This window comes from Streptomyces sp. NPDC043996 (assembly GCF_056435225.1).
Window position 1 is genome coordinate 57180 of the sequence record NZ_JBWKEY010000013.1, and the last position, 55926, is coordinate 113105.

48 protein-coding genes and 2 pseudogenes (1 of these 50 cut by a window edge) are annotated in these 55926 nt (G+C 73.4%); 27 read left to right on the top strand and 23 right to left on the bottom strand.

The features are described 5' to 3' along the window. The first annotated feature begins 30 nt into the window (after window positions 1-30). Window positions 31-918, top strand: coding sequence for a phosphatase PAP2 family protein (locus tag AC07A4_RS29965; RefSeq protein WP_478604485.1), 888 nt, complete (start codon window positions 31-33; stop codon window positions 916-918). Window positions 919-952: 34 nt separating this feature from the next. Here AC07A4_RS29965 and AC07A4_RS29970 read toward each other — a convergent pair whose 3' ends face one another. Next, window positions 953-3937 carry a bifunctional [glutamine synthetase] adenylyltransferase/[glutamine synthetase]-adenylyl-L-tyrosine phosphorylase gene (locus tag AC07A4_RS29970; protein ID WP_478604487.1) on the bottom strand — a complete coding sequence of 995 codons (2985 nt, stop codon included), beginning with the start codon at window positions 3935-3937 and terminating at the stop codon, window positions 953-955. Between the two features lie 135 nt (window positions 3938-4072). On the opposite strand from AC07A4_RS29970, the gene AC07A4_RS29975 reads away from it, so the two are divergent. The 3 genes and pseudogenes from AC07A4_RS29975 (at window position 4073) to AC07A4_RS29985 (ending at window position 5664) form a co-directional block, all read left to right on the top strand. Then, window positions 4073-4585, top strand: a complete 513-nt coding sequence (locus AC07A4_RS29975) for a pyridoxamine 5'-phosphate oxidase family protein (RefSeq protein ID WP_478604489.1) — start codon at window positions 4073-4075, stop codon at window positions 4583-4585. Between the two features lie 177 nt (window positions 4586-4762). Beyond that, window positions 4763-5198 (top strand): annotated as a pseudogene (locus AC07A4_RS29980) (VOC family protein). A gap of 34 nt (window positions 5199-5232) precedes the next feature. Beyond that, entirely contained in the window at window positions 5233-5664 is a 432-nt protein-coding gene (locus tag AC07A4_RS29985) for a VOC family protein (RefSeq protein WP_478604492.1), read from the top strand. Window positions 5665-5685: 21 nt separating this feature from the next. Here AC07A4_RS29985 and aac(3) read toward each other — a convergent pair whose 3' ends face one another. The 3 genes from aac(3) to glnA form a co-directional block, all read right to left on the bottom strand. Continuing rightward, entirely contained in the window at window positions 5686-6537 is an 852-nt protein-coding gene (gene aac(3) / locus AC07A4_RS29990; protein WP_478604494.1) for an aminoglycoside 3-N-acetyltransferase, read from the bottom strand. 85 nt (window positions 6538-6622) lie between these two features. Next, window positions 6623-7096, bottom strand: a complete 474-nt coding sequence (locus AC07A4_RS29995) for a F0F1 ATP synthase subunit B family protein (RefSeq protein WP_478604497.1) — start codon at window positions 7094-7096, stop codon at window positions 6623-6625. A gap of 75 nt (window positions 7097-7171) precedes the next feature. Then, complete coding sequence (gene glnA, locus AC07A4_RS30000; RefSeq protein WP_478605030.1) at window positions 7172-8533, bottom strand: type I glutamate--ammonia ligase; 1362 nt, start codon at window positions 8531-8533, stop codon at window positions 7172-7174. Between the two features lie 233 nt (window positions 8534-8766). Between glnA and AC07A4_RS30005 the strand changes: the two genes are divergently transcribed. Continuing rightward, window positions 8767-10032, top strand: a complete 1266-nt coding sequence (locus tag AC07A4_RS30005; protein ID WP_478604500.1) for a globin domain-containing protein — start codon at window positions 8767-8769, stop codon at window positions 10030-10032. Here the strand turns inward: AC07A4_RS30005 and AC07A4_RS30010 are convergent. Beyond that, window positions 9927-10391 (bottom strand): Rrf2 family transcriptional regulator, encoded by a 465-nt coding sequence (locus AC07A4_RS30010; protein WP_478604503.1) that lies wholly within the window; start codon window positions 10389-10391, stop codon window positions 9927-9929. The two genes, AC07A4_RS30005 and AC07A4_RS30010, sit on opposite strands and share 106 nt — an antisense overlap. Before the next feature lie 205 nt (window positions 10392-10596). Here AC07A4_RS30010 and AC07A4_RS30015 point away from each other — a divergent pair, with 205 nt between their 5' ends. Together AC07A4_RS30015 and AC07A4_RS30020 are read left to right on the top strand one after the other, a co-directional pair. Continuing rightward, complete coding sequence (locus tag AC07A4_RS30015; RefSeq protein ID WP_478604506.1) at window positions 10597-11271, top strand: DUF3105 domain-containing protein; 675 nt, start codon at window positions 10597-10599, stop codon at window positions 11269-11271. Next, a complete protein-coding gene (locus AC07A4_RS30020) occupies window positions 11271-11903 on the top strand; it encodes a DUF305 domain-containing protein (protein ID WP_478604509.1) in 633 nt (210 codons plus the stop codon). The genes AC07A4_RS30015 and AC07A4_RS30020 overlap by 1 nt, the downstream gene beginning before the upstream one ends. A gap of 144 nt (window positions 11904-12047) precedes the next feature. Here AC07A4_RS30020 and AC07A4_RS30025 read toward each other — a convergent pair whose 3' ends face one another. Beyond that, window positions 12048-12476, bottom strand: a complete 429-nt coding sequence (locus tag AC07A4_RS30025; protein ID WP_478604512.1) for a DUF5990 family protein — start codon at window positions 12474-12476, stop codon at window positions 12048-12050. A 294-nt stretch (window positions 12477-12770) separates the two neighbouring features. Between AC07A4_RS30025 and AC07A4_RS30030 the strand changes: the two genes are divergently transcribed. Beyond that, window positions 12771-13823 (top strand): LacI family DNA-binding transcriptional regulator, encoded by a 1053-nt coding sequence (locus tag AC07A4_RS30030; RefSeq protein ID WP_478604515.1) that lies wholly within the window; start codon window positions 12771-12773, stop codon window positions 13821-13823. Between the two features lie 356 nt (window positions 13824-14179). Here AC07A4_RS30030 and AC07A4_RS30035 read toward each other — a convergent pair whose 3' ends face one another. Genes AC07A4_RS30035 through gadC form a run of 3 tightly spaced genes read right to left on the bottom strand, consistent with a single transcriptional unit; the run spans window position 14180 to window position 17203 of the window. Further along, the gene (locus tag AC07A4_RS30035; protein WP_478605032.1) at window positions 14180-14959 is read right to left on the bottom strand and encodes an alpha/beta fold hydrolase; all 780 of its coding nucleotides are present in this window, start codon (window positions 14957-14959) and stop codon (window positions 14180-14182) included. Between the two features lie 20 nt (window positions 14960-14979). Beyond that, on the bottom strand, window positions 14980-15702 hold the full coding sequence (locus AC07A4_RS30040) for a DUF998 domain-containing protein (protein ID WP_478604517.1): 723 nt from the start codon (window positions 15700-15702) through the stop codon (window positions 14980-14982). Between the two features lie 13 nt (window positions 15703-15715). Next, window positions 15716-17203 carry a glutamate/gamma-aminobutyrate antiporter GadC gene (gene gadC / locus AC07A4_RS30045; RefSeq protein WP_478604519.1) on the bottom strand — a complete coding sequence of 496 codons (1488 nt, stop codon included), beginning with the start codon at window positions 17201-17203 and terminating at the stop codon, window positions 15716-15718. A gap of 70 nt (window positions 17204-17273) precedes the next feature. On the opposite strand from gadC, the gene AC07A4_RS30050 reads away from it, so the two are divergent. The 3 genes from AC07A4_RS30050 to AC07A4_RS30060 all read left to right on the top strand — a co-directional run bounded on the left by AC07A4_RS30050 (window position 17274) and on the right by AC07A4_RS30060 (window position 21488). Then, a complete protein-coding gene (locus AC07A4_RS30050) occupies window positions 17274-17714 on the top strand; it encodes a hypothetical protein (RefSeq protein ID WP_478604522.1) in 441 nt (146 codons plus the stop codon). Between the two features lie 133 nt (window positions 17715-17847). Further along, window positions 17848-19644, top strand: a complete 1797-nt coding sequence (locus AC07A4_RS30055) for a multicopper oxidase family protein (protein WP_478604525.1) — start codon at window positions 17848-17850, stop codon at window positions 19642-19644. An 89-nt stretch (window positions 19645-19733) separates the two neighbouring features. After that, window positions 19734-21488: an NAD+ synthase gene (locus AC07A4_RS30060; RefSeq protein ID WP_478604528.1), complete on the top strand. Its 1755-nt coding sequence runs from the start codon at window positions 19734-19736 to the stop codon at window positions 21486-21488. 209 nt (window positions 21489-21697) lie between these two features. Here AC07A4_RS30060 and AC07A4_RS30065 read toward each other — a convergent pair whose 3' ends face one another. The 4 genes from AC07A4_RS30065 to AC07A4_RS30080 all read right to left on the bottom strand — a co-directional run bounded on the left by AC07A4_RS30065 (window position 21698) and on the right by AC07A4_RS30080 (window position 26642). Continuing rightward, a complete protein-coding gene (locus tag AC07A4_RS30065; protein ID WP_478604530.1) occupies window positions 21698-22912 on the bottom strand; it encodes an MFS transporter in 1215 nt (404 codons plus the stop codon). 140 nt (window positions 22913-23052) lie between these two features. Further along, window positions 23053-24075 carry an endonuclease/exonuclease/phosphatase family protein gene (locus tag AC07A4_RS30070; protein ID WP_478604533.1) on the bottom strand — a complete coding sequence of 341 codons (1023 nt, stop codon included), beginning with the start codon at window positions 24073-24075 and terminating at the stop codon, window positions 23053-23055. A gap of 243 nt (window positions 24076-24318) precedes the next feature. Next, window positions 24319-24921: a TetR/AcrR family transcriptional regulator gene (locus tag AC07A4_RS30075; RefSeq protein ID WP_478604535.1), complete on the bottom strand. Its 603-nt coding sequence runs from the start codon at window positions 24919-24921 to the stop codon at window positions 24319-24321. 107 nt (window positions 24922-25028) lie between these two features. Next, the gene (locus tag AC07A4_RS30080; RefSeq protein ID WP_478604538.1) at window positions 25029-26642 is read right to left on the bottom strand and encodes a DHA2 family efflux MFS transporter permease subunit; all 1614 of its coding nucleotides are present in this window, start codon (window positions 26640-26642) and stop codon (window positions 25029-25031) included. Between the two features lie 194 nt (window positions 26643-26836). Between AC07A4_RS30080 and panB the strand changes: the two genes are divergently transcribed. The 3 genes from panB to AC07A4_RS30095 all read left to right on the top strand — a co-directional run bounded on the left by panB (window position 26837) and on the right by AC07A4_RS30095 (window position 29899). After that, a complete protein-coding gene (gene panB, locus AC07A4_RS30085; RefSeq protein ID WP_478604541.1) occupies window positions 26837-27718 on the top strand; it encodes a 3-methyl-2-oxobutanoate hydroxymethyltransferase in 882 nt (293 codons plus the stop codon). A 265-nt stretch (window positions 27719-27983) separates the two neighbouring features. After that, complete coding sequence (locus tag AC07A4_RS30090) at window positions 27984-29048, top strand: ATP-binding cassette domain-containing protein (RefSeq protein ID WP_478605034.1); 1065 nt, start codon at window positions 27984-27986, stop codon at window positions 29046-29048. After that, on the top strand, window positions 29045-29899 hold the full coding sequence (locus AC07A4_RS30095; RefSeq protein ID WP_478604544.1) for an ABC transporter permease: 855 nt from the start codon (window positions 29045-29047) through the stop codon (window positions 29897-29899). The genes AC07A4_RS30090 and AC07A4_RS30095 overlap by 4 nt, the downstream gene beginning before the upstream one ends. Before the next feature lie 33 nt (window positions 29900-29932). On the opposite strand, the gene AC07A4_RS30100 is transcribed toward AC07A4_RS30095, so the two are convergent. Both AC07A4_RS30100 and AC07A4_RS30105 read right to left on the bottom strand, forming a co-directional pair. Further along, window positions 29933-32662, bottom strand: coding sequence for an ATP-binding protein (locus tag AC07A4_RS30100; protein WP_478605035.1), 2730 nt, complete (start codon window positions 32660-32662; stop codon window positions 29933-29935). A gap of 1890 nt (window positions 32663-34552) precedes the next feature. Then, window positions 34553-35266 (bottom strand): annotated as a pseudogene (locus AC07A4_RS30105) (AfsR/SARP family transcriptional regulator); the annotation flags it as partial. A gap of 206 nt (window positions 35267-35472) precedes the next feature. Here AC07A4_RS30105 and AC07A4_RS30110 point away from each other — a divergent pair. After that, entirely contained in the window at window positions 35473-36267 is a 795-nt protein-coding gene (locus AC07A4_RS30110; RefSeq protein WP_478604546.1) for a site-2 protease family protein, read from the top strand. Here AC07A4_RS30110 and AC07A4_RS30115 read toward each other — a convergent pair. From AC07A4_RS30115 to AC07A4_RS30125, 3 genes are all read right to left on the bottom strand, one after another. Next, entirely contained in the window at window positions 36257-36448 is a 192-nt protein-coding gene (locus AC07A4_RS30115) for a hypothetical protein (protein WP_478604548.1), read from the bottom strand. The genes AC07A4_RS30110 and AC07A4_RS30115 overlap by 11 nt on opposite strands. Window positions 36449-36545: 97 nt before the next feature. After that, window positions 36546-37250, bottom strand: coding sequence for an NADPH-dependent F420 reductase (gene npdG, locus AC07A4_RS30120; protein WP_478604551.1), 705 nt, complete (start codon window positions 37248-37250; stop codon window positions 36546-36548). Window positions 37251-37286: 36 nt separating this feature from the next. After that, on the bottom strand, window positions 37287-38372 hold the full coding sequence (locus tag AC07A4_RS30125; protein WP_478604553.1) for a sialidase family protein: 1086 nt from the start codon (window positions 38370-38372) through the stop codon (window positions 37287-37289). Between the two features lie 80 nt (window positions 38373-38452). Here AC07A4_RS30125 and AC07A4_RS30130 point away from each other — a divergent pair, with 80 nt between their 5' ends. Together AC07A4_RS30130 and AC07A4_RS30135 are read left to right on the top strand one after the other, a co-directional pair. Further along, entirely contained in the window at window positions 38453-39064 is a 612-nt protein-coding gene (locus AC07A4_RS30130) for a hypothetical protein (protein WP_478604556.1), read from the top strand. Between the two features lie 60 nt (window positions 39065-39124). After that, entirely contained in the window at window positions 39125-40396 is a 1272-nt protein-coding gene (locus AC07A4_RS30135; RefSeq protein WP_478604558.1) for an MFS transporter, read from the top strand. A 61-nt stretch (window positions 40397-40457) separates the two neighbouring features. On the opposite strand, the gene AC07A4_RS30140 is transcribed toward AC07A4_RS30135, so the two are convergent. Further along, window positions 40458-40691, bottom strand: coding sequence for a hypothetical protein (locus tag AC07A4_RS30140; protein WP_478604560.1), 234 nt, complete (start codon window positions 40689-40691; stop codon window positions 40458-40460). A gap of 68 nt (window positions 40692-40759) precedes the next feature. On the opposite strand from AC07A4_RS30140, the gene map reads away from it, so the two are divergent. Further along, window positions 40760-41617 carry a type I methionyl aminopeptidase gene (gene map / locus AC07A4_RS30145; protein WP_478604562.1) on the top strand — a complete coding sequence of 286 codons (858 nt, stop codon included), beginning with the start codon at window positions 40760-40762 and terminating at the stop codon, window positions 41615-41617. A gap of 126 nt (window positions 41618-41743) precedes the next feature. Continuing rightward, on the top strand, window positions 41744-42436 hold the full coding sequence (locus AC07A4_RS30150; protein ID WP_478604564.1) for a biliverdin-producing heme oxygenase: 693 nt from the start codon (window positions 41744-41746) through the stop codon (window positions 42434-42436). A 138-nt stretch (window positions 42437-42574) separates the two neighbouring features. Here AC07A4_RS30150 and AC07A4_RS30155 read toward each other — a convergent pair whose 3' ends face one another. From AC07A4_RS30155 to AC07A4_RS30165, 3 genes are all read right to left on the bottom strand, one after another. Then, window positions 42575-43351 (bottom strand): PhzF family phenazine biosynthesis protein, encoded by a 777-nt coding sequence (locus AC07A4_RS30155; protein WP_478605038.1) that lies wholly within the window; start codon window positions 43349-43351, stop codon window positions 42575-42577. A gap of 171 nt (window positions 43352-43522) precedes the next feature. Continuing rightward, on the bottom strand, window positions 43523-45052 hold the full coding sequence (locus AC07A4_RS30160) for an HtaA domain-containing protein (RefSeq protein WP_478604567.1): 1530 nt from the start codon (window positions 45050-45052) through the stop codon (window positions 43523-43525). An 89-nt stretch (window positions 45053-45141) separates the two neighbouring features. Next, window positions 45142-46659 carry an HtaA domain-containing protein gene (locus AC07A4_RS30165; RefSeq protein WP_478604569.1) on the bottom strand — a complete coding sequence of 506 codons (1518 nt, stop codon included), beginning with the start codon at window positions 46657-46659 and terminating at the stop codon, window positions 45142-45144. Window positions 46660-46750: 91 nt separating this feature from the next. Here AC07A4_RS30165 and AC07A4_RS30170 point away from each other — a divergent pair, with 91 nt between their 5' ends. From AC07A4_RS30170 to AC07A4_RS30200, 7 genes are all read left to right on the top strand, one after another. Next, a complete protein-coding gene (locus AC07A4_RS30170; RefSeq protein WP_478604572.1) occupies window positions 46751-47761 on the top strand; it encodes a heme/hemin ABC transporter substrate-binding protein in 1011 nt (336 codons plus the stop codon). Window positions 47762-47774: 13 nt separating this feature from the next. Next, complete coding sequence (locus AC07A4_RS30175) at window positions 47775-48875, top strand: FecCD family ABC transporter permease (RefSeq protein WP_478604574.1); 1101 nt, start codon at window positions 47775-47777, stop codon at window positions 48873-48875. Then, complete coding sequence (locus AC07A4_RS30180) at window positions 48872-49720, top strand: heme ABC transporter ATP-binding protein (RefSeq protein WP_478604576.1); 849 nt, start codon at window positions 48872-48874, stop codon at window positions 49718-49720. The genes AC07A4_RS30175 and AC07A4_RS30180 overlap by 4 nt, the downstream gene beginning before the upstream one ends. Window positions 49721-49858: 138 nt before the next feature. Then, entirely contained in the window at window positions 49859-51016 is a 1158-nt protein-coding gene (efeO, locus tag AC07A4_RS30185; protein ID WP_478604578.1) for an iron uptake system protein EfeO, read from the top strand. A 47-nt stretch (window positions 51017-51063) separates the two neighbouring features. Continuing rightward, window positions 51064-52338 (top strand): iron uptake transporter deferrochelatase/peroxidase subunit, encoded by a 1275-nt coding sequence (efeB, locus tag AC07A4_RS30190; RefSeq protein ID WP_478604581.1) that lies wholly within the window; start codon window positions 51064-51066, stop codon window positions 52336-52338. 4 nt (window positions 52339-52342) lie between these two features. After that, on the top strand, window positions 52343-53215 hold the full coding sequence (efeU, locus tag AC07A4_RS30195) for an iron uptake transporter permease EfeU (protein ID WP_478604582.1): 873 nt from the start codon (window positions 52343-52345) through the stop codon (window positions 53213-53215). A gap of 74 nt (window positions 53216-53289) precedes the next feature. Next, complete coding sequence (locus AC07A4_RS30200; protein WP_478604585.1) at window positions 53290-54264, top strand: SCO2278 family lipoprotein; 975 nt, start codon at window positions 53290-53292, stop codon at window positions 54262-54264. A 93-nt stretch (window positions 54265-54357) separates the two neighbouring features. Here AC07A4_RS30200 and AC07A4_RS30205 read toward each other — a convergent pair whose 3' ends face one another. After that, window positions 54358-55110, bottom strand: coding sequence for a bifunctional DNA primase/polymerase (locus AC07A4_RS30205; protein WP_478604588.1), 753 nt, complete (start codon window positions 55108-55110; stop codon window positions 54358-54360). Between the two features lie 170 nt (window positions 55111-55280). Here AC07A4_RS30205 and AC07A4_RS30210 point away from each other — a divergent pair, with 170 nt between their 5' ends. Further along, on the top strand, window positions 55281-55926 hold the 5' portion of the coding sequence (locus AC07A4_RS30210; protein ID WP_478604590.1) for a glycerophosphodiester phosphodiesterase. The gene runs 227 nt beyond the window's last position; the window shows 646 of its 873 coding nt (coding positions 1-646); its start codon is at window positions 55281-55283; its stop codon lies beyond the right edge, outside the window.

Consider the following 55926-nt stretch of genomic DNA (forward strand, 5'->3'; position numbering starts at 1 on the left):
GGTGGTGGGTATCTGGCAGACTTTGTGCCTATGGGTGAGATGACTGTGACGACACTGGAAGGCCGCCAGAAGGCCGCCACATCACCCATCGCGGGCGATGCGGATGACCGAAAAGCCAGGAATCTCCTGCGCCGGCTTCGCACCCCGCGCCGGCCTCGGCTCTGGTTCGAGATCCTGCTGATCGCGGTGAGTTACTGGACGTACTCGCTCATCCGCAACGCGGTGCCGGAGCAGAAGGCGGAGGCGCTGCGCAACGCCGACTGGATCTGGGACGCGGAGCACACGCTCGGCCTCGCCGTGGAGCGCTCCGTCAACCACGCCGTCGACTCGGTGACATGGCTCATCGTCGGCATGAACTACTACTACGCGACGCTGCACTTCGTCGTCACGCTCGGTGTCCTCGTGTGGCTGTACCGCAGCCATCCCGGACGGTACGCGGCCGCGCGCCTGGCGCTCTTCGCGACCACCGCGGTGGCCCTGCTCGGTTACTACCTGTATCCGCTGGCGCCGCCGCGGCTGATGCCCGGCGGGGACTTCATCGACACGGTCATCGTGCACAACACCTGGGGGTCCATGGCCTCCGGTGACCTGAAGAACGTGTCGAACCAGTACGCGGCCATGCCGTCCATGCACATCGGGTGGTCGCTGTGGTGCGGCCTCACCATCTTCGCGCTGGCGTCCGTGCCGTGGGTCAGGGTGCTCGGCCTTCTGTACCCGGTCGCGACGCTCGTGGTGATCGTCGCCACGGCCAACCACTTCTGGCTGGACGCGGTCGGCGGCATGATCTGCCTGGCCTTCGGCTACGCAGTGGTCCGCCTCTGGTACGGGGCGCTGCCCCAGGGCCTGCCGCGTCTCATCGAGCCGGCGTCCTCGCGGGGCGCCACCGAACGGGCCGCGAGCAGCCCGTCCGGCGTTTGAGGACGAGGCCGCAGGCCGAATCGCCCCGCAAGGCCTACGCCCCGTAAAAGCGCTGCTCCACCACACCCCGGGCCCGCCGGGTGATCCGGCGGTAGTCGTCCAGCATGTCGCCGACGTGCCCGGACTCGTACCCCAAGTAACGCCCCACCGCGGCGAGTTCCCGCCCGTCGGAGGGGAACGTGTCACCGGCCCGGCCCCGCACCAGCATCACGGCGTTGCGCACCCGCGTCGCGAGGACCCAGGCCTCGTCGAGGATCTCCGCCTCGTCGGCGGGGACCAGCCCGGCGGCGCAGGCGGCGGCGAGGGCCTCGCGGGTGCGGGTGGTGCGCAGCCCTGGCTCGGCCCAGCCGTGCTGGAGCTGCAGGAGCTGGACGGTCCACTCCACGTCGGAGAGCCCGCCGCGGCCCAGCTTGGTGTGCAGCGTGGGGTCGGCCCCGCGCGGCAGCCGCTCGGACTCCATGCGGGCCTTGAGCCGGCGGATCTCACGGACGGCCTCGTCGCCGAGGCCCTCGGCGGGGTACCGCAGCGGGTCGACGAGTTCGATGAAGGCGCGCCCGAGCTCGGCGTCGCCCGCGACGGGCTCGGCGCGAAGCAGCGCCTGGGACTCCCAGACGAGGGACCAGCGGCGGTAATAGGCCTCGTACGACTTGAGGGTGCGCACCAGGGGGCCGCTCTTGCCCTCGGGGCGCAGGTCGGCGTCGACGAGGAGCGGCGGGTCGGCGGAGGGCACCTGGAGCAGCCGCCGCAGCTCGGCGACGACGGCGGCCGCGGCCTTGGCCGCCTCGTGGTCGTCGACGCCCTCGCGCGGCTGGTGCACGAACAGGACGTCGGCGTCGGAGCCGTAGCCGAGCTCCCGGCCGCCGAAGCGGCCCATGCCGATGACGGCGAAGCGGGTGGGCAGTTCGTCGCCCCAGCCGTCGCGGACGACGGCGCGCAGGGCGCCCGCGAGGGTCGCGGCGGTGAGGTCGGAGACGGCGCCGCCGACGCGGTCCACGAGCGCGCCCGCGTCGGGCCCGCCCGCGGTGCCGTACGAGGCGATGAGGTCGGCGGCGGCCGTGCGGAACAGCTCGCGCCGCCGCACCCCGCGCGCGGCGGTCACCGCCTGCTCGCCGCCCTCGGCGCGGCCCACGGCGGCGAGGACCTCCTGTTCCAGGGGCGCGCGGAGGCGGGGTTCGAGGCCGCGCTCGTCGCCGAGCAGGGCGACCGCCTCGGGGGCGCGAAGGAGCAGGTCGGGGGCGAGGCGGCCCGCGGAGAGGACCCGGGCGAGGTTCTCCGCGGCCGCGCCCTCGTCGCGCAGCAGGCGCAGGTACCAGGGGGTCTTGCCGAGCGCGTCGGAGACCTTGCGGAAGCCGAGGAGGCCCGCGTCGGGGTCGGCGGAGTCCGCGAACCAGCCGAGCAGGACGGGCAGCAGCGTGCGCTGGATGGCGGCCTTGCGGGTGACGCCGGAGGCGAGGGCCTCCAGGTGGCGCAGGGCCGCGGCGGGGTCGGCGTACCCGAGCGCGACGAGCCGTTCGCGGGCCGCCTCGGTGCTGAGCCGGGTCTCGCCGGGGGCGAGCTGGGCGACGGCGTCGAGGAGCGGGCGGTAGAAGAGCTTCTCGTGCAGTCGGCGCACGACGGACGTGTGCCGCTTCCAGGCGCGCCCGAGGTCGGTGATGGGCTCGGTGCGCAGGCCGAGGGAGCGGCCGATGCGGCGCAGGTCGGCGTCGTCCTCGGGCACCAGGTGGGTGCGGCGCAGGCGGTAGAGCTGGATGCGGTGTTCCAGGGCGCGCAGGAAGCGGTACGCGTCGTCGAGCTGGGTGGCGTCGACGCGGCCGACGTAGCCGCCCCGGGCGAGCGCGGCCAGGGCGTCCAGGGTGGTGCCGCTGCGCAGTGACGGGTCCGCGCGGCCGTGCACCAACTGGAGCAGCTGGACGGCGAATTCGACGTCGCGCAGGCCGCCGGGGCCGAGCTTCAGCTCGCGGTCGACCTCGCCCGCGGGGATGTTGGCGATGACGCGGCGGCGCATGCGCTGCACGTCGACGACGAAGTTCTCGCGCTCGGCGGCGTGCCACACCAGGGGGGCGACGGCGGCGACGTACTCCTGGCCGAGCTCGAGGTCGCCCGCGACCGGGCGCGCCTTGAGCAGCGCCTGGAACTCCCAGGTCTTGGCCCAGCGCTGGTAGTAGGCGAGGTGCGAGGAGAGGGTGCGCACGAGGGGGCCGTTGCGGCCCTCGGGGCGCAGATTGGCGTCGACGGGCCAGATGGTGCCCTCGACGGTCGTGTCGGAGCAGATCCGCATCAGATGGGAGGCGAGGCGGGTGGCGGCGCGCAGCGCCTGGGCCTCGTCGCCGCCGTCGGCGGCCTCGGCCACGAAGATGACGTCGACGTCGGAGACGTAGTTCAGCTCGTGGCCGCCGCACTTGCCCATGGCGATCACCGCGAGGCGGCACCGGGCGGCGTCGGCGGGCGCGGCGGCGCGGGCCATGGCGAGGGCGGCGCGCAACGTCGCGGTGGCGAGGTCGGCGAGCTCGGCGGCGGTCTGGGCGACGTCGGTGGTGCCGCACACGTCGCGGGCGGCGAGGGACAGCAGACAGCGGCGGTAGGCGACGCGCAGCGACACGGGGTCGCTGGCCTCGGCGAGGCCGCGCTCGAATTCCTCGACGCCCGGGTGCAGATCGGCCGCCTCGTACGTGACCAGGGCGCGCCAGTCGCGCGGGTGCCGGGCGAGGTGGTCGGCGAGGGCCTCGGACGCGCCGAGGACGCCGAGGAGCCGGTCGCGCAGGGGCTTGGCGCTGACGAGGGTGTCGAGGAGTTCGCGCCGGTCGGTGTCGCCGTCCTGCGCCTCCACCAGGCGGACCAGGCCGAGCAGCGCCAGGTCGGGGTCGGCGGTGGCGCCGAGCGCGTCCAGGAGCACGGGGTCGGTGCGCACGGCGTCGAGTTCGGGGGCGGCGAGGAGCCGCTCGGCCGCCGACGGGTCGGTGAAGCCGTGCCGCAGCAGCCGCGTGAACGTGCTGCTCCTGCGCCCTTGCGGCAGCGTCATGCCCGCGCCTCTCCCTCGTCCATCCCTGGCCAGAGCCTACCGAGCGGTGCCGGGCGGGGCTCCCACGGCCGATGAGTTCCGCGCGCGTGCGGGGTCTGCCCTGGGACGTGACCATGGACGACAGGAGGCCGAGTCATGGCGAACCGCGCACCCCGTACGGAGATCGACCCCCGCTACAGCAGCGAGGGGGCCGTCGCGACCCCGTGGTCGCGGGCCCTTGAGGTGCTGACCGGGGCCGAGCTGTTCTGGATCTCGACGGTACGGCCCGACGGGCGCCCGCACGTGACGCCGCTGCCCGCGGTGTGGCGGCACGGCGCGCTGCACTTCGCCACCGGTCCCGCCGAGCGCAAGGCGCGGAACCTGGAGTCCAACCCGGAGGTGGTCCTGACGACGGGCAGCGACCGCTGGGCCGAGGGCTTCGACCTGGTGGTGGAGGGCGCGGCGGTCCGCGTCACCGACGAGGAGCGGCTGCGGGACCTGGCGGCGGCGTGGGAGGACAAGTACGGCGCCTTCTGGCACTACGAGGTGCGCGAGGGCTGCTTCCACCACGGCGCCGGGCACGCGTACGTCTTCGCGGTGGCGCCGCGCACGGCGTTCGGCTTCGGCAAGGGCGAGCCGTTCAGCCAGACGCGGTGGCGGTTCGCGTGACGGGGCGGATCGCGTGACGGCGGGCGCCAGGGCGGTTGGCCGCACCCCCTCCCGTATCGAACAAATTTCCGTACGATGGGCGGCCCGGGGCCGCGCACGAGCCCGTATCGCACGCATGTCCGTATCGCGCTGTACGCCCCTATCACGGCGTACGCCGGGGATGAAAGGGATCAAGCCATGGAGTGGACGCTCGAAGTCGTGTCGCTGCCGGTGTCGGACCTCGACCGGGCCAAGGAGTTCTACGAGACGAAGTGCGGCTTCAAGGCCGACCTGGACACCGAGGTCGCGCCCGGCGTGCGGGTCATCCAGATCACGGCCGCCGGGGTCGCGCTGTTCGTTCGCGATGGTGACGGGACTGCCGCTGGCGCCGGGCCAGGAGACGATGGCGCCCGGCACGCTGCACGGACTCCAGCTGTGCGTGACGGACATCGAGACGGCGCGCGCCGACCTTGCGGGACGCGGGGTGGACGTCACCCCCGTGCGGACGCTGGGCGCCCAGGGCTGGGTGGACGGCAAGGGGGACGCGGAGTGGAGCTCGTTCTGCTTCTTCAAGGACCCGGACGGCAACAGCTGGGTCGTCCAGGAGGCCCCCGCACCGTTGGCCGAACGCTGATGCCGACCGGCGGCGGGTCTGTTTGCATCGAGGGATGGACTACACCCTCGAAGTGATCCCCCTGCCCGTCAGCGACCTCGACCGGGCCAAGGAGTTCTACCGCGACCGGTGCGGCTTCCACGTCGACATCGACCAGGAAGTCGTGCCCGGCGTGCGGCTCATCCAGCTCACCCCGCCCGGCTCCGGATGTTCGGTCATGCTGGGCGACACGGTCTGGGAGGGCATGCCGGGCCCGACGCCCGCGCCCGGCGCCTACCAGGGCCTCCAGCTCGTGGTCAGGGACCTGAAGCAGGCCCGCGACGAGCTCACGGCCCGTGGCCTGGAGCTGTCCGAACCGGTCTCCTACTCGGACGCGGACGGCGGCACGTTCCTGTACTTCTCCGACCCGGACGGAAACGGCTGGTCCATCCAGGAGTACCGGCTGCGGGCCACGACGCCGCTGCGCGACGCCCTGCGCCCGAGCTGAGCGGACCGGGGCCGCTCGGCCTCAGCCGCCGAGCCTCTCCTCCATCCAGGCCACCCCGAAGTCGACCACGTCCCGGGCCTCGAACAGATGGCTCTCGGCCGCGCCGACGCTCCCCCGCAGGCCCTTGCCCGTGGCCAGGAGCTCACGGCCGATGACCTCGAAGGGCCAGACGCCGTCGGGCACCACCGGGGAGTAGTCGAAGGCGCCGTCCGAGGAGTCGATGTCGTGAAAGCGCCGCCAGACGCGCTCGCCGCCCTCCAGGACGGGTTGTTCGTAGTCCACGAACCGCTTGCCAGGAGCGTCGGCGAGCGCCTCCGCGTGGTGCAGCAGCGTGAGGGAGTCCAGCGGCGCGCCGAGCAGCAGCACCCGGCCGCCTCGGTCGACGAGGCGCGCCAGCGGGCTGTCCGGGCCGTGCGGGTCGTCCCAGGGGTGGTCGGCCATGAGCTCGTCGGCGTGCGCGCCGAGGGCCGCGAAGCTGGCGTCCGGGTGGCGGCTGCGCACGGCGCCGGGCCAGCGGCGCAGCGCCTCGGGCAGCCGCCCGTTGGCGTGGTCGGCCTCGCTCAGGTCCGGGTCGTACGCCGGGTGCTCCGCGCGCAGGGCGTCCTGCCACTCCTGGGGCCAGTCGGTGGTCCACTCGTACGGCGGCGCGTCGTTCCAGCCGCAGGTCACCATGAGCGTGCCGCGCTCCCCCACGACGTCGGCCAGGGCCCCGATGAGCGTCTGCGGTCCGCCCGCCACGTACCCGATGGCCGACATCTGGGTGTGGAACATGACGACGTCCCCGTCACCGAGCCCCAGCGCCCGCAGCTCACGCCCGAGCCGCCCCCGGGTCACGGGGCCGCCGGACCTCTTCAGCAATTCCCCTTCGTCCATGACCGCGACGCTATCCGCGCACCACCGCCCACGAGCAACTCATTTACGGACGTGGGGAGTCGGGGCGCGAAGGCCGCCCCGGGGCTCAGCGGTCCGTCGTGGCGCCCAAGGGCTCGCCGACGATGCGCTCGGCGAGGAGGGCCGCCAAGCGCCGGGCGTCCCGCTCCAGTTCGGCCCGCGCGGCGGCGCGCTCCGCGGCGACGCGGGCGGTGCCCGCGGCCACGACCTCTTCCCGCTCGCGCAGCCCGGCCTCCCGGGCCGCCCGTATCTCCTCGGTGCCCTCCTCCATGGCGCGCTGCCGCGTCAGGGCGGCCTCGTGCCGCGCGTCGGCCAGGATGCCCGCGCGCGCCTCGCGCACCCTGACCGCCTCGGCGAGCGTCGCTTCGGCCTCCCGGGTCCGCCCCGTCGTCAGCCGCTCCCGCTCGGCGAGCGTCCGTGTGAGGCGGGGCAGCAGCACCCCGGCGAAGGTCCAGAAGACGGCGGCGAACAGCACGCCGCCGATGAGCAGATCGGCGACGCGCGGCTGGAGGGGACCGAGTTCGAGCGCGAGGACGTCCATGCCGGACGATCTACCCACACTCCACCCGTAACGAACATGCTTTCCGGCGAACATCCGCCCGAATCAGCACACTCGCTACAGCACCGGCAGGTTCTTCCGCAGCTCGAACGCGGTGACCTCGGAGCGGTACTCCTCCCACTCCTGCTTCTTGTTGCGGAGGAAGAAATCGTAGACGTGCTCGCCGAGCGTCTCGGCGACCAGTTCGGAGCGTTCCATGAGGTGGATGGCCTCGCCCAGGTTCTGCGGCAGGGGCTCGATGCCCATCGCGCGGCGTTCGGCGTCGGAGAGGGCCCAGACGTCGTCGTCGGCGCCCGGCGGGAGTTCGTAGCCCTCTTCGATGCCCTTGAGTCCGGCGGCGAGGAGGACCGCGTAGGCGAGGTAGGGGTTGGCGCCGGAGTCCAGGGAGCGGACCTCGACGCGGGCCGAACCCGTCTTGCCGGGCTTGTACATGGGCACGCGGATGAGCGCGGAGCGGTTGTTGTGGCCCCAGCAGATGTACGAGGGGGCCTCGCCGCCCGCGCCCGCCGTGCGCTCCGAGCCGCCCCAGATGCGCTTGTAGGAGTTCACCCACTGGTTGGTGACCGCGGAGATCTCGGCGGCGTGGCGCAGCAGGCCCGCGATGAAGGAGCGGCCGACCTTGGAGAGCTGGTACTCGGCGCCGGACTCGTAGAACGCGTTGCGGTCGCCCTCGAAGAGGGAGAGGTGCGTGTGCATGCCCGAACCGGGGTGCTCGGAGAACGGCTTGGGCATGAACGTCGCCTGGACGCCCTGCTCCAGGGCGACCTGCTTCATGACCAGGCGGAACGTCATGATGTTGTCGGCGGTGGAGAGCGCGTCCGCGTAGCGGAGGTCGATCTCCTGCTGGCCCGGGCCGCCCTCGTGGTGGCTGAACTCCACCGAGATGCCCATGGATTCGAGCATCGTGATGGCCTGGCGGCGGAAGTCCATGCCCACGTTCTGCGGGGTGTGGTCGAAGTAGCCGCTGGTGTCGGCGGGGGTGGGCCGCGAGCCGTCCAGGGGGCGGTCCTTCAGGAGGAAGAACTCGATCTCGGGGTGGGTGTAGAAGGTGAAGCCGAGGTCGGAGGTCTTGGCGAGGGCGCGCTTGAGGACGTAGCGCGGGTCCGCGAAGGACGGGGAGCCGTCCGGCATCAGGATGTCGCAGAACATACGGGCCGTGCCGGGGGCCTCCGCGCGCCAGGGCAGGACCTGGAAGGTGCCCGGGTCCGGCTTGGCGATCATGTCGGACTCGTACACGCGGGCGAAGCCCTCGATCGCCGAGCCGTCGAAGCCGATGCCCTCGTCGAAGGCCTGCTCCAGCTCGGCGGGGGCGACCGCGACCGACTTCAGGAAGCCGAGTACGTCCGTGAACCACAGGCGTACGAACCGGATGTCGCGCTCCTCCAGAGTGCGGAGCACGAACTCCTGCTGCTTGTCCATCTCGACTTCCACCCATCCTTGCTGGTCGGAACCGGCTGCTCCCAAGCCATGGGACGTCGCCCCGGCACATGAGCATCCCACCACACCGTTTCGTACGCGTTGCGGCCGCTCAGTGCCCATAGTGCACGGTCGCCGGGAGGCGGTGACAGCGGCGTCGGCCCGCTCCTTTAAAGTGGTATCTCAGATGCAAGTTTTAGCGGGCCGGGGCACCGGGCCCGCGAGAGGAGGCACCCTTGCTGTCCGACCAGTCCGCCGCCACCGTCCGCGCCACGCTGCCCGCCGTGGGCGCCGCCATCGAGGACATCACCGCGCGCTTCTACGACCGCCTCTTCGCGGCCCACCCCGAACTGCTCCGCGACCTCTTCAACCGCGGCAACCAGGCCGCGGGCAGCCAGCGCCAGGCCCTCGCCGGGTCCATCGCGGCCTTCGCCACGCACCTGGTGGACCACCCGGACGACCGGCCCGACGTGATGCTGGCCCGCGTCGCCCACAAGCACGCGTCGCTCGGCATCACCCCCCGGCAGTACGAGACGGTCCACCGCCACCTCTTCGCGGCCATCGCCGAGGTCCTCGGCGACGCCGTCACGCCCGCGGTCGCGGCGGCCTGGGACGAGGTGTACTGGCTGATGGCGAACGCCCTCATCGCGATCGAGGCCCGCCTTTACGCCGAGCGGGGCATCCTGGCGGGCGCGACCGCGCCGCGCGCGTGGGACGTGGTGGAGCGGATCGAGGAGACGGCCGACGTCGCCACCTTCCGGCTGCGCCCGGCCGACGGCCGCCCCGCGCCCGCCTTCCGCGCGGGCCAGTACGTGTCCGTACGGGTGGAGCTCCCCGACGGGGCCCGGCAGATCCGGCAGTACAGCCTCTCCGGGGCGCCCGGCGGGGACGTGCGGCAGATCAGCGTCAAGCGGGTACGGGGCGGCGCGGGCCCCGACGGCGAGGTCTCGGCCCAGCTGCACGCGCACGTGCGCGCGGGCGACCGGCTGCACCTCTCCGACCCCTACGGCGACCTCGTCCTGGACGACCGGACGGACGCCCCGCTGCTGCTCGCCTCCGCGGGCATCGGCGTCACGCCCCTGGTCGCGATGCTGGCGCGGCTCGCGCACGACGGCCACACCGGGCCCGTCGCCGTCGTGCACGGCGACCGCTCCCCCGCCGACCACGCGCTGCGCGCGGACCAGCTCGCGCACGCGGCCGGACTGCCGGGCGCCACCGTCGACTTCTGGTACGAGCGCCCCGAGCCCGGCCACCGGGCTGACCGCACGGGGCGCGTCGACCTGGCCGCGCTGCCGGTCGCGCCCGGCACGCGCGCGTACCTGTGCGGTCCACTGCCCTTCATGAAGGCGGTGCGCTCCCAGCTCCTGGCCAAGGGGGTCGCGCCCGCCGACATCCACTACGAGGTCTTCGGCCCCGACCTGTGGCTGGCGAGCCCGATCAGCAGCGGCCCGGTCGGCGAGGCCACGATGTCCTCGACGGTGACGGGGTCGAGGGCGGCGTAGAACGCCTCCTGGGCGCGGCGCAGCGCACCCCGCAGCCGGCAGGCGGAGTTCAGCGGGCAGGGCGTCGCGCCCTCGCACTCCACGACGTCCCCCTCGCCCTCGAACTCGCGCACCAGGGCGCCCACGGACGCGGTGCGCCCCGCCCCTGTCAGCGCGAGCCCGCCGCCCCGGCCGCGCCGCGCCTCGACGAGCCCGAGGCCCTTGAGCCGGGCCGCGACCTTGGCGGCGTGCGTGTACGGCACCGCCATGTCGGCGGCGACCTCGCGCGTGGTGGGCGCGGCCCCCGTCCCGGCCGCGTCCGCGACGGCGAGGCGCATCAGCACGCGCAGGGCCAGGTCGGTGGAGTGCAGGAGCCGCATGCGGCGCAGCGTAAGGAATGCGCAGGTCCGGTTCAAATCCTCGGCCGCCGACGGGCCGCGAGCGGACGAACCGGACGGCTGCCCGCCACCGCGTGCTGTATTTGACAGAGCGGCCCTTCCCTCCCGGAGCACGCGGGCTACGATCAACGCACTCGCAACGCCGTTCAGCCCATCCGATCCGTCCCTTTCCGCAGAAGGACACACCATGGGTTCCGCCAAGAAGACGAGCAGCGCCGAACGCAAGGCACGGATACAGGAGATGCAGCGCGCCGAGCGCGCCCGTGAGCGCCGCGCCCGCGCGCTCACCATCACCCTGAGCGCGGTCATCGTCGCCGCGCTCGGCATCGGCAGCTACTTCCTCATCTCGCAGGCCGACGACGATGACGCGGAATCGGGCAAGGCCGGTGACGCGAAGGCGGTGGCGGAGTTCACCCGGTCCAAGGACGGCGAGAAGGTCTGGGACGCCAAGAAGCTGGGCCGCACGCACGTGACGGGCAAGGTGAACTACCCGGTGACGCCGCCGGTGGGCGGCAACCACAACCAGGTGTGGATGAACTGCAACGGCGACGTCTACGCCAAGGAGATCCCGAACGAGAACGCCGTGCACTCCCTGGAGCACGGCTCGGTCTGGGTGACGTACAACGACCAGGCGAAGCCCGCCGACTTGAAGAAGCTCGAGGCGAAGGTCAAGAAGACGCCGTACTCGTTGATGAGCCCGGTCAAGAAGCAGAAGGAGCCGCTGCTCCTGTCGGCCTGGGGCCACCAGCGGGCGGTGACGGGCGCCGACGACCCGAAGGTCGCCACGTTCTTCTCCACGTACGTGCAGGGCAAGCAGACCCCTGAGCCGGGCGCCGCCTGCACCAACGGTCTGGAGCAGTGATGCGGCGCGGCGACTGGCTGATCGGGGCCGTGGCGGGCGCGGTGCTCGCGGCGGGCGGCATCACGGCCGCCGTCGCGTCCACCGACGACTCCTCCTCCGGCTCGGGGCCCGACGGCGCGCCGTCGGGCTCCTCCGCCGACGCGGGCTTCGCCCGGGACATGTCCGTGCACCACCAGCAGGCCGTGGAGATGTCGTACATCGTCCGCGACCGCACCGAGAACGAGGAGATCCGCCGCCTCGCCTACGACATCGCGCAGACCCAGGCCAACCAGCGCGGCATGATGCTCGGCTGGCTCGACCTGTGGGAGCTGCCGAAGGTGTCCGAGGACCCGCCCATGAAGTGGATGGGCATGGACGACGCGACCGCGGGCGAGGACGGGGCGCTGATGCCCGGCATGGCGACGAACGCCCAGATGAAGCGGCTCGGCGAGCTGAACGGGCGCAAGGCGGAGATCTACTACCTCCAGCTGATGACCACCCACCACAAGGGCGGCATCCACATGGCTCAGGGCTGTGTGGAGCGCTGCGGCGTGACCGCGGAGAAGCGGCTGGCCCAAGGGATGGTGGAATCCCAGGAGTCCGAGGTCAAGCTAATGGCCGACCTGCTGAAGGCCCGGGGAGCGAAGCCGTAGGTATTCAGCCCGTCCGGCGTTTGAGGACGAGGCGCGAAGCGCCAATGTCTGTGAGCGGGGGGACGGGGGCGGCAGCCCCCGGTTCGGGAAGGGGCGCCCGCGTGCGGAGCGCGCTAATGGACACAGCGGGGCGCACCGCGAGGGCTAGCGGGCCCGCCACGCCACCCCCGCCCCCCGAACCCCCGCACACAACGGCATCCCCGCCCCGTCCGTGAGCCCCAGCTCCACCACCCCACCCCCCACCGCAAGCACCTCCGCAGGAAGATCCGCGAAGAACAGCTTCGCCCGGCGGAACATCGCGAAGGACCCGCCGGACGGCAGCTCGCCCCAGGTCAGATAGAAGAAGCGGGCCCCGCGCGGGCCCTGCACATGCGGCCCCCTGAAGTCCGCCGTGCCGTCGGGCGCGGTGACCACCCGCACCGAGAACTCCCACACGGCCGACGCCGCGTCCGCCCGGACGAGGCCCTCCGGCTCCTTGCCCCGCTGCACCCCCACGTGGACGTCCCGGAACTCGCCGCACTCCGCCCCGGGCAGATCACGGCCGACGACGCGCAGCGTCAGGGTCTCAGTCATGCCCTCCATCCCACCACGAGGGTCTGACATTCCCGCGCCGGTCCCCGGCCGGGACGGCGTGCACGCGAAGTGGCGGGCGCGGGGCGGCGCGCAGTGCGCCGACGAGTTCGGGGAGAGTACGAGGGCGCCCACTGAGGCGGGGCGGCGCGGGTGATGATGGTCCGGGGCGCGTCCGGCGCCGCGGGCCGGGTGCGTCGTCGGGCGTGTTCGCGGGCGTGTTTTCGGGTGCGTCATCGGGTGCGTCATCGGGTGCGTCATCGGGTGCGTCATCGGGTGAGTTGAGGAGATCAGGCAGTGGGGGAACGGGTCACCATCCGCGATGTGGCCGCGCGCGCGGGGGTCTCCGTAGCGACCGTCTCGCGGGTCCTCGCGGGCAACTACCCGACGTCGGCGGCGTCGCGCGCCAAGGTCCTCCGGGCCGTCAAGGACCTGGACTACGTGGCCAACGCGCACGCGCGCGCGTTGGCGGGCGCCGGGCGCAAGACCATCGCCGTACTCACCTACGACGTGCTCAGCCCGTTCTACGCGTACGTCGCGCAGGGCGTGGAGATGGAGGCGGCCAAGCACGGCAGGCTGACCCTGGTCGCCTCCACGGGCAGCGATCCCGCGCGCGAGCTGGCCCTGGTGCAGATGATGCGCGAGCAGGCCGCCGAGGCCGTGGTCCTCGTCGGCGGCGTCATCGAGGACGACGAGTACCGCGCGCGGATGGCACGGTACGCGCAGGCCCTCGCGGCGGCGGGCTCCCGGCTCGTGCTGTGCGGTCGGCCCGCGCCCGCCCCCGACGTGCCCGCGCTCGTCGTCGAGTACGACAACGAGGCGGGCGCCCACGCCGCGACCAGCCACCTCCTCGGCGCCGGGCACCGGCGGATCGCCCTCATCGGCCACCAGCCCGGCAGCACCACCGGCGAGGCCCGGGTACGGGGCTACCTCCGCGCGCTCGCCGACCACGGCGTGCCCCGCGCGGACGCCCTCGTGCACGGCGTCGGGTTCGGGCCGCACCACGGGTACGAGGCGATCCGCGAGCTGCTCCGCGCGGCGGGCGGGAAGCCCGAGTTCACCGCCGTGTTCGCCGGGGACGACCGGGTGGCGGCGGCGACGGTGGCCGCGCTGCGCGAGCACGGGTTCCGGGTGCCGGACGACATCTCCGTCGTCGGCTACAACGACGACCCCGTGGCCTCCGACCTCACGCCCGCGCTGACCACGGTCCACATCCCCGCCGAGGAGATGGGGCGCACCGCCGTGCGGCTCGCCCTGGCGGGGGCTCCGCCGCGGTCCGGGCCCGAGCGGCATGTGCTGGGGACGCACATCGTGATCCGGTCCAGCGTGCGCTCACTGCCGCGCGGCTGATCCGGCGCCCGGTGCCCACCGCTACCGCGGCGGGGTTCCTTCGGTCTGCGGCTGAGTGCGTGGCTTCCGCCGCTACCGCGGCGGGGGTTTCCCACCCGCCCGCCCGTTCACCCCTGGGCTTCGACACGGTGGCCTCGACGCGTGGCGCTGCGGGTGGGTGGGTGGCTTCCGCCGCCACCGCGCCTCCACGCGTCGCGCTGCGGGTCGGTGGGTTGGGGGGCACTGTTCGCCGTCCCCGCTGTGGGCAGCTGGGCCGCCCAGAGGGCGGGACGGGTGGGCACAGCGCCGAAGCCGCCGGGCGGGCGGGAGGCTCCGGGGGGGGCACCGCGCCGCGCGGAGGGCGGGCCGCTCCGGGGTCACCGCGCCGTGCGGATCGCGGCCGCCACGGCTCGGGTGCGGGAGCGCATCAGGAGGTGGCCCGCCGGGGTGAGGGGGCGGTACGCGGCGTCGAGGGCCGCGGCCAGGGCGCGTTGGCGGGACAGCCAGGGCGACGAAGGGGCCGGGGCGGCGGCCAGGACCGTTACGGGGGCGCCGGGCGGCAGCGCGGCATCGAGGCGGAGCAGGGCCAGTTCATGGGCGACGTCGCCGTACGTGGCGTACTCGACGAGCGCCGCCCGCCACACCCGCGACGCCCCGTACACCCCGCGCACCGCCCGCGGCACGGAGCCGCCCCGCAGCGCGGGCCCCACCGCCCGCGGCACCCCGGCCGCGCCGAGGACCGCCCCGCACGCCCGCGCGGCCCCGACCCGGGCCCCGCGCCCTGGCAGCGCCCGGGTGCGCTCCTCGACGCTGGAGTCGACGAGGACGAGCCCGGCCGTCCGCCGCGGGTACAGGCGCGCGAACGCCTCCGCGTGGAACCCGGCCAGGGAGTGGCCCGCCACCGTCACGGCCCGGCCGCCCAGGCCCACCGCGTCCAGGACCCGGGCGATCCGCGCCGCCTCCCCGGCCAGCGTCGGCGCCCCGCGCCCGGGGGCGCTCAGGCCTAGCCCGGGGCGGTCGAAGACGACGACGGTGCGATCAGGGGCGAGCAGGTCCACGACCGGGTCCCACTCGCACCAGGCGAGCCCGAGGCCCCCGCTCAGCACGCACACGGGGCCCCGTCCGGTCACGCGCACGTGGTGCGGTACGCCGTCGATCGTCACGAACACTCCCCCGGTCACCGCCCGCGCCGCACCAGGCACGCCACCGCCACCAGCCACACGGCGATCGCGAGCACCTGGAGGCGCTGGCCGACGCCGAGCCCCCAGGTGCCGTGCCCGGCGTCGAGGGCGAGGAGGGCCGCCAGGGTCCAGAGGGTGGCGGCGAGTTCGACGGCGACGAGCACCGCGAGCGCCCGCCGCAGCCGCGGCCCGCCCTCCCGGGCGCGCCGCACGGCCGCCGTGAGCAGCACCATCGCGACCAGCGCCCCGGCCACCGCGACGGCGCTGCTGACCGCGTGCGCGGAGTGCGTGGCGGGCACGAGCCCGGCCCGCTCGCGGGCGGCGCAGGCCGCGTCGACGGTGGGGGCGCAGCTCAGCGGGAGCCGGGCGTCGGCGGCGGTGGCGGCGCCGAAGACGACGAGGCCCAGCCAGCCCAGGGTGGCGAGGAGGCGGACCCGGGGCGCGCCGGGCCCGGGGCGCAGCCGCGCCAGGCCGACGAGGGCCCCCGCGCACACCAGCACGCCCGCCGCGAAGTCCACCGCCCGGAAGAAGGCCCCGTACGGCTGGTCCTCGGCGGCCAGTTCGCTGACGTACGTCCGCAGTGGCGAGAGGCCGGTCGGCAGGACGGCTTCGAGGGCCCACGAGGTGTAGGCGGCGGCCCCGAGCACGAGGAGGGCGGCGACGGCGCGGCGGACGGCGGGCGGCGCGCCGGCGGCCTGGGGCTGAGGCTGGGTGGGCATATGTCGATAAAGGCTAGTTGGCGGCATGGGCGCTCCGGTGGTCGGGGTGCACCCACTCCGGTTTGCGGAACTTCAGGAAGGCCGCGGGCGCCGCCACGCCGAGCGCGAGGAGCCCGCCGCCGACGATCAGGAGGTAGCGCCACAGGGGCGCGTCGCCGAACTGGTCCGGCGGCACGAAGCCGATGCCGAGCGCGCAGGCCGAGGCCACGAAGCCGACCCCGGCGACGAGCGTGACGGCGGGCACCACGAAGCCGCGCGGCACATGCGGCTGGGTGACCCGAAGGCGCACCACGGCGAGGAACATCAGCAGGTAGGCGATGAGGTAGATCTGCACGGTGATCACCGAGAACATCCAGTACGCGCTGGAGACGTCGTCGCTGAACGCGTACAGGACGCCGATCAGGGTGGTGATCACGCCCTGCGCGACCATGATGTTCAGCGGCACGCCGTGCTTGTTGGTCTTCTGCAGGAACGGCGGCAGGTACCCCTCCTGCCGCGACAGCGTCACCAGACCCTTGGCGGGTCCCGCGAGCCAGGTGAGCATGCCGCCGAGGGCCGCGAACACGAGCATGATGCCGACGATCTTCGTCAGCCAGCCGACGTGGAAGTGGTCGAAGAACGCCTGGAAGCCCTGCATCAGACCGGCGGTGAGGCTGAGCTGCTCGGACGGCATGACCCAGCTGATGGCGAGGGCCGGAAGGATGAAGATGAGCAGCACCAGGCCGGTGGCCAGGAAGATCGACCGGGGGTACTCGGTGCGCGGCCGCCGCAGCGACGAGACGTGCACGCCGTTCATCTCCATGCCCGCGTAGGACAGGAAGTTGTTGACGATGAGCACCAGGCTGGCGAGTCCCGTCCACGGCGGCAGCCAGTGGTCGGCGGTCATCGGCGCCGCGGGCTCGTTGCCCTGGCCGAGGAAGACGATGCCGAGCGCGATCAGGACGACGCCCGGGATCAGGGTGCCGATCACCAGGCCGAGCGAGGAGAGCCCGGCGACGGTCTTGGTGCCGCGCGACGTGATCCACACGCCGGTCCAGTAGATGACGACGATGACGATGGCCACGTAGAGGCCGTCCTCGGCGAGGCTCGGATGGATGACGTAGGCGAACGTCGAGGCCACGTACGCGAGCAGGCTCGGGTAGTACGCGATGGTCATCGCGAACTGGCACCACACCGCGACGAACCCCATGGGTTTGCCGAGCGCCTCGCTCACCCAGCGGTAGATGCCGCCGGTCCACCCGGAGGCGAGTTCCGCGCCGACGAGCGCGGTGGGCAGCAGGAAGACCACGGCGGGCAGCAGGTAGAGGAAGACGGCGGCGAGGCCGTAGATGGCCATCGCCGGGGAGGGCCGCAGGCTCGCCACCGAGGCGGTCGTCATCAGGGCGAGCGTCACCCACGAGATGAACTGCCGGGAGGTCCCGGTGTCCTCACCGAACTCGGCGGCCTCGTCGGCCGCCGCCGCTTCGCCCGCGCTCTGTCCGGGCTTGTCCGTAGTCGTCATGGGTTCATGATCAATGTTTCTCACGGGGCCCGCACATCGCCCTATACCGGGTAGGGGTAGGCTCGCGCCCATGACCCCGAAGAGGCGCGCGACGAGCTGGAGCGGACTCCTGCTCCTCGCCGCGCTCCTGTTCGGCATCGTGACCATGCATACGCTGGGACATCCCCAGGAGCACGGGGACGGCGGTCCGGCGGCCGGGGAGCACGCGCGCGTGGCGGCGGCCCCCCATCAGGGAGAGGCCCACGCGGGTGCCGCGCTCGCGGGTGCCGCGTCCGCGGCCGCGCTCGCCGCCGGCCCCGAAGTCCCCGCGCACGACACCGGGATGGACCCGCTGTCCGTGTGTCTGGCCGTGCTGGGCGCCGCTCTCGTGTTCGCCCTGCTCGGCGCGGTGGCGGGGCCCCCGCCGACGGCCGCGCCCGCCGGGTCGCCCGCGGGCCTGCGGGCCGCGCCGCGGCCCCGCCCGCCGCCGCCCCGCACCCTGCTCGCCCGCCTGTCCGTGCTGCGCGTTTAGGCCGCCGTACCGGCTGCTTCGCGCTGCCCGCCCCGAGGAGGGAACCTCCCGGGTGTGAGCGGTGTAACAGAAGCAGCGGACGCGCCCACCGCACGCACACGCACCACTCAGTACGGACGAGGTGTCCTCAGTCATGCACACCCCCAATACCCCTCACACCCCTAACACCCCCAACGCGCACACCCCCGCCACACCCCCGCCCTCCGAGCCCGCTCCCGCCGCGTCCACTCCCGCCGCGCGTCCCCCGCGCACCTCGCGCCGCGCCCTGCTCGGCGCGACGCTGGCCACCGCAGGGGCGGGCCTGGTGTCGGCGTGCTCCGGCGGCGGCTCGCACTCCGGCCACGGCGGCAAGGGCACGCCCGCCGCCGCCAAGGGCTATGTGTCGCCCACCGGCCGCGAGGTCGCCGCCGCCGAGAAGGAGCGCCCCGGCGGCGGGCGGCTGCGCGAGCTGAAGCTCATGGCCATGCCGACGACGCTCGACCTGGGCGGCCGCACGGTCAGGACCTGGGCGTACGGAGAGGACTTGCCCGGCAAGGAGATCCGCGCGACGGCGGGCGACACCCTGTCGCTCACCCTCGCCAACCACCTACCGGAGCCCACCAGCCTGCACTGGCACGGCCTGGCCCTGCGCAACGACATGGACGGCGTCCCCGGCCTCACCCAGCGGCCGGTCAAGCCCGGCGGGGACTTCACGTACCGCTTCAAGGTCCCCCACCCGGGGACGTACTGGTTCCACCCCCACTCCGGCACCCAGCAGGACCGCGGCCTTTACGCCCCATTGATCATCGAGGACCCGAGGGAACCCCTGTCCTACGACAAGGAATGGGTGATCGTCCTGGACGACTGGGTCGACGGGGTGGACGGCTCCACTCCGGACGCGGTCCTCGCCGAACTGCGGGGCGGCATGGACATGGGTGGCGGCATGGACCACGGCGGCGGGTCGGGCGGGTCGAGCGATTCAGGCGATTCGGGCGGCTCGGGCGGCTCGGGCGGCTCGGGCGGCTCGGGTCACGAAGGGCACATGTCCCGGACTTCGGCGACCAGCGCCAAGGCCTCCCCCGAGCCCGAACCCAAGCCCAAGCCCAAGCCCACAGGCCCTTCGCGCATGCTCATGGGCTCCAAGAGCGACCTCCTCGGCCCGGACGCGGGCGACGTGGCCTACCCGCACTACTTGATCAACGGCCGCACCCCCAAGGCCCCGTCCTCCTTCCGCGCCCGTCCGGGCGACCGCGTCCGCCTTCGCCTGATCAACGCGGGCGGCGACACGGCCTTCCGGGTGGCGCTCGGCGGGCACGAGCTCACGGTCACGCACACGGACGGCTTCCCGGTGCGCCACCGCCGCACGGACGCGCTCCTGCTCGGCATGGGCGAGCGGTACGACGTCCTGGTCACCGTCAAGGACGGCGTCTTCCCCCTGACGGCCGTGGCCGAGGGCAAGAAGGCGGCGGCCCAGGCGGTGCTCCGCACGGGTGACGGCAGGGCGCCGTCGCCGTCCGCGCGCCCCAAGGAGCTGACCGGCCGCGTCCTGCGCGCCGAGCAGCTCACGGCGGACGACTCCGTCGCCCTCAAGCCCAAGGACCCGGACCGCACCCTCAAGATCCGGCTCACGGGCGGCATGAGGAAGTACGACTGGGCCTTCGACGGCAAGCCCTACGCCCCGGACCAGCGCCACCCGGTGCGCGCGGGCGAGCACGTCCGCGTCGAGTTCGCCAACGCCACCTCGATGTGGCACCCCCTGCATCTGCACGGCCACACCTTCGCCCTCGCGGGCTCGCCCGGGCGCCCCCGCAAGGACACGGCGATCGTGCTGCCGAACGGCCGCCTGACGGTGGACTTCGACGCCGACAACCCGGGCCTGTGGATGATCCACTGCCACAACGTGTACCACGCGGAGGCAGGCATGATGACGGTCCTCGGCTATCGCACCTGACCCCCGGACGCCGCCGCGGCGTCACGCTCCTGGGTGGGCCTCGGGCCCATCCAGGGGCATCGCGTCGAGGTGACGATTACACTGATTCCGTGCCTCAACTACGCCTCGCCCTGAATCAGATCGACTCGACCGTCGGCGATCTCACCGGGAACGCCGAAGCGGTCCACCGCTCGGTCCGGCACTCCGTCGAGCAGGGGGCGCACCTCGTCGCGTTCCCGGAGATGGCGCTGACCGGCTATCCGGTGGAGGACCTCGCCCTGCGGCCCTCCTTCGTGACGGCCTCCCGGCAGGCCCTGCACGCGCTCGCGGCCCGGCTCGGCGACGACGACCTCGGTGAAGTGCCCGTCGTCGTCGGCTATCTGGACCGCTGCGAGGAGGCCAAGCCGCGCTACGGCCAGCCCGCGGGCGCGCCCCGCAACGCGGCGGCCGTGCTGCACCGCGGCGCGGTGGCGCTCACCTTCTCCAAGCACCACCTGCCCAACTACGGCGTCTTCGACGAGTTCCGCTACTTCGTCCCCGGCGAGACGCTCCCCATGATCCGCGTGCACGGCGTGGACGTGGCGCTCGCGATCTGCGAGGACCTGTGGCAGGACGGCGGACGCGTCCCCGCGGCGCGCACGGCGGGCGCGGGCCTGCTGCTCTCCATCAACGCCTCGCCGTACGAGCGCAACAAGGACGACCAGCGTCTCGACCTGGTCCGCAAGCGGGCCCAGGAGGCGGGCTGCACCACGGCGTACCTGGCGATGACGGGCGGCCAGGACGAGTTGGTCTTCGACGGCGACTCGATCGTCGTGGACAAGGACGGCGAAGTCGTCACGCGCGCCCCGCAGTTCACCGAGGGCTGTGTGGTCCTCGACCTGGAGCTCCCGGCGGCCGCGGCGAAGGCACCCTCGGGCATCGTCGACGACGGCCTGCGCGTCGAGCACGTCACGCTCTCCGCCGACCCGCTGCCCCCGTACGAGCCGGAGCACACCGGCGGCTACGCGGAGCGCCTCGACGATGACGAGGAGGTCTACTCGGCCCTGGTCACGGGCCTGCGCGCGTACGTGAGGAAGAACGGCTTCCGGTCGGTGCTCATCGGCCTGTCCGGCGGCATCGACTCGGCGCTCGTGGCGGCGCTGGCCTGCGACGCGCTCGGCGCCGAGAACGTGTACGGGGTCGCGATGCCGTCCCGCTACTCCTCCGAGCACTCCCTCGGCGACGCCCAGGAGCTGGCCCGGCGCACCGGCCTGCACCTGCGCACCGTGCCGATCGCGCCGATGTTCGACGCGTACATGGAGTCCCTTGACCTGACCGGGCTCGCCGAGGAGAACCTCCAGTCGCGCCTTCGGGGCACGACGCTGATGGCGATCTCCAACCAGGAGGGGCACATCGTGCTCGCCCCCGGCAACAAGTCCGAGCTCGCGGTGGGGTATTCGACGCTGTACGGCGACTCGGTGGGCGCGTACGGGCCCATCAAGGACGTGTACAAGACCGATGTCTTCCGGCTCGCGAAGTGGCGTAACCGGGCGGCGGCCGAGCGCGGCGAGACGCCGCCGATCCCGGAGAACTCCATCGCCAAGCCGCCGAGCGCCGAGCTGCGCCCGGGCCAGGTCGACACGGACTCGCTGCCGGACTATCCCGTCCTGGACGGCATCCTGGAGCTGTACGTGGACCGGGACCAGGGCGCGGACGCGATCGCCACCGCGGGCTACGACGCGGATCTTGTCGTCAAGACGCTGCGGATGGTGGACGCCGCCGAGTACAAGCGGCGGCAGTATCCGCCGGGGACGAAGATCTCCGCGAAGGGCTTCGGCAAGGACCGGCGCCTCCCGGTCACCAACGCGTGGCGGGAGCGGCTTTAGCCTGCGGGCGCGTGGGGGTTTCCCGCCGCTACCGCGGCGGGTTTTCCTCCCACCCGCCCACCCGTTCACCGTCCAGCTTCGACACGGCGGCCTCGACGCGTAGCGCTGCGGGTGGGTGGGTGCACATTCTCGCCGTCCCCGCTGTGGGCAGCTGGTCCGCCCAGAGGGCGGAACGGGTGGGCACAGCACCGAAGCCGCCGGGCGCCGGATCAGCGCCGGGCCGTCCGGGAAGGCACCCGCCGAGCCCGCGCCACCACCCTCCCCGAGCCCGCCGCAGGCGCCCGGTGGTCGACCGCGTACGCCAGCGCCGCCACCCCCAGGCCGAGCACGGCGAGCGCCGCCCCGGCCACCGCGGGCGAGGTCACGCCGAAGCCCGCCGCGAGGGCGAGCCCGCCGATCCAGGCGCCTCCGGCGTTCGCCAGGTTGAACGCGCCCTGGTTGGCGGACGAGGCCAGCGAGGGCGCGGCGGCCGCCTTCTCCATGACCATCAGCTGCAGCGGCGAGCCCGTGACGAAGGCCGCCATGCCGAGGAGGGTCACCCCGACGGCGGCGCTCCACTCGGCCTTCATGAGGAGCGGGAAGAGGAGCAGGACGACGGCCAGCGAGGTCAGGCCGCCGAAGAGGGTGCCGCGCAGGGAGTGGTCGGCGAGCCGCCCGCCGAGCAGGTTGCCCGCGGTGGCGCCGACGCCGAAGAGCGCGAGCAGCAGCGTCACGCTGGCCTCGGCGAACCCCGCCGCGTCGGTGAGCATCGGCGTGACGTAGCTGTACGCGGCGAACAGCGCCCCGAAGCCCGCGACGGTCGTCCCGAGCGCGAGCCACACCGGCAGCGAGCCGAGCGCCCGCAGCTCCCCGCGCAGGCCCACGGCCTGGCCGTGCCCGTGGTCGGCGGGGACGAGCAGGGCGAGCGCGGCGATGGCGGCGAGCCCGATCGCGCTGACGGCGAGGAACGTGGCGCGCCAGCCGAGCTGCTGCCCCATGAGCGTGGCGACGGGCACGCCGACAACGTTGGCGACGGTGAGCCCGAGGAACATCAGGGACACCGACCGGGCCTTGCGCTCGGGCGCGACGAGCCCGGTGGCGACGACCGCGCCGACGCCGAAGAACGCCCCGTGCGGCAGGCCGCTGAGGAAGCGGGCGGCGAGGAGCAGGTGGTAGTCCGGGGCGGCGGCGGACAGCGCGTTGCCGACGACGAACAAGACCATCAGGCCGATCAGGACGCGGCGCCGGGGCAGCCGCGCGGTGACGGCGGCCAGCAGCGGCGCGCCGATGACGACACCGAGGGCGTACGCGGAGACGAGGTGCCCCGCGGTGGGGATGGACAGGTGCAGGTCGTCCGCGACGTTGGGCAGCAGGCCCATCATCACGAACTCGGTGGTGCCGATGCCGAAGGCGCCCACGGCGAGGGCGAGCAGGGCCAGGGGCATGGGGACGTACTACCTTCCGAGCGGCCCCGCGCGGGGACGGGAGACCTGCGCGGGACGGGAGAACCGGGGAACCATTTAGTTTACGTACCGAATGAAGGTGCCCGTGCCGAGTGCCGCGCGAGGTCAGGACCGCGTACCGGTCAGAGATCGACCTTGGCGGCCACCGGCAGATGGTCGCTGTTCGTCCGCGGCAGGGTCCAGGAAGACACCGGCTCGACGCCCTTGACCATGATCTGGTCGATGCGGGCCATCGGGAACGAGGCGGGCCAGCTGAAGCCGAAGCCGTTGCCCGCGGCGCCCTGGGTGGAGCGCAGCTGGGAGGTGACGGCGTTGAGCGCGCGGTCGTTCATCGTGCCGTTGAGGTCGCCGAGCAGGATGACCTTGCCGATCCGCTCGTGGGCGATGGCCTCGCCGAGCGCGTCGGCGCTGTCGTCGCGCTGGCCCGCGGTGAAGCCCGCGTCGAGCTTGACCCGTACCGAGGGCAGGTGCGCGACGTAGACGGCGACCTCGCCCTGGGGCGTGTTCACGGTCGTGCGCATCGCCCGGGTCCAGCCCAGCTTGATGTCGACGGGCTTGGTGGCGGTCAGCGGATACTTGCTCCACAGGCCGACGGTGCCCTGCACGGAGTGGTACTTGTACGTGCCCTCGAGGGCCTTCTCGTACGTGGGGACCGCCGCCGAGGTGAGCTCCTCCAGGGCGACGACGTCGGCGCCGGAGGCGGCGACGTCGCGGGCGGTGGCGGCCGGGTCGGGGTTGTCTGCGTTCACGTTGTGGGTGACCACGGCGAGGTCGCCGCCGCTGCCCGACTTGTCGGTGACGAGGCCGCCGAAGGCGTCGAGCCAGACGATCACCGGGAGCAGCAGGGCGATCAGCGCGGTCGCGGACTTGCGTACGACGGCGATGACGAGCAGCACCGGGACGAAGACGCCGAGCCATGGCAGGAACGTCTCGGTGAGGCTGCCGAGGTTGCCCACGCCGTTGGGGATCTGGGCGTGCAGCAGCATCACCAGACCGATCACGACCGCGAATCCGGCGGTGACGAGTCCGCGTCGCCAGATGCCCCGGTCGCCGCGCCAGCCGTCGATGAATCGCCGCAGGGGGGAGCCCTGGCGCTCGGGCCGCGAGCTGCCGCTGTCCGTCTCCGCCTTGTACGCCTGCGCCATACTCTCGTCGCCTCACTGACTGCCGTGCATACCGTCCCCCGCCCCTGGAACCCTAGGCGATGATCCGGTGTCGTCCCCGCCGTCCTGGACGGCCGTACGGAACCGAGGACGGCAGGGGGCGCGCGACAGGTTCCGCTTACGCCCCCACAGTCCGCACTCTGTGACGAAACGCGCATATTGCCCGTGACTCCGGGGCACTTGAGGGGCGCCACGCTAACATCCCGCGCCGTCGTTGGGAGGGCGTCAGGAGGGACGGAGTCCGTCGAGGACCATGTCGACCACGCGCTCCGCGAGGTCGTCGTCGAGCGGGGCGTCGGAGCGCATCACGGTGCGCACCAGCATGGGGCCGACGAAGAGCTCGTGGGCGAGGCCGAGGTCGACGTCCGCGCGCAGCTCGCCGTTCTCCACGCCGCGGCGCAGGACGTCCTGGGCCCGGCGGCGCTGCGGCTCGATGACCGTCGCGTGGTAGGCGTCCCAGAGCTTGGGCAGAGTCTTCATCTGCGCGAACACGTTGTGCAGGATCGCCGACGAGCGCAGGTTCAGACCGCGGCGGCGGATCTGCTCCAGGAGGACGACGAGGTCGTCGCGCATGGAGGTGCCGGGCAGCACGGCGGGCGGCGCCTCCAGGGTGCGCAGGACGTCGACGAAGATCTCCTCCTTGCCGCTCCAGCGGCGGTAGATCGTGGCCTTGCCGACGCCCGCGGTGCGGGCGATCCGCTCGATGGACAGGTCGGCGAGCGGCGTGCCCTCCTCGATGAGCCGGATGACCCCCTCGAGGATCGCCCGTTCGACGGCCTCGCTGCGGGGCCGCCCACGGGCGGCTCGTACGGCAGGGGTCTGCTCCACGGTGTCGGCTCCTCTGCGGTTCGGGGGTGCCCATTTTCCCTGGTCCGGCGGCCGGGGGCAGCCCCCGGCCGCCGGACCGGGCCACGGCCCCCGACGGCCTGCCACCGTCACCCGCGCGCGGGTTCCGGCTCCCGGTCCTCGGTGCCCGGCGCGTCCGGTGCGTCCGGCGCCGGGTCCTGGGGCTGCTTGCCCGGCAGGAACAGGGCCACGACGAGCACCCCGATGAGGGCGACGCCCGCGCCGCACAGGGCGGTGACGTGCATCGCGTGCAGGAAGGAGTCATGGGCGGCGGAGACCAGGGCCTCGCCGCGCGGGCCCAGGTGCGCGGCCGCGCCGAGCGTCGCCTCGATCGACTCGCCCGCCGCGTGCCGGGAGCCCTCGGGCAGCGACTTCAGCTCGTCCTCCACGCCGCCGCGGTACGCCGTGGAGAGCACGGAGCCGAGCACCGCGATGCCGAGCGCGCCGCCGACCTGGCGGAAGGTGTTGCTGAGCGCGGAGGCGGAGCCCGCCTTCTCGCGCGGCAGCGCCTGCATGATGACGACGCTGGTGGGCGTCATGATGTGCGCCATCCCGGTGCCCATGAGGAAGAAGACGACCTCCAGGATCCAGATCGGCGTGTCGGCGTCGAGGATCGTGAACGCGGCCAGGGTCACGGCGATCAGGGCCAGGCCGCCGACGCAGGTGGCGCGCACGCCGAAGCGGTCGACGACGAGCCGGGCCCGGGGCGCGAAGATCAGCTGCGCGGCGGCGAGCGGCAGCATCAGCAGACCGGTCTCAAGCGGCGAGTAGCCGCGCACGCTCTGGGTGTAGAAGACGGCGAAGAAGGTCACGCCGAGCAGGGCGAAGAAGACCAGGGCGATCGCGGTGATCGCCGCCGAGAAGACGCGGTTCTTGAAGTACGAGACGTCGATGGACGGGTGGTCCGACCGCTTCTCGTACCAGACGAAGCCGACGAGGACGGCGAGGCCGCCGAGGACCGTCGCGAGGACCGCGGGGTCGGTGAAGTCGGCCAGCTGGCCGCCCTTGATGATGCCGTAGACGAGCAGCACGAGGCCGATGACGGACAGGACGACGCCGACCAGGTCGATCCGGCCCGGCTTGGGGTCCCTGGAGTCCGGCACGAGCCAGATCATGAGGCCGACGGCGACGATGACGATCGGCACGTTGATGAGGAAGACCGAGCCCCACCAGAAGTGGTCGAGCAGCACACCGCCGGTGATCGGGCCGATGGCGACGGCCAGGCCGACGCCCGCCGCCCAGATGCCGATGGCCTTGGGCTGCTCCTCGCGCTCGAAGACGTTCATGAGGATGGCGAGCGTCGCGGGCATCACGAAGGCGGCGCCGAGGCCCATCACCCCGCGGAACGCGATGAGTTCGAGCGGGGACCCCGACTGGGCGGCGAACGCCGAGGCGACGCCGAAGACGGCGAGCCCGGCGAGCAGCATCTTCTTGCGGCCGAGGCGGTCGCCGAGCAGGCCCGCGGTGAACAGCAGTCCGGCGAAGACGAGCGTGTAGGAGTTGATGGCCCACTCCAGCTCGCCCTGGGTGGCGCCGAGGCCGGTGGGTTCGGGCGTGGAGATGGTCTTGATGGCGACGTTCAGGATGGAGTTGTCGAGGACGACGATCAGCAGGCTGAGCATCAGGACGCCGAGGATCGCCCAGCGCCGCTGGTGGACGGCCTCCGGTATCCGAGGGGTGCCGGGGACGGCAGGTGTGGTCATGGCTCCACACCCTAGGCCCATTTCGATACGAGACCGTCTCGTATTGGAAATACTGGGAAAGACTTTGCCGGGGCTTTCCCTCAGAAAGTGGCCGAAAAGAACCCCTCTAGCCTCCGGGCGGCACGCGATGCCACCATGGACGTGATCCGGGGACGCCGTCAGGGCGCCTCGAGACGACAGAAGGAGCCGTTGCGATGACGCAACTCACGGCTGCCCAGACCTCTGCCCAGAGCGGGCGGAACACCGACAGCAGCAAGGCGCTGTACGGCGGCAAGGGCACGCGCCGCATCACGGTCCGCGACATCACCGCCGCCAAGGAGCGCGGCGAGAAGTGGCCGATGCTCACCGCGTACGACGCGATGACCGCGTCCGTCTTCGACGAGGCCGGGATCCCGGTCATGCTCGTCGGCGACTCGGCGGGCAACTGCCACCTGGGGTACGAGACCACCGTGCCCGTCACCCTCGACGAGATCGCCGTGCTCTCCGCGGCGGTCGTACGGGGCACGAGCCGTGCCCTGGTCGTCGCCGACCTGCCCTTCGGCTCGTACCAGGAGGGCCCGGTGCAGGCCCTCAGGTCCGCGACGCGCCTGGTGAAGGAGGCGGGCGTCGGCGCCGTGAAGCTGGAGGGCGGCGAGCGCTCCCTGGCCCAGACCGAGCTGCTCGTGCGGTCCGGCATCCCGGTCATGTCCCACCTGGGGCTCACCCCCCAGTCCGTGCACACCATGGGCTACCGCGTCCAGGGCCGCGGCGAGGAGGCGGCCCACCAGCTGGTGCGCGACGCCAAGGCCGCCGAGGCCGCGGGCGCGTTCGCGGTGGTGCTCGAACTCGTACCGGCCGAGCTGGCCGCCGAGGTCACGCGCTCGCTGCACATCCCGACCGTCGGCATCGGCGCGGGCGTCGACTGCGACGCCCAGGTCCTGGTGTGGACCGACATGCTCGGCCTCACCGGCGGCAAGATGCCGCGCTTCGTCAAGCAGTACGCCGATCTGCGCGCGGTGATGGGCGGCGCCGCCAAGGCGTTCGCCGAGGACGTGGTGGGGGGAGCGTTTCCGGCCGCCGAGCACTCCGTGCACTAGGCACCCGGCACGACGTGCCTGAAGCGCCGTCGTGAGGAAGCCACCGTGTGGTACCACCGGCAGCCCGCCGACCGTCCCCCGTCGGCGGGCTGCCGTCTTCCCGGCGTCGGCGGGCCGCCGCCTTCCCGGCCGGACCGGCGCCGAATCCCGCTCGTACGGCTGAGATTCCTGTCGGGAGATCTGCCAGCAGTTGCGGTTTTTGTCCAGAGGGGCGCCGTCTGCCTGTAGGAGATCTGTCGGTGGATTGTCGGTGGCGGCTGCTCTCATGGACGGCATGACACGCATCGACAACGAGCCCCAGCGAGGAGCGGGCGGCACGGACAGTGCCGTCTCGGTACGGGGGCTGGTCAAGCACTACGGCGAGACCAAGGCGCTGGACGGAGTCGACCTCGACGTCCGCGAGGGCACGGTCCTCGGCGTCCTGGGCCCGAACGGCGCCGGCAAGACCACGCTCGTACGCTGCCTCTCCACCCTGATCATCCCCGACTCCGGCAGCGCCGTCGTCGCGGGCTACGACGTCCTGCGCCAGCCGCGCCAGCTGCGCCGCGTCATCGGCCTCACCGGCCAGTACGCGTCGGTGGACGAGAAGCTCACGGGCTACGACAACCTGTACATGATCGGGCGCCTGCTCGACCTGCCCCGCAAGGAGTCCCGCGCGCGGGCCCACTCCCTCCTGGAGCGCTTCTCGCTGACCGAGGCCGCCAAGCGCCCGGCGCGGACGTACTCCGGCGGCATGCGCCGCCGCCTCGACCTCGCGGCGTCGATGATCGGCAGCCCGGCCGTGCTGTATCTGGACGAGCCCACCACGGGCCTGGACCCGCGCACGCGCAACGAGGTCTGGGACGAGGTCCGGCGCATGGTCCGCGAGGACGGCGTGACCGTGCTCCTCACCACCCAGTACATGGAGGAGGCCGAGCAGCTCGCCAGCGAGCTCACGGTCATCGACCGCGGCAAGGTCATCGCGGGCGGCCGCGTCGAGGAGCTGAAGGCGAAGGTCGGCGGCCGCACCCTGCGCATCCGCCCGGCCGACCCGCTGCAGCTGCGCCCCACCGCCGCGGCGCTCGACGAGGCGGGCCTGACCGGCCTCGCCACCACGACGGTCGACGCCGAGGCGGGCACGGTCCTGGTGCCGATCCTCAGCGACGAACAGCTCACCGCGGTCGTCGCCCTGCTCTCCGCGCGCGGCATCACGCTCGCCGACATCGCCACCGAACTTCCCAGCCTGGACGAGGTGTTCCTGTCCCTGACCGGCCACAAGGCCAGTCCGCAGCAGGACGCCGCGACCACCGAGGCCGCCAAGGCCACCGAGTACGAGGAGGCCGCCGCATGAGCGCGACCGCAGTCAAGGCGCCCCCGGCGCCCCCGAGCCCGGCCGTGCCGCGCACGGACCGCGCCGACACCCGCATCGGCCCGCGCGCGCACGTGCGCCACACCAGCGCCCTGGTGCGCCGCAACCTCCTGTGGATCAAGCAGGACGTCGAGTCGATGTTCGACGCGGTCCTGATGCCGATCGTCTTCACGCTGCTTTTCGTGTACGTCTTCGGCGGCTCCGTCGGCCAGGCGCTCGGCGGCGGCCGCGAGGAGTACATCCAGTATGTGATCCCCGGCCTGATGGCCATGATGGGGATGAACATGGCCATGGGCGTGGGCACCGGCTTCAACCAGGACTTCCAGACCGGCGTCATGGACCGCTTCCGGTCCCTGCCGATCGGACGCTCCTCGGTGATGATCGCCAAGATCGTGGTCGAGCTCATGCGCATGCTGATAGCCACCACGATCCTGTTGATCGTCGCCCTGTGCATCGGCTTCTCGGTGGAGAGCGTCCCCGGGCTGCTCGCTGCCGTCGGCCTCGCCATGGTCTTCGGGATCGGGCTGATGTGGATCTTCCTCACCATGGGTGTCGTCATGAAGAGCGCCCAGGCCATCCAGGGCATGGGCTTCCTGGTGCTGCTGCCGATGCAGTTCGGCTCGTCGATCTTCGCGCCGACCTCGTCCATGCCCGGCTGGCTCCAGGCGTTCACGGACTACAACCCGCTGTCGTCCCTCGCGGACGCCGCGCGCGGCCTGATGAACGGCGGCCTGCCGGTGGCGCACGACGTGTGGGTGACGCTCGGCTGGTCCGTGCTGCTCACGGCGGTCATGGCGCCCATCGCGATCCACAAGTTCCGCACCAAGACGTGACGTTCACCGGCCGGCGGCCGGGCGTCACGGCCGTCACAGACCCGCCGCGGCGGCGGCCTCCTCCCAGGTGAGGCCGTCGCCCTCGGCGTAGGCCGCGGCGTACTCCGCGTCGTCGAGGGCCGCCCGGACGGCCGCCTCGGCGGCCTCGCGGACCTCCCGTTCGAAGATGCTCCGCACATGGCCGGGCGGCAGCCGCCGGTCGGCCACCGCGAGCAGCCGGGCGGCGGCGCGGGCGCGGCCCGGGTCGAGCGCGGCGAGCGCGCGGGCCGTGGTGCCCAGGTGGATGGAGAGCAACTGCGGGGCCACCATCTGCGACAGCGGGTCGGCGGCCTTCACCAGGGCGTCCCCGACGGTCGCGAGGGCGTCCTCGTAACGGCCCTCGACGGTGTTGAGCCAGGCCTCGATGGACAGCACCGTACTGTCGAAGACGGCGAAGCCGACGGCGCTGAACTCCGCGCGAAGCAGCGCCAGTTGCTCGCGCGCCTCGGGGACGCGGCCCGTCATGCCGAGCAGTCCGACGAGGAAGATGCGGGCGGCGGGCAGCGCCCCGTCGAGGCGCCCGGTGGACTCGTCCACGACCCGCCGCAGCAGCGCCTCGCCGCGCCCCTCCTCGCCCGCCTCGATGAGCACCGCGCCGAGCCGGGCCGCCAGGAGGGCCACCTGGGCCTTGGCGCCCAGCTCCTCGGCGTGTGCCATCGCGGCCTCGAAGTCCTCGGCCGCGCGCAGGTACGCCCCGCGCCGCTCGTGGGCCTCGCCGCGCGAGGACAGCGCCTCCGCCGCGCCCCAGACGTCGCCGAGCCCGGTGAAGATCTCCATCGCCTCGTCGGCGTCCCGGGCCGCGTCGCCCGCCCAGTCGACGCGGTTGGCGAGGATGTTGGCCCGCCACTGCAGGGCCGCGGCCAGCTCCCAGGTGTAGCCGAAGGCGCGGCAGGCGGCCACGGTCTCGTCGACGATCGACCGGACCCGGCTGACGTCCCCGGTCATGAGGACGGCGTAGAACCACAGGCTGCCCGGGTTGCGGCAGGTCTGCGGCATGCCGGGGCGGTAGGTGTCGCGGATGGCGCGCAGCTTGCGGGTCGCCTCCGGCGTCTGCCAGGCGTCCGGGTCCATGTCCATGCAGGACAGCTCGACGAGGTGCACGCCGCGCCGGGCCTCGGCGAGGACGTCGGGCGCCATCGGGGGCGGGGCGTCCGTGCAGCGCTCGTACAGCGGCGCCACCGGGACGACGGGACCGGCGAAGGGGTCCGGGCCGAGCGCCGTGACCTCGCCGGACCAGTGCCGGGCCTCGGCCCGCAGGTCGCGCATCTGCCAGAACCAGGTCAGGGAGAGCACCAGGCACAGCGCCTCCTGCTCGTCGCGGGCGGCGATGGCGCGGCGCAGGGCGGTGCGCAGGTTCTCGTACTCCGTCCCCAGGGTCCGGATCGCCGCGCGCTGCCCGTGCCCGCGCAGCTCGGGGTCGGTGACCCGGGCCAGCTCCCGGAAGTACGTGAGGTGCGCGCGTTCGGCGGCGGCGCGCTCCCCCGCCTCGTCCAGGCGTTCCACGGCGTACTCGTAGACGGTCTCCAGGAGCCGGTAGCGCATCGCGTCGCCGTGGGCCGAAGGGGCGGCGACGACGAGGGACTTGTCGACGAGGGAGCCGAGCAGGCCGGGCACGTCGTGGGCGGTGACGCGCACGGCGGGGGCGTCACCGGTGCCCGCCGTGCCCGCCGTGTCCGCCGTGTCGTAGCCGTCGGCGCCGCACACGGCCTCCGCGGCGGCGAGGTCGCAGCCGCCCGCGAAGACCGAGAGGCGGCGCAGGGCGGCGCGTTCGGCGGCGTCGAGGAGGTCCCAGGACCAGTCGACGACGGCGCGCAGGGTCTGCTGGCGCGGCAGCACGGTGCGGGCGCCGTTGGTCAGGAGCCGGAAGCGGTCGTCGAGGCGGTCGGCGATCTGGCGCGGGGTGAGCATCCGCAGGCGGGCCGCCGCCAGCTCGATGGCCAGCGGCAGGCCGTCCAGGCGCAGACAGATCTCGGCGGCCGCCTGCGGGTCGTCCTCGGTGCGGAAGTCCGGGCGCGCGGAGCGGCCCCGGTCGGCGAGCAGCCGCAGCGCGAAGGGTTCCGGCAGCGGTCCGACGGGGCGCAGGGCCTCGCCGGGGACGCCGAGGGGTTCGCGGCTGGTGGCGAGGACCGTCAGGCCGGGGCAGCTGGCCAGGAGCCGCTCGGCGAGGTGGGCGGCGGCGTCGATGACGTGCTCGCAGTTGTCCAGGATGAGCAGCATGCGGCGCGGCGAGCAGTACTCGATGACCCGGGCCACGGGGTCGGCGGCGCGCTCCGCCGCCGCCCGCAGCTCTTCGGCGCCCGCGCCGCGCAGCACGGTCTCGCGGGCCCCGAGCGCGGTGACGACGGCCTCCGGCACGTCGTCCGGGTCGTCCACGGGCGCGAGCTCCGCGAGCCACACCCCGTCGGGCAGCGCCACGGCCTCGGCCGCCTCCTGCGAAAGCCGCGTCTTCCCGGCCCCACCGGGCCCCACCAGCGTCACGAGCCGGGCCCGCTCCAGGTCCGCCCGGATGGCATCGATATCGCCACCGCGCCCCACGAAGGAGGTCAGGCGGGCGCGGAGGTTGCCGGGGGCCGCCGGGGCCGCCGGGGCCGCGGGGGCGGCGGGGGCCGGGGCGGTGCTCGGCGGCCAAGCGCCTGGCTGCCCGAGGGCGGTCGGGGCGGTGGGCGGCTGGGCGGCGACGGGCGGCTGAGTGGCGGGCGGCTGGGCGGCGGCGCCCGGCCCCAAGGCGGGGTCGGGGGCGGCCGGAGCCGGGGCGTGCGGACCTGGGGCGCCGGGGCCCGCGGCAGGTGGACCCGCGACAGCCGGGCCCGAAGCGACCGGCCCCGGCCCAGCCGAGCCCGGAGCGGCGGGCCCGGAAGCGGCCGCGCCCGGAGCACCCGGAGCACCCGGAACCGAGCCAGCCGCCCCCGGCCCAGCAGTTCCCGCACCGGCCAGGTCCGTGGCACCCGAGGGCGCGGACGACGGCGACCCGGCAGGGGCGGACGGCGCTGGCCCAGCGGGCGCGGGCGGCGGAGCCCCGACAGCCCCCGACTCCGGTGCCCCGGCAAGGGCGGACCCCGGTGCCCCGGCAGGGGCCGACGGCACCGGCCCAGCAGGCACAGGCGGCGGGGCCCCGGCCCCGGTGGACGCCGGAGACCCAGCGGAGGCAGACGGCACCGGCCCAGCGGGCACGCGCGGCGGAGCCCCGACAGCCCCCGACTCTGGCGACCCGGCAGAGGCAGACTCCGGTGCCCCGGCAAGGGCGGACGACGGCGACCCGACAGAAGCCAACGGCACCGGCCCAGCGGGCGCGGGCTGCGAGGCCCCCACAGCCCCCGACTCCGGCGACCCGGCAGAGGCAGACTCCGGTGCCCCAGCAAGAGCGGACGACGGCGACCCGACAGAGGCCGACGGCACTGACCCAGCAGGCACAGGCGGCGAGGCCCCCACAGCCCCCGACTCCGGCGACCCAGCAAGAGCAGACGACGGCGACCCGACAGAGGCCGACGGCGCTGGCCCAGCGGGCGCGGGCTGCGGAGCCCCGACAGCCTCCGACTCCGGCGACCCGGCAAGAGCGGCCCCCGGTGCCCCGGCAGGGGCCGACGGCACCGGCCCAGCAGGCACAGGCGGCGGGGCCCCGGCCCCGGTGGACGCCGGAGACCCAGCGGAGGCCGACGGTACCGGCCCAGCGGGCACGGACGGCGAGGCCCCGACAGCCCCCGACTCCGGCGACCCGGCAGACGCAGACTCCGGCGACCCCGCAAGGGCGGACGGTACCGGCCCAGCAGGCACGGACGGCGAGGCCCCCACAGCCCCCAACTCCGGCGACCCAGCGCGGGCGGACTCCGGAGACCCAGCACAGCCGGACCCCGGAGCGCCAGCACGCCCGGACCCCGGAGCCCCAGCACGCCCAGACGCCAAAGCCTCACCAGACTCCGGCACCGCAGACCCACCAGCCCCCGACGCCGGAGCCCCAGCACGGCCAGAAACCGGAGACCCAACAGACCCAGGCGGCCCAACAGCCCCAGGAGCCCCAGGAGCCCCAGCCCCCGGCCCGCCCCCGGGTTGGCCGGAAACCGGAGACCCGGCGGCCTCAGCCCCCGGGAGCCCGACATGGCCGGAACCCGTAGACCCAACAGCCCCAGACTCCAGGGCCCCGACAGCCTCCGGCCCCGCAGACCTATCAGCCTCCGGCCCCGGGAACCCGGCATCCCTCGCCCCCGGGGACCCGGCAGCCCCCGAGCCCGAGGTCTCACCAGCCCCCGCCCCCACGGACCCGGCATCCCCCAAACCCGAAACCCCACCAGCGCCCAAGCCCGAGGCCCCACCAGCCCCAGCCTCCACAGACCCGGCATCCCTCAAACCCGAGGCCTCACCAGCCCCCACCCCCACAGACCCGCCATCCCCCAAACCCGAAACCCCACCAGCCCCCGCCCCCACGGACCCGGCATCCCCCAAACCCGAGGCCTCACCAGCCCCCACCCCCACAGACCCGCCATCCCCCAAACCCGAAACCCCACCAGCCCCCACCCCCGAAACCCGCTCCCCCCTAGATCCCCACCCCCCGGTACCTCCCGGCCGCAGCGCCCGGCCCGTGTCCCGGCCCGGGACACGGGCGCCCGGGCGGCCCCCGGAGCGGAGGAGCGTCTCGTGGAGGGTGCGGAGTTCGGGGCCCGGGTCGGTGCCGAGGCGGTCGGCGAGGACGCGGCGGATCTCTTCGTACGCCGCCAGGGCCTCCGCCGCGCGGCCCGCGTCGCGCAGCGCGCGCAGGCGCAGGGCCTGGAGGGCCTCGTCAAGGGGGTGCGTGCCGCACAGGGCGGTGAGTTCGGGCAGGGTGGACTCGGCCCGGCCCAGGGCGAGCGCGGCGGTGAGCCGGGCGCGGCGCGCCTCCAGGTGGCGGGCGGCCCAGCGGGACGCCTCCGCCGTGTGTTCGGGCAGGTCCGCGAACGCCTCGCCGTGCCAGAGCGCGAGCGCGTCGTCGAGGACGGCGGCGGCCTTGGCCGGGTCGCCGTCGGCCAGGGCGCGGGTGCCCTCGCCGACGAGGCGCTCGAAGCGGTACGCGTCCACGTCGTCGGGCGTCGCCCGCAGCTGGTAGCCGCCGTCCGCCAGGGCGACGGCGTCGGCGCCGAGCGCCTTGCGCAGTCGGCCCACAAGCGCCTGCAGGGCCCCGGCCGCGTCGGCCGGGGGCTTGGCGCCCCACACCTCGTCGACCAGGACGGCCACCGGGACGGTGCGCCCCGGCCGCAGCGCGAGTGCCGCGAGCAGGGCGCGCAGGCGGGCGCCCCCGACGGCGGCACGGGTGCCGTCGGGGCGCACCGCCCGGGTGACGCCTAGAACGCGGTATCGCACGCTCCCATTGTCACCGCTCCCGCGCGGACGCCGAGTTCGGCCTCCCGCACCCGCCCGCGGCACCGGTCACCTCCGGCCACGGCGACGCCCCGTACACCGGCCGTGGAACCACCTCGCCGTCGCCGGACGTTGACCGGGTCCTGCTGTACGGTCGGGCTCGCCCCGCCGGGCGTACGGCATCGCACCCACCCCAGGAGACCCGCACCATGACCGGCCACACCCACGGCGACCGCCGGGTCAGCCCCGTCTTCCTCGGCATCGCCGCCGTCACCGCGGCGAGCGGCTGGGCCGCCTGGACGGGGTTCGCGGACAATCCGGGCTTCGCCGTCTTCCTGTTCGTGACGGCCGCCTGGATCGTCTCCCTGTGCCTGCACGAGTACGCGCACGCCCGCACCGCCCTGCACGGCGGGGACATCTCCGTCGGGGCGAAGGGCTATCTGACGCTCAACCCGCTGAAGTACACGCACGCGCTGCTCAGCATCGTGCTGCCCGTCCTCTTCGTGATCATGGGCGGCATCGGTCTGCCGGGCGGTGCCGTGTTCATCGAGCGCGGCCGCATCCGGGGCCGCTGGCGGCACAGCCTGATCTCGGCGGCGGGCCCGCTCACGAACGTCCTGTTCGCGATCGTGTGCACGGCGCCGTTCTGGCTGGACGCGCTTGACGGCGTCCCGGACACGTTCCGGTACGCGCTCGCGTTCCTCGCGCTGCTCCAGGTGACGGCGGCGATCCTGAACTTCCTGCCGATCCCGGGCCTGGACGGCTACGGCGTCATCGAGCCCTGGCTGTCGCACGCGGTGCGCCGCCAGGTGGAGCCGTTCGCGCCGTTCGGCCTGCTCGCGGTGTTCGGCGTCCTGTGGATCCCGGAGGTCAACCACGCCTTCTTCGACGCGGTCGACGCGATCCTGCGCGGCCTCGGCGTCGAGGAGTGGGACACGTACTGGGGCCAGCGCCTCTACCGCTTCTGGCAGGGCACTCCGGACATCCCCGGAATCAGTGGCTAGCGGCCGCCCGCGCCGCCCGCTCGAGCTTGGCGCGCCGGTAGTAGTACCAGGTCATGTTGGACGAGAGACCCGCGAGCAACACCCACACGATGCCGAGCAGGCTGCCCTGGACGAAGGAGACCACCGCGGCGGCGACGGCGAGGGCGCAGACGACGAGGGTGTACAGCGCTAGGCGGGGCATGGGGTTCGGCTCCTGATCACAGCGTGACGGCTTTGCGGCTTTCCGGACGGACGTGCCGCACCAGTGTCCCCCATGCCCCGCGCGCCGGGGCAACGGCCTACACGTCGGTGACGCGCAGCCCCGCGTGCGCCTTGTACCGCCGGTTGACGGAGATCAGGTTGGCGACCAGGGACTCCACCTGGTGGGCGTTGCGCAGACGCCCGGCGAAGACCCCGCGCATGCCGGGGATGCGGGCGGCGAGCGCCTGCACGGCGTCGGTGTCGGCGCGGGACTCGCCGAGGACCATCACATCGGTGTCGATCTCGTCGATCGACTCGTCCTGGAGCAGCACGGCCGACAGGTGGTGGAAGGCGGCCGTCACCCGCGATTCGGGAAGCAGCGCGGCGGCCTGCTCGGCGGCGCTGCCCTCCTCCGGCTTGAGCGCGAAGGCGCCCTTCTTGTCGAAGCCGAGCGGGTTGACGCAGTCGACGACGAGCTTGCCCGCGAGCGGCTCGCGCAGCGCTTGAAGGGTCTTGGCGTGGCCGTCCCACGGCACGGCGACGATCACGATGTCGCTGCGCCGCGCGCACTCGGCGTTGTCGGCGCCCTCGACGCCGAGGCCGAGTTCGGCGGCCGCGGCCTCGGCGCGCTCGGCGGCGCGGGAACCGATGATCACCTTCTGTCCGGCGCGGGCGAGCCGGTAGGCGAGCCCGCGCCCCTGGTCGCCGGTGCCGCCGAGGACGCCGACGACGAGCCCGGACACGTCGGGCAGGTCCCAGGGGTCCTTGGCGGGCGCCTTCTGCACACTTTCCGTAGAAGTCATGGTCAGACCCTACGTCCGCGCTCGCGGGGCCCGCTCTCAGGTGAGCCAGTCGAGCGGCACCCGCCGGAAGGTGATGGTCTCGTACGCGCTGAAGTCCCCGGTCTCGTACAGGAGTCCGAGGGTGTCCTCGTCGACGCGGACGAGGTCGGAGTAGGCGGCGGGCAGCCCGTCGACGGTGTGGACGCGGGTCCAGGTGGTGCCGTCGTCGTCGCTCGCGCGCAGGCTCATCCGGGCGCGGAAGCCGGGGTCGGCGGGGCCGGAGAACAGCAGCAGGTCGGGGTCGCGCAGCTGGAGCACGGCGCACTCGACGACGGGCCCGGTGAGGCAGGACTGCGGCCGGAAGGGCTTGACGAGGCTCGCGCCGCCGTCCTCGGAGTGGGCGTCGGCGCGGTTGCCGGGGGCGGGTGAGTCGTTGCGGGTGTTGAAGTAGACGCGGCCGTCGGGGAGTTCGGCGGCGGTGGTCTCGTTGACGTTGATGTAGCCGTTGGTGTTGTCGTCGACGTAGCCGATGCGCCAGGTCTGGCCGAGGTTGTCGCTCAGCAGGCAGTGCCCGCCGTTGTAGCGGCCCTCGGTGCCGTCGTCGGTGCCGGTGGGCGGCAGGGAGTGGTTGGCGGGCACGACGACGCGGCCGCCGTCGAGTTGGATGGCGTGGCCCGGCGTGGTCGCGTACCAGCGCCAGTTGGCGCGCTTCACCTGCTTGGTGATCTCCCGGGGCGCCGACCAGGTGCGGCCGTGGTCGTCGCTGTGCTGCTGCCAGACCCTGCGGCCGTCCGCCGGGGCGACCCGGCCGCGCCTGATGGCCTCCTCGGTGGCCTCGGCCGCGTTCCTGACCTGCACGAGCAGGATGCGTCCCGTGTCGAGGACGACGGGGGCGGGATTGCCCGCGAGGTCGGTGCCGTTGGCGCCGACGACCTGGAGCGGGCCCCAGGTGCGGCCGCCGTCGGCGGACCTCTTCAGGACGATGTCGATGTTCCCGAAGTCCTCCTGCGAGCCGACCCGGCCCTCGCAGAAGGCGAGCACGGAGCCGTCGTGCGCGACGACGACCGCCGGGATGCGGAAGCTGGCGTATCCTTCGCGGCCCGCCCGGAACGGAACGGACGCCTCATCTGTCTCCACTGCCATCTCGACCCCTTCCCCACCTCGGGGGAATTCATGGTGAACTCCGGCTGTACGAATAGCCTGTTGCGGCAGTATGCGCCCTCATGGACGCGGTACGGGTCGCGCTGCTGCGCGACGTTCTCGACGGGACCCAATGGCCGGGCGCCACGCGCCGTTTCGCGGGCGCGCTGCGCGCCAGCGTGGTGCCGCGCGGCGGCGGTCTGCTCCTGGTGGGCACCCCGGCGTACGAGCCCTGGCACCTGGCCGCGCACCTCGTCGACGAGGCGGCCTGGTCCGGCACGCCCGAGCTGGCGCCGACCCTGGTGCGGCACCGGCCGCGGCCGGGGGCGCCCGCGCACCTGGCGGTGGGCCTCGGCCGCGTCGAGGCGGCCCGGCGCGGCGAGACGGTGCTCGTGGTCGCGCCGGACGAGCCCCCGCCCGGCCTGCTCTCGCGGATCCACGACGCGCGGCGGGCGGGCGCGACGGTCTTCGCGCTCGGCGCGGCCGCCGACCCGGCGGCGGACCTCGGCGGGCTCGCCCACGAGGCGCTGTGCGTGCCGCGCGCCGCGGAGCTCGACCTGGACACGGTCCAGCACCTGGTGAGCGCGGCGGCGGGCGAGAACAGCCTGCCCGCGCCCCGGGGGCGGCGGCGCGTGCGCGACCGCCTGTCCCGGCTCGCGGACCAGCTGACGGCGCCGCCTCCGGCGCGCTGGTGAGTGCAGGCCGCAGGTAAATGGTTTGCACCAGTGCGTCCGCGCCGCTGACCATGTCCCCTCGTGAAACGAATCGCCGCGATACTGCCCGACCTCTCCCCCTGGCGCTCCACCCGGGACTTCCGGCTGCTCTGGGTGCAGGGTCTGGTCACCTACTTCGGCAGCTTCATGGCGCTGATCGCCCTGCCCCTGCAGATCAAGGACCTCACGGACTCGCCGGTCGCCGTCGGCGCGATGGGCGCCGTCGAGCTCGTCCCGCTGATCGTCTGCGGTCTGTACGGGGGCGCGCTCGCGGACGCGGTGGACCGCCGCAAGGTCATCCTGCTCACGGAGGCGGCGCTCGGCCTCCTCGCCCTGGTGCTGTTCCTGAACGCGCTGCTGCCGAGCCCGCAGCTGTGGCCGCTGTACCTGGTGGCGGCGGGCGTCTCCGGGCTCGCCGGGCTGCAGCGGCCCGCCCTTGACTCCCTGATGGCGAAGATCGTGCCGCACAACCAGCTGACGGCGGCCGCCGCGCTGAACTCGCTGCGCTGGAACGTCGGGGCGATCGCCGGGCCCGCCCTCGCGGGCGTCGTCGTCGCCTACGCCGGGCACGCCAGCGCGTACGCGGTCACGGTCGTCGGCTTCGCCGCCTCGGTGGCCCTGTGCACCCGCCTGTCGCCCGCGCCCGCCGCGCACGACGCCCAGAAGCCGTCGCTGCGGGGGCTCGCGGAGGGCGCGCGGTACGCGTGGTCGCGGCCGGTGCTCCTCGGTACGTACGCCATCGACGGCGCCGCCATGGTCTTCGCCTTCCCCAACACGATCTTCCCCTTCCTCGCGGACGACCTGGACGCGCCGTGGTCGCTCGGCCTGATGTACGCCGCGGGGGCCGTCGGCTCGCTGCTGCTCAGCCTCACCAGCGGCTGGACGTCACGGGTGCGGCGGCACGGGCTGCTCGTGGTGTGCGGGGCGGCGGGCTGGGGCCTCGCCATCACGGCGGCGGGCCTGCTGTCCAACGTGTGGCTGGTCCTGGTCGCCCTCGCCTTCGCCGGGGCGGGCGACATGCTCAGCGGTCTGGCCCGCAGCACCATCTGGAACCAGACGATCCCCGACGAGCTGCGCGGCCGCCTCGCGGGCATCGAGGTGCTCTCCTACAGCGTCGGCCCCCAGCTCGGCCAGGTGCGCGCCGGTGCGGCCGCCGGGTGGTCGGGCACCCGCCCCGCCATCTGGTCCGGCGGCCTGGTCTGCGTGGGCGCGGTGGTGGGGCTGTGCGCGGTGCTGCCGTCGCTGCTCTCGTACGACGCGCGCACGGACGAGCACGCGCGGCGGCGGCGCGAGGCCGCTGCCGCCACGACCTAGGCCCGTACCGGAAGGGGCGCCCCGGCCCGGTGGTGGCGCGCGCCGCCGCCCCGGGGGCGCGTCACTTCTCGCCGGAGTCGCCCCGGGACTCGGCGTCGTGCCAGCGGGGGTCCGTCTCCCACTCCAGGTTCCGCTCGGCGGCCGTCTCCATGGCGCGCGTGGCCTCCTCCCGGGAGGCGTACGGGCCGAACCGGTCCTTGCCCGGGCACTCGGGGCCCTCCTCGACCTTCTTGTGCTCCAGGCAGTAGTACCACTCGCCCGGTTTCCCGGCGGTCCGCTTCTTGAACAGGGCCATGACCGGCTCCTTCCTGCCGCGCTCTCTCCCGCCATGCTGCCCCACCGGCGCTCGTTAGACTCGCTGGCATGTCTGGCCAGTCACTGCTCGTACCAGGGGAGCTCTCTCCCACCCGTTCCGTGCCCGGGAACATCAGGCGCCCGGAGTACGTCGGCAAGCCCGCACCGACGCCGTACACCGGGCCGGAGGTGCAGACCCCGGAGACCGTCGAGCTGATGCGCACGGCGGGCCGCATCGCCGCGCGCGCGATGGCGGAGGCCGCGAAGGCGATCGCGCCAGGGGTGACCACCGACGAACTCGACCGGATCGCGCACGCCTATATGTGCGACCACGGCGCCTACCCCTCGACGCTCGGCTACCGCGGCTTCCCGAAGTCGCTGTGCGCGTCGGTCAACGAGGTCATCTGCCACGGCATCCCGGACTCCACCGTCCTGAAGGACGGCGACATCGTCAACCTGGACGTGACCGCGTACATCGGCGGCGTGCACGGCGACAACAACGCGACGTACCTGGTGGGCGACGTCGACGACGAGTCCAGGCTCCTGGTCGAGCGCACCCGTGAATCCCTGAACCGCGCCATCAAGGCCGTCAGGCCGGGCCGCCAGGTCAACATCATCGGCCGCGTCATCGAGTCGTACGCCAAGCGCTTCGGCTACGGCGTGGTCCGCGACTTCACCGGCCACGGCATCAACTCGTCCTTCCACTCCGGCCTGATCATCCCGCACTACGACAGCCCGCACGCGACCACGGTGATCCAGCCGGGCATGACGTTCACGATCGAGCCGATGCTGACGCTCGGGACGCACGAGTACGACATGTGGGACGACGGCTGGACGGTCGTGACCAAGGACCGCAAGCGCACCGCGCAGTTCGAGCACACGCTGGTGGTGACGGACACCGGGACGGAGATCCTCACGCTGCCGTGAATCGGAACGGCGCGTAGTGTTTTTACCGACAGGGCGTCGGGAACCAGTTGACTTAGGTAAGCCTAACTTGGATGATCGGTGCTGACCACACTGGTTTCCCGCCCCTTTCGGCACCCGGAGGTCCCCATGGACTCGGAGATCCCCCAGCCCACCCGGCTCACGCCCACGCCGTTCTCCACGGTGATCCGCACCGCGTCCCACGAACAGCACACGGAGGCGGAGACGTCCACGTTCATGGGCGACCTGCTTGGCGGCCGCCTGGGCGTGGACGCCTACGCCCGGTACACGGAACAGCTGTGGTTCGTCTACCGCGCCCTGGAAGACGGCGCCGAGGCCCTGCGCGACGACCCCGTCGCCGGTCCCTTCATACGGCCCGAGCTGCTGCGCGTCGCCGAGCTCGAACGCGACCTCGCGCACCTGCGGGGCGCCGACTGGCGCTCGCGCGCCAGCGCGCTGCCCGCGACGGCCGCGTACGCGGAGCGGGTCTCGGAGTGCGCGCGCACGTGGCCCGGCGGGTACGTCGCCCACCACTACACCCGCTATCTGGGCGACCTCTCCGGCGGCCAGATCATCCGGGACAAGGCCGAGAAGACCTGGGGGTTCGCCAAGAAGGGCGACGGCGTCCGGTTCTACGTCTTCGACGGGATCCCCAACCCGGCGGCGTTCAAGCGGAGCTATCGCGAGCTGCTCGACGGGATCGACGTGGTGGTGCCGGACGAGCTGGAGCGGCATCGGATCGTCGAGGAGTGCAAGCGGGCTTTCGCCCTGAACACCGGGGTCTTCACCGCCCTGGGCCACGAGTTCCCCCGGGCGGCGTGACCCTCCCTGTCCTCAAACGCCGGACGGGCTGTCTTCTCCCACCCGCCCGCCCTTACACCTGCGGCTGCCCCCGCACCCCCCGACCTAGCGGCTCGCGCGTGGGTGGGTGGGAAAAGCCAGACCCGAGCAGGCGACGTTTCAGCCCGTCCGGCGTTTGAGGACGAGGCGCGGAGCGCCAATGGCTTTGAGCGGGGGAACGGGGGCAGCCGCACCCGGATCGGGAAGGGGCGGGCCTGGGGCGCCCCGCGAGGGCACCGCGAGCGCCACGCGACCGCCGAGCTCGATGAGCCCACCGGGCCCGGGCGCGGTGAGGATCTGCGACCCCCGCCCCTGCGTGATGTTGAGGGCCCGCCCCAGCAGCTCGGTCAGGAGCAGCGCCGCCGCCCCCGTGGCCTCGTCCTCGGCGATCCCGTCATCCCGCCCGGGAAACCCCCGCGCCCGCACCCGCCCCGCGGCCTCGTCCTCCCACGCCCAGGCGTAGATCCACTCCCCGGCGGGCGGCACGGCGAGCGCCTCCACCTCCGCCGCGGAGCCGTACGCGCGCAGCGTCCGCGGCGGCGCCCACTCCGCGCGCGCCGTGATCCAGCTGAACTCCCCGTCCTGGCGGGCCTCGACGACCCCGGCGGACGTGACGAGCTCGGGCAGGTCCAGGAGCCAGGCGGTGCCGACGCAGGGGTACCCGGCGAAGGGCAGCCGGGTGGTGGGCGTGTAGATGTCGATGTCGCCGCGCTCGGGGTCGTCGACGAACACCGTCTCGCTGAAGCCGAGCTTCCCGGCGAGCGCCTGCCGCTGTTCGCGCGCGGGCAGGCGCCCCCCGTCCCTGACGACGCCGAGTTCGTTGCCGTGCCGGCCGTCGGGCGCGCAGAAGACACGCACGACGTCGACCCCTTCATGAACGTCGGCGGCCTCGTACACGTCGACGGCCTCGTGCACGTCGGCTGTCTCATGCACGTCGCAGGCGGGCGCCTCGGATACGCGTTCTTCGGTCACTTGGGCATTCAAGCATCAGGCGCCGCGCGGACGCGCGGCGCCTGAGAGGGAGTTGGCCTCGTCACACCGCCGGGCGCGCCCGGCGGTTCACCTGTGTCAGGCCCGCGCCCCGTGGCCCGTACCGCGCCGCCGCGCCGCGTACATCGCGCCCGCGCCCGCCACGACGACCGCGCCCGCGACGCCGAGCAGCGCGCTCGACGGCGCCCCGGCGCCGGTCTCGGCGAGGGCCCCGGTGTCGCCGCCGGACCCGCCCACGGACCCGCCGCCGACCGAACCGCCGCCGCCCACGGAGCCGGACCCGGCGGAGCCGTTCGGCACGGGGCCGTTGTCGCCGCCCATGGTGGAGGAGCCGGAGGACGACGGCAGGACGGCCCGGTCGGACAGGGTGAGCGCCACCGTCACCGGGTCGATCGGGTCACCGGCGCGGTAGGGCGATCCCGTGGTCTCGTTGGCGAACTGCTTGGCGCCCGCCGCCGTGAACTTCGCGGGCACCTTCTTGAGCAGGACCACGTCGTTCTTGGCGGCGTACGAGGCCCTGGACAGGTCGAGCGTCGCGAACTTCACGTTGTCGCGGGTGCGGCCCTGCGCCTTCACGTCGGCGTACAGCGTGCCCTTCTTGCCGCTCGCCTTGACCTTGAGGTCGCTGAACGTCATGTCGATGCCGTGCCCCCGGTAGCGGAAGCGCACGCTGCCGCCGAAGGAGGCGTCGACCGTCTTGGCGTTCGCGTTCCACTTCGCCTTGCCGTACGGGAAGTCGAAGCCGCCGGTCTTCTTCTTGGCGCCGCCGGCCGTCGTGATGGTCCCGCCGGAGGAGATGTAGCGGCGGAAGCTCTCCTTCAGGCCCCAGGACAGCTTGCCGCCGACGACCTTCTTGGGCTTGGCCGGGGTGGTGGGCTTGGCGGTCGGCTTGGGCGTCGGCTTCTGGGTGGGCTTCGGCGGCTTGGTCGGGGTGGTGGGCGTGGGCTTGGGGTCCGGCGACGGCGCGGTGCCGCCGGGCAGAACCGTGAGCGTGGCCGGGTCGAGCACCTCGCCGTTCTGGTACATGCCGTTGAAGGCCTTCGCCCCGGCGGCGGTCAGGGTCGTCGGGATGTCCTTGAACGTCATCGCGCCGCCCTCGCCGTGGCCGGGGCGCACGGCGCTCAGGTCGAGCGTGGCGAGGTCGATGTCGTTCTGCTTGGCGCCGTTGAGCGTGACGTCGGCCTTGATCGCGCCGGTCTTGCCCTTGGTGTGCACCTTGACGTCGGCGATGGCGATGTCGAAGCGGTGGGCCTGGGAGGTGAAGCGGACGGCGCCCTTGAAGGCGACCTTCGTCACGTGGTCCGTGAGCGCGTAGGTGCCCTTGCCGCCGACGAACGTGAACGCGCCGTTGTCCGGGGCCTGCTTGGCGCCGCCGGTGGTCGTGATCTTGCCCGCGGCCATGCCGGTGACGTACTTGCGGAAGGACTCCTTCAGACCCCAGTCCAGGGTGCCGTCCGTGATGGTGAACGCCGTCGGCGCCTGCGGCGCCCGGTCGGTGCCCGCGGGCTCGTCGGCGGCGAGCGCGGGCAGGGTGAGGGTGCTCGCGCCGAGCACGACGGCCGTCGCGACGGCGGCCGTGCGGGCTATGGGACGGCGGGTGGCTGCCATGGTCAATTGCTCCTCGGGGGGGGGAGGGAGGGGGAAGAGAGCGGGGTGGGGTGAGGGGGTGGTGACGGGGACGGGGGGGTGAGGCGGGATCAGGGGGTTTCGGAGGTGTCGTCCGTGGGCGCGGCCGCGGTGGCCGCCCGCCGCTTGCGGGCGAACCCGAAGGCCACGGCCGCCGCGACGAGCAGGGCGGCGACGGCGCCGAGGGTGAGGGGCAGGGCCGAGGAGCCGGAGGAGTCCGCGTCGTCGGAGGCCTTGGCGGCCCGCTCCGGCTTCGGCTCCGCGGCCTTCTTCGGCGCCGGGGACGAGCCGAGGTCGGGCAGCGCGGGCAGTTGCGCCTTCGTGTCGACGGCGACGGCGAGGGAGACGGGGTCCATCGCGGTGCCCGCCTTGTACATCGACCCGAAGGCCTTGGCCCCGTCGGCGGTGAGCTTCGCGGGCGCCTCGGTGACGGCGATCAGGCCGCCGCGCGGCGTGAGCCCGGTCAGCTCCTTGGCGGTGAAGGTGACGATCGGCGCCTTCTTCTTGGTGAAGTCCCCGCTGTCGACGTCGGCGTAGAGCGTGCCCTCGCCGTCCTTGACGCCGACGGCGACGCGGCTCAGGGCGATGTCGAGCCCGTGCTTGCCGGTGAAGCGGACGGCACCCGTGAAGTCCGCCGCCAGGGTGCGCTTCTTCTCGTCGTACGTGCCCTCGCCGCGCGGGAAGCGGAACAGCGCGCCGCCGTCCTGGGCGCCGGAGGTGAGCGTCCACTTGCCCTGGGCGATGGAGCCGGAGACGTACTCGCGGAAGGTGCGGCGCACGCCCCAGTCGACGGCCGCGTCCTCGATGCGCCCGGCGGCCTTGTCCTTGTCCTTCTTCTTCCGGCCGTCCCGCTTGCCGTCGCCCTTGCCGTCCTTGTCGGCCTTGCCCTTCTCATCGGCCTTGTCGCCGGGCTTCGTTGACGGCTCGCCGTCCGGCTTCCGGTCCGCCGCGAGGTCCGTGGACAGGCTGACCGGGTCGAGGCGGGTGCCCGCCGTGTAGTACCCGGCGAAGGCCTTGGCGCCCTGCGCGGTGAGGGTCGCGGGGATGTGGGTGAGGGCGATCGGCCCGCTGCCGCCCTTCATGTTGATGCCCGACAGGTTCAGCGAGGCGAGCGGCACCTGCGCGGTCGAGGTGACCTTGCCGCTGCCCTTGGCCTTGCTGACCATGTCGGCGTAGAGCGTGCCGGAGCCGCCGGAGACCTTGACGGTGGGGCGGCTGATCGTCAGGTCGAGCTGGTACGAGGAGCCCTTCTTGTGCCCGACGAAGTGCACGCCGCCCGCGAACGCGGCGCTGAAGCCGCCGCTTTCCGGGTCGTAGGCGCCCTTCGCCGAGTGGAAGCGGAACTGGCTGCCGCCGACGGTCGCGGCGCCGCCCTGGAGGTTCCAACTGCCCTGGGCGACGGGCCCGGTGACATAGCTCTGGAACGAGGACTTGATGCCCCAGTCGAGCCTGCCGCCGCGCACGGTGCGCTCCTCCGCGTGGGCGGCGGCCGCCGGGAGCAGCGCGGTGACGAGTCCGGCCAGTACGGCCACGGCGATGGTGCGGACGCCGTGGCCACCGCGCGCACGCGGCGGTCTGGACGACGGCATGGGTCCCCTCCAGGTCTAGCTCGATAAGGTAAGGCTAACCTAAACTAAGATCGCCTCAACGGGGAACCTCACGACAGGACGGTGGACTTCGGTGCGCAAGCCGCGCTCACTCAGGACGGTCGGCGCCTTGGCCGCCGTCCTCACGCTGGCCCTCGCCGGATGCGGAACCTCCGACGACGGCGGATCGGGGGGCGGCGCGCCGCGGGCGAAGGCCGCCCACGCCGACCGGGTCGAGCCGCTCGCGGGCAAGCCCGTCGCGAAGCTCCCGGTGACCGTCCCCTCCGCCGACGGCAAGAAGGTCACGGTCAAGGACACCGACCGGATCGTGCCGCTCACCGGCAGCCTGAACGAGATCGTGTTCACGCTCGGGCTCGGCTCGCACGTGGTGGCCCGCGACATCACGGCCACCTTCGACCAGGCCAAGAAGCTGCCGGTGGTGACGCGCGCCCACGACGTGTCGGCGGAGAGCGTGCTCTCCCTGAAGCCGACGGTCGTCCTCGCCGACACCACCACCGGGCCCGCCGAGGCGATCGACCAGATCCGCGACGCGGGCGTCCCCGTCGTCGTCCTCGACCCGGCCAAGAGCCTCGGCGACGTCGGCCCGCGCATCGAGGCGGTCGCCAAGGCCCTCGGCGTGCCCCAGGCGGGCGCGCGGCTGAAGTCCCGTACCGCACAGCGCATCCAGAAGGTGCGCGATGCCGTGCCGCACCGGGGCGGCAAGCCGCGCGTGGCCTTCCTGTACCTGCGCGGCTCCGCCTCCGTCTATCTGCTCGGCGGCCGCGAGTCGGGCGCGAGCTCCCTCCTTGAGGCGGCGGGCGCGGTGGACGCGGGCAAGGCGTCCGGCCTGGGGAAGGACTTCACGGCGATCACCAGCGAGGCCCTCGCGAAGGCCGCGCCGGACGCGATCCTGGTGATGTCCAAGGGCCTGGACTCCGTCGGCGGCGTCGACGGCATGGTGAAGATCCCCGGCGTGGCCGAGACGCCCGCGGGCATGGACCGCCGCGTCGTGTCCGTCGAGGACGGGGTGCTCCTGAACTACGGCCCGCGCACCGACCGGGTCCTCGCCTCGATCGTGGACCAGCTCTACAAGGACGCCAAGTGACCGAGGACGCCAAGTGACCCTCACCGCCAAACCCGCGCGCGAGGCGGCCGCCCCCGCCGAGGCGGCGGGGGCCGCGCCGCGCGGGCGGCGCGGGGCACCCGCGCTGCTCACCGCCGCCCTGGCCGCCGCGCTCGCCGTCTTGAGCCTGCTGTCGGCGGGCATCGGCGCGTACGACATCCCGCTCGGCGACGTCCTCGCCTCCGCCCAGCACCGGATCGGGCTCGGCGGGCACGCCCTGGAGCGGGTCCCCGAGAGCGTGCTGTGGAACGTGCGCCTTCCGCGGGTGACGCTTGCGCTGCTCGTGGGCGCCTCGCTGGGCTGCGCGGGCGCCCTGATGCAGGGCGTGTTCGGCAATCCGCTGGCCGAGCCCGGCGTGATCGGGATCTCCTCCGGCGCGGCCGTGGGCGCCGTCGGCTCGATCGCGCTCGGCCTGAGCTTCTTCGGCAACTGGACGGTGACGGTGTGCGCGTTCGTCGCCGGGCTCGTCACCGTGCTGCTCGTGTACGCCCTCTCGCGCGAGGGCGGCCGCACCGAAGTGGTGACGCTGATCCTCACCGGCATCGCCGTGAACGCCTTCGCGGGCGCGCTGATCGGCCTGTTCCTGTTCTTCGCGGACAACGCGCAGGTCTCCCAGATCACGTTCTGGCAGCTCGGCTCGCTGGCCCAGGCCACCTGGCCGAAGGTGCTCGCCGTGCTGCCCTGCGCGGCGGCCGGGCTGCTCGTCGCGCCCGTGTACGCCCGCAAGCTGGACCTGCTCGCGCTCGGCGAGCGGCCCGCGCGGCACCTCGGCGTGGACGTGGAGCGGCTGCGGATCGTGCTCGTTCTGGTGGTGGCGCTGCTGACCGCCGCCGCCGTGGCCGTCGCCGGGATCATCACCTTCGTGGGGCTGCTCGTGCCGCACCTGCTGCGGATGGCGGCGGGGCCGGGACACCGGTTCCTGGTGCCGGGCAGCGCGCTCGGCGGGGCCGTGGTGCTCGTCGGCGCCGACCTCGCGGCCCGCACCGTGGCCGCGCCCGCCGAGCTGCCGCTCGGCGTGCTCACCGCGCTGTTCGGCAGCCCGTTCTTCTTCTGGCTGCTGCGCAGGACCCGCCGCAAGCAAGGAGGCTGGGCATGATCGGGCAGTGGGGCAGGCGTCTGCTCGGGGCGCGCGAGCGCGAACTGCCAGGGCCGGTGGCGCCCGGCGACGTGCTGGCCGAGGCCGTGGACCTGCGGGTGCGCCTCGGCGCGCGGGACGTCCTGACGGGCGTCACCGTCCAGGCCCGCGCGGGCGAGGTGCTCGCCCTCGTCGGCCCCAACGGGGCGGGCAAGTCCACCCTGCTGGCCGCGCTCGCCGCCGACTCTCCCGCGGGCTCCGGCACCGTACGGATCTGCGGCCGCCCCGCCGCCGACTGGCCCGCCGCCGAACTCGCCCTGCGCCGCGCCGTGCTGCCGCAGTCGGCGACCCTGTCGTTCCCGTTCCCGGTCGAGGACGTCGTACGGATGGGGCGCGCGCCGTGGGCCGGGACGCGCCTGGAGGACGACGACGACCGCGTGGTGGCCGAGGCGATGGCGGCCACCGAGGTCGACGCGTTCGCCGCGCGCCCGTTCTCCGCCCTCAGCGGCGGCGAGCGCGCCCGGGTCGCCCTCGCCCGGGTCCTCGCCCAGCGCGCCCCGCTGCTCCTGCTCGACGAGCCGACGGCGGCCCTCGACCTGCGCCACCAGGAGCTGGTCCTCAGGATCTGCCGGGAGCGGGCGGCCGCCGGTGACGCGGTGGTCGTGGTCCTGCACGACCTGGGGCTCGCGGCGGCGTACGCGGACCGGGCCGTCGTGCTTCACGGCGGCGCGGTGGCGGCGGACGGCACCCCCGCCGAGGTGTTCGGCGAGACGCTGCTCACAGAGGTGTACCGGCAGCCCGTCGAGGTGTTCCCGCATCCGCGCACAGGAGCACCGCTGGTCACACCGCTGCGCGGCGGTATCTGAGGACAGCTCGGGAGGGCGGTTTCAGGACAGCGCTTGACCTTCGCTTTACTCCCCCGTGGGCGGGTCCGAAGTAAAGCTCGGCTAAGTTAGGGTCCCCTCACTGGCACGGTGCCAGTCCCTTGGAATCCTGGAGCCCCCATGCGCCGCGCCCGTCTGTCCGCGCTGACCGCAGCCGTCACCGCGGCCGCCCTCACCGCCCTCTCCGGCTGTACGGAGAAGAGCCAGGGCGAGGGCGGCGCGGGCGCCGTCAAGGTCACCGCGAGCGACGACGAGTGCCAGGTCTCGAAGAAGGAATTCCCGGCCGGGCACGTGGAGTTGGCCGTCGAGAACAAGGGCTCCAAGGTCACCGAGGTCTATCTCCTCTTCCCCGACGACCGCATCGTCACCGAGCGCGAGAACATCGGCCCCGGCACCCAGCAGACCCTCACCGCCGAGGTGAAGGCGGGCGACTACCGCATCGCCTGCAAGCCCGGCATGAAGGGCAAGGGCATTCGCCAGGACGTGAAGGCCACCGGCGGCGGCACGAACGTCAAGCGCGACCCGCGCCTCGACAAGGCCGTGGCCGAATATCGCGCCTACGCGCAGGCGCAGGCCGACGAGACGCTCCCGAAGGTGAAGGTCTTCACCGACGCGGTCAGGAAGGGCGACCTCGCGGCCGCGAAGAAGGCGTACGCCCCCTCGCGCATCGGCTGGGAGCGCACCGAGCCGGTCGCCGAGTCCTTCGGCGACATCGACCCCAAGGTCGACGTCCGCGAGGACGGCCTCGACGAGGGCCAGGACCCGGAGAAGGACTGGACGGGCTGGCACCGCCTGGAGCGCGCGCTCTGGCAGGACAAGAAGATCGGGCAGCGCGAGAAGGACCTCGCGACCCGGCTCGACGAGGACCTCGCCGACTGGCGCGAGCGCGTCGGCAAGGCGGAGATCACCCCGTCGTCGATGGCCAACGGCGCCAAGGAGCTCCTCGACGAGGTCGCCACCGGCAAGGTCACCGGCGAGGAGGAGCGCTACTCGCACACCGACCTCGTCGACTTCAAGGCCAACCTGGAGGGCGCCGAGAAGGCGTACGGGCTGCTCAGGCCCGTCGCCTCCGAGAACAACCCGGAGCTCGCCAAGGAGCTCGACCGGCAGTTCGCGGCCCTGGGCAAGCTCCTCGACCGGTACCGGAAGCCGGGCTCCTCCGTCTTCACCTCGTACGACAAGGTCGGCAAGGCGGACCGCAAGGAGCTGTCGGACGGCGTGAACGCGCTCGCGGAGCCGCTGTCGAAGCTGGCGGCGGCCGTGGTGAAGAAGAAGTGACGCACGGCCGCACCCAGACGCACGGCCGCACCCAGGGGAGGCAGGCCATGGCTGAGGACAGGAACACCGGCTCCGGCACCCCGTCGCGGCGCGCGCTGCTCGGCTGGGGCGGGGCCGGGCTCGCGCTCGGCGCCGCGGCCGCGGGCGGCGCGGTGGCGATGGCGCGCCCGGACTCCGGCGCCGACGCGGTGCCCGCGGGGGCGGCCGGGGCCGCCGTCGCCTTCCACGGCGCGCACCAGGCGGGCATCGCGACCGCCGTGCAGGACCGGTTGCACTTCGCGGCGTTCGACGTGAAGACGGACGACCGCGCGGAGTTCGTCGCGCTCCTGAAGGAGTGGACGCGCGCGGCGGAGCGGATGACCGCCGGTCAGGCGGTCGGCGAGGGCGCGGTCGGCTCGCTGCCCGAGGCGCCGCCGGACGACACCGGCGAGGCGCTCGGCCTCAAGCCCTCCCGCCTGACGCTCACGATCGGCTTCGGCCCCTCGCTGTTCGAGAAGTACGGCGAGGCGTTCGGCCTCGCGGGCCAGCGCCCGGACGCGCTGGTGGACCTGCCCAAGTTCCCCGGCGACAACCTCGACGCGGCCCGCGGCGGCGGCGATCTGTGCGTCCAGGCCTGCGCGGACGACCCGCAGGTCGCGGTGCACGCGATCCGCAACCTGGCGCGCATCGGCTTCGGCAAGGTCGCCGTCCGCTGGTCGCAGCTCGGCTTCGGCAAGACGTCGTCGACGACGCCCGAGGCGCAGACGCCGCGCAATCTGATGGGCTTCAAGGACGGCACCCGCAACGTCTCGGGCACCGACGAGGGCCAGCTGGCCAAGCACGTCTGGGTCGCCGAGAAGGAAGGACCGGACTGGATGGCAGGCGGCTCCTACCTCGTCGCCCGCCGCATCCGCATGAACGTCGAGACCTGGGACCGCACCTCGCTGCGGGAGCAGGAGGACGTCTTCGGCCGCGACAAGGGCGAGGGCGCCCCGGTCGGCAAGGCCAAGGAGCGCGACGAGCCGTTCCTGAAGGCGATGAAGCCCGACGCGCACGTCCGGCTCGCGCACCCCGACACCAACGGCGGCGCGACGATCCTGCGCCGCGGCTACTCCTTCACCGACGGCACCGACGGGCTCGGCCGCCTGGACGCGGGCCTGTTCTTCCTCGCCTACCAGCGCGACGTGCGCGAGGGCTTCATTCCGGTGCAGCGCTCCCTCGCGGCGAAGGACGCGCTCAACGAGTACATCCAGCACGTCGGTTCGGCGGTCTTCGCGATCCCGCCCGGCGTGCGCGACAAGGACGACTGGTGGGGCCGCGCGCTGTTCACCGGGAAGGCGTGAGCCCGTGTTCGGCAACTACCTGATCGGCCTGCGCGAGGGCCTGGAAGCCAGCCTCGTGGTGTGCATCCTCGTCGCGTACCTGGTGAAGACCGAGCGGCGGGACGCGCTCCTTCCGGTGTGGTCCGGCATCGGCGTGGCCGTGGCGCTCTCCCTCGGCTTCGGCTGCGCGCTGACCTTCGGCTCGCAGGAGCTGACGTTCGAGGCGCAGGAGGCGCTCGGCGGCTCCCTGTCGCTCCTCGCGGTGGCCCTGGTGACGTGGATGGTCTTCTGGATGCGGCGCACCGCGCGGCACCTGCGGGCCGAGCTGCACGGAAAGCTCGACGCGGCCCTCCAGATGGGCACGGCCGCCCTGGTCGCGACGGCGTTCCTGGCCGTGGGCCGCGAGGGCCTGGAGACCGCCCTGTTCGTGTGGGCGTCGGTGCGGGCGTCGAACGACGGCACCCACGCGCCGCTCGCCGGTGTGCTGCTCGGGCTGCTCACGGCGGTCGCCCTTGGCTGGCTGTTCTACCGGGGCGCCCTGCGCATCAACCTCGCGAAGTTCTTCACCTGGACCGGCGCGATGCTGGTCGTGGTGGCGGCGGGCGTCCTCGCGTACGGCGTGCACGACCTCCAGGAGGCGCGGTTCGTCGGCGGCCTGGAGAACAAGGCGTTCGACATCAGCGCGACGATCCCGCCGGACAGCTGGTACGGCACGCTCCTCAAGGGCGTGTTCAACTTCCAGCCCAATCCGACCGTGGTCCAGGTCGTCGTGTGGTCGCTGTATCTGGTCCCGGTGCTCGCGCTGTTCCTCGCGCCCCCGCGCGCGGGCTCCGCCGCGCCCGGAGGCGGGGCCCCAAAGCCCGCGAAAGCCGCGAAGGCCGACGCCGCCGGTTCCTGACGGCGCCCGCGCGCCCGCGCCGCACGGGCCCCGGGTAGGGTTCGGGCCCGGGAACGGGTAGGCGGAGGGGTCCCATGATCAGGTTGCGCGGGCTCGGGCGGCTCGGTGCCCCGGTGGCGGCGGTGGCCGCCCTGTCGGTGACGGCGAGCGGCTGCGTCACGGTGCACGGCGAGCGGGAGGTCATCCCGACGGCGACGAAGACCGAGGCCGCCCGCGCCCTGAAGGAGTTCGTACGCGCCTACAACAAGGCGGACGCGGCCTACGACCCGGCCCTGGACGCGGCCCGCGTGACCGGTCCGCTCGGCGCCATCAACCAGGCGGGCCTGAAGGCGCGGCGCGTGCAGCACCCGGGCGGCAACCCCCGGCCCGTACCGCTGAGGTTCACGGACGTGAGGTACGCGATCCCGAAGAAGGCGGGCTGGCCCCGGTTCTTCGTCGTGGACGCGCGCGGCAACCGCAAGCCGCACGGCTTCCGCTGGCTGATCGTCTTCACCCGCGGCAGCGGCGACCAGCTGTGGGAGGCCACGTATCTGAACCTGGTCCGGGCGGACCGCGTCCCCAGGCTGAGGAAGGACGAGGACGGGTACGCGGAGCCGGTCCCCGTCGGCCGGGGCGGGCTCGCGGTGGCGCCGCGGCGGCTCGGCGAGGAGTACGCGGCGTATCTGAAGTCCGGCGGCGAGACGTTCGCGCCGGGGCCGCACACCTCGCAGTGGAAGCAGGCCCGCGACCGGAACGGCAAGCGCCTTGGCCTGGCCGTGCAGTACATCGACCAGCCGCAGAACACCGGCGCGTTCGCCCCCGTCGGCCTGCGCACCCGCGACGGCGGCGCCCTGGTGTTCTTCTCCACGCACCACTACGAGAAGCAGACCGCGTCCAAGGGCCTCACGGTCGACATCGAACCGGACGTCAAGGCCCTCATGAAGGGCGACGCCAAACAGTCGGTGACCCTGGAACGCGTCTCCAACCAGGTGTCCTTGACCCCCAAGGGCTCAGGAGAGGTGCGGATACTGGGCCGCATGCAGGGCCTGGTGGGCGCGAAGGGCGAGTGATCTGAACGTCGCACCTGCTGTGGGCAGCTGGTCCGCCCAGAGGGCGGAACGGGTGGGCACAGCCCAGGTACCGGGCAACCGTCGAACTAGGCCTCAGCCCCGCAGGGGCCAAGCGGCAGCATCCCCCTGCGGCTCCCCCACGTACCGAGCACATTCATCGGTGAGAGTCTCCAGCAGCGTCAGCGGGTCAGGCAGCGGAAACTCCGGCCCCCGCACCCAGCCGACCGCCAGGTCACCCGGCAGTCGCGCGGGCGGCACCAGGACGTAGGACCCGCGGCAGTGCCAGCGCAGGCCCGGGTGCTCGTCCATCGTCTCGGGGTGGCAGTCCAGCTCGCACGGCCACCACTCGTCCTCGTCCTCGGGCGTCCCGCGCGTCGCGGTGAAGAACAGCATCCGCCCCTGGTCGTGTGCCCCTTCGGACTCGGCGACGGGCCCTACGTCGACGCCCTCGGCGAGCAGCCGCGCGAGCGCCGGGCGCCCGGCGTCCAGGGGCACGTCAAGGACGTCGTGGACCATGCCGGTGGCGGTGATGAAGTTGGCCTGGGGCTGGTGCCGCGCCCAGCGCTCGATCTGCGCGCGGTCGGTCGTGGACTGCGTCTGCCAGGCGAAGGAGACCGGGTGCCGGGCGGGGGTGGGACAGCCGATGCGGTCACAGGAGCAGCGGTACCCGGCGGGGTGCGCGGCGGGGGCGAGCGGCAGTCCCGCGGCGGCGACGGCGAGCAGCAGGTCCTCGCGGTGCGCGGCCGCACCGGCGTTCCCGCCGTCGGCACCCGCGCGGGCCCGGCGGCGAAGCCACTGGGAGATCCTGCTCTGCGCGCCGGACGTCCGGCCGAACTCCGCGCCCATCTATCCCCTCACTTCGCCGTTGTGCGGAACAGCATGACCTATGGTCCCACCATCCTGCTCCCCGGGTGGCCGTAGCCCACATCCGGGGTAGCTGGGGTGATGCAAGGCGGGGGGTGATAAAACGCGTCATTGCGGGCGAAGTGGCGTTTTACGCTCCTACGGTGGTCGCCATGGTCACACGGACTGTGCTGTCGGGCGTCACCGCCCTGGCCCTCACCGGGCCCTCCGCCTTCCTGGCACCGCTGGAGTGGGGCGGCGGCCCGCTCACCGTCGACGCGCTCCCGCGGTTCGTGTACACCGCCCACCGCGGCGGCGCCCTAGAAGTGCCGGAGAACAGCATGTCCGGCCTGATGGCGGCGTACGAGCGGGGCACGGCGCAGGTCATCGACGCCGATACGCGGATACTGCGCGACGGCACACTCGTGGTGATGCACGACGCGACCCTGAACCGTACGACGTACGCGGAGGGCCCGGTGAACATGCTGACCCAGCGCGAGTGGCAGCACGTGCGCCTGCGGCCGCAGGGGCAGGTGCCGGGCCTGTGGCGGATCGAGCGGCCGCCGACGGTCGCGGAGGTCCTGGACCGGTTCGGCGGCCGGGTCATGCTGATGCTGGAGGCCAAGGACCCCGAGAGCCTGACGCGGCTGAGCGCGATGATCCACGAACGGGGCCTGGCCCGCTCGGTGTTCGTGAACACCAACCGGCCCTGGGTCGCGCGCCGCGCCCACCACCTGGGGCTGCTCGCGCAGCTGTGGCGCTCGAAGCGGCAGCTGCGCGCTGACCGCCCGGAGCGCTGGCGGTCCTTCGTCGACGTCC

Coding starts and splice junctions, on each gene's coding strand:
- AC07A4_RS29965 (WP_478604485.1), top strand. CDS start 31: ATGGGTGAGATGACTGTGACGACACTGGAAGGCCGCCAGAAGGCCGCC.
- AC07A4_RS29970 (WP_478604487.1), bottom strand. CDS start 3,937: ATGACGCTGCCGCAAGGGCGCAGGAGCAGCACGTTCACGCGGCTGCTG.
- AC07A4_RS29975 (WP_478604489.1), top strand. CDS start 4,073: ATGGCGAACCGCGCACCCCGTACGGAGATCGACCCCCGCTACAGCAGC.
- AC07A4_RS29985 (WP_478604492.1), top strand. CDS start 5,233: ATGGACTACACCCTCGAAGTGATCCCCCTGCCCGTCAGCGACCTCGAC.
- AC07A4_RS29995 (WP_478604497.1), bottom strand. CDS start 7,096: ATGGACGTCCTCGCGCTCGAACTCGGTCCCCTCCAGCCGCGCGTCGCC.
- glnA (WP_478605030.1), bottom strand. CDS start 8,533: ATGGACAAGCAGCAGGAGTTCGTGCTCCGCACTCTGGAGGAGCGCGAC.
- AC07A4_RS30010 (WP_478604503.1), bottom strand. CDS start 10,391: ATGCGGCTCCTGCACTCCACCGACCTGGCCCTGCGCGTGCTGATGCGC.
- AC07A4_RS30015 (WP_478604506.1), top strand. CDS start 10,597: ATGGGTTCCGCCAAGAAGACGAGCAGCGCCGAACGCAAGGCACGGATA.
- AC07A4_RS30020 (WP_478604509.1), top strand. CDS start 11,271: ATGCGGCGCGGCGACTGGCTGATCGGGGCCGTGGCGGGCGCGGTGCTC.
- AC07A4_RS30025 (WP_478604512.1), bottom strand. CDS start 12,476: ATGACTGAGACCCTGACGCTGCGCGTCGTCGGCCGTGATCTGCCCGGG.
- AC07A4_RS30040 (WP_478604517.1), bottom strand. CDS start 15,702: ATGCCCACCCAGCCTCAGCCCCAGGCCGCCGGCGCGCCGCCCGCCGTC.
- gadC (WP_478604519.1), bottom strand. CDS start 17,203: ATGACGACTACGGACAAGCCCGGACAGAGCGCGGGCGAAGCGGCGGCG.
- AC07A4_RS30050 (WP_478604522.1), top strand. CDS start 17,274: ATGACCCCGAAGAGGCGCGCGACGAGCTGGAGCGGACTCCTGCTCCTC.
- AC07A4_RS30055 (WP_478604525.1), top strand. CDS start 17,848: ATGCACACCCCCAATACCCCTCACACCCCTAACACCCCCAACGCGCAC.
- AC07A4_RS30065 (WP_478604530.1), bottom strand. CDS start 22,912: ATGCCCCTGGCCCTGCTCGCCCTCGCCGTGGGCGCCTTCGGCATCGGC.
- AC07A4_RS30070 (WP_478604533.1), bottom strand. CDS start 24,075: ATGGCGCAGGCGTACAAGGCGGAGACGGACAGCGGCAGCTCGCGGCCC.
- AC07A4_RS30080 (WP_478604538.1), bottom strand. CDS start 26,642: ATGACCACACCTGCCGTCCCCGGCACCCCTCGGATACCGGAGGCCGTC.
- panB (WP_478604541.1), top strand. CDS start 26,837: ATGACGCAACTCACGGCTGCCCAGACCTCTGCCCAGAGCGGGCGGAAC.
- AC07A4_RS30090 (WP_478605034.1), top strand. CDS start 27,984: ATGGACGGCATGACACGCATCGACAACGAGCCCCAGCGAGGAGCGGGC.
- AC07A4_RS30095 (WP_478604544.1), top strand. CDS start 29,045: ATGAGCGCGACCGCAGTCAAGGCGCCCCCGGCGCCCCCGAGCCCGGCC.
- AC07A4_RS30110 (WP_478604546.1), top strand. CDS start 35,473: ATGACCGGCCACACCCACGGCGACCGCCGGGTCAGCCCCGTCTTCCTC.
- AC07A4_RS30115 (WP_478604548.1), bottom strand. CDS start 36,448: ATGCCCCGCCTAGCGCTGTACACCCTCGTCGTCTGCGCCCTCGCCGTC.
- npdG (WP_478604551.1), bottom strand. CDS start 37,250: ATGACTTCTACGGAAAGTGTGCAGAAGGCGCCCGCCAAGGACCCCTGG.
- AC07A4_RS30125 (WP_478604553.1), bottom strand. CDS start 38,372: ATGGCAGTGGAGACAGATGAGGCGTCCGTTCCGTTCCGGGCGGGCCGC.
- AC07A4_RS30130 (WP_478604556.1), top strand. CDS start 38,453: ATGGACGCGGTACGGGTCGCGCTGCTGCGCGACGTTCTCGACGGGACC.
- AC07A4_RS30140 (WP_478604560.1), bottom strand. CDS start 40,691: ATGGCCCTGTTCAAGAAGCGGACCGCCGGGAAACCGGGCGAGTGGTAC.
- map (WP_478604562.1), top strand. CDS start 40,760: ATGTCTGGCCAGTCACTGCTCGTACCAGGGGAGCTCTCTCCCACCCGT.
- AC07A4_RS30150 (WP_478604564.1), top strand. CDS start 41,744: ATGGACTCGGAGATCCCCCAGCCCACCCGGCTCACGCCCACGCCGTTC.
- AC07A4_RS30160 (WP_478604567.1), bottom strand. CDS start 45,052: ATGGCAGCCACCCGCCGTCCCATAGCCCGCACGGCCGCCGTCGCGACG.
- AC07A4_RS30165 (WP_478604569.1), bottom strand. CDS start 46,659: ATGCCGTCGTCCAGACCGCCGCGTGCGCGCGGTGGCCACGGCGTCCGC.
- AC07A4_RS30180 (WP_478604576.1), top strand. CDS start 48,872: ATGATCGGGCAGTGGGGCAGGCGTCTGCTCGGGGCGCGCGAGCGCGAA.
- efeO (WP_478604578.1), top strand. CDS start 49,859: ATGCGCCGCGCCCGTCTGTCCGCGCTGACCGCAGCCGTCACCGCGGCC.
- efeB (WP_478604581.1), top strand. CDS start 51,064: ATGGCTGAGGACAGGAACACCGGCTCCGGCACCCCGTCGCGGCGCGCG.
- AC07A4_RS30200 (WP_478604585.1), top strand. CDS start 53,290: ATGATCAGGTTGCGCGGGCTCGGGCGGCTCGGTGCCCCGGTGGCGGCG.
- AC07A4_RS30205 (WP_478604588.1), bottom strand. CDS start 55,110: ATGGGCGCGGAGTTCGGCCGGACGTCCGGCGCGCAGAGCAGGATCTCC.